This is a genomic window from Nonomuraea sp. B5E05 (assembly GCF_039880665.1).
In the GTDB taxonomy this organism is placed as follows: Bacteria; Actinomycetota; Actinomycetes; order Streptosporangiales; family Streptosporangiaceae; genus Nonomuraea.
Map to the genome: position 1 here is coordinate 110,258 of NZ_JBDPMJ010000023.1, position 44,191 is coordinate 154,448.

42 protein-coding genes and 3 pseudogenes (1 of these 45 only partly in view) are annotated in these 44,191 nt (G+C 69.3%); 21 read left to right on the forward strand and 24 right to left on the reverse strand.

Annotation, left to right across the window (positions count from 1 at the left end; all coding sequences use genetic code 11):
- Positions 1–3 carry the final stretch of a helix-turn-helix transcriptional regulator gene (locus ABGB01_RS34120; RefSeq protein ID WP_347777702.1) on the forward strand. The gene continues 828 nt to the left of window position 1, outside the view, so the window shows 3 of its 831 coding nt (coding positions 829–831); its start codon lies off the left edge, out of view; it ends in the stop codon at positions 1–3.
- Positions 4–13: 10 nt separating this feature from the next.
- Here ABGB01_RS34120 and ABGB01_RS34125 read toward each other — a convergent pair whose 3' ends face one another.
- Entirely contained in the window at positions 14–1,000 is a 987-nt protein-coding gene (locus ABGB01_RS34125; RefSeq protein ID WP_347777703.1) for a zinc-binding dehydrogenase, read from the reverse strand.
- Positions 1,001–1,074: 74 nt separating this feature from the next.
- Entirely contained in the window at positions 1,075–1,617 is a 543-nt protein-coding gene (locus ABGB01_RS34130; protein ID WP_347777704.1) for a PadR family transcriptional regulator, read from the reverse strand.
- A gap of 104 nt (positions 1,618–1,721) precedes the next feature.
- On the opposite strand from ABGB01_RS34130, the gene ABGB01_RS34135 reads away from it, so the two are divergent.
- The 4 genes from ABGB01_RS34135 (at position 1,722) to ABGB01_RS34150 (ending at position 4,345) form a co-directional block, all read left to right on the forward strand.
- Positions 1,722–2,552, forward strand: coding sequence for an SDR family NAD(P)-dependent oxidoreductase (locus ABGB01_RS34135; protein WP_347623530.1), 831 nt, complete (start codon positions 1,722–1,724; stop codon positions 2,550–2,552).
- Positions 2,549–3,028, forward strand: coding sequence for an SDR family NAD(P)-dependent oxidoreductase (locus ABGB01_RS34140; protein ID WP_347777705.1), 480 nt, complete (start codon positions 2,549–2,551; stop codon positions 3,026–3,028). Before ABGB01_RS34135 ends, ABGB01_RS34140 begins: the two co-directional genes overlap by 4 nt.
- A gap of 218 nt (positions 3,029–3,246) precedes the next feature.
- Entirely contained in the window at positions 3,247–3,486 is a 240-nt protein-coding gene (locus ABGB01_RS34145; RefSeq protein WP_347777706.1) for a hypothetical protein, read from the forward strand.
- Between the two features lie 202 nt (positions 3,487–3,688).
- Positions 3,689–4,345: a DUF2071 domain-containing protein gene (locus tag ABGB01_RS34150; protein WP_347777707.1), complete on the forward strand. Its 657-nt coding sequence runs from the start codon at positions 3,689–3,691 to the stop codon at positions 4,343–4,345.
- On the opposite strand, the gene ABGB01_RS34155 is transcribed toward ABGB01_RS34150, so the two are convergent.
- The gene (locus ABGB01_RS34155; protein WP_347777708.1) at positions 4,320–5,303 is read right to left on the reverse strand and encodes a helix-turn-helix domain-containing protein; all 984 of its coding nucleotides are present in this window, start codon (positions 5,301–5,303) and stop codon (positions 4,320–4,322) included. The genes ABGB01_RS34150 and ABGB01_RS34155 overlap by 26 nt on opposite strands.
- A 101-nt stretch (positions 5,304–5,404) precedes the next feature.
- Here ABGB01_RS34155 and ABGB01_RS34160 point away from each other — a divergent pair, with 101 nt between their 5' ends.
- Both ABGB01_RS34160 and ABGB01_RS34165 read left to right on the forward strand, forming a co-directional pair.
- On the forward strand, positions 5,405–6,439 hold the full coding sequence (locus ABGB01_RS34160; RefSeq protein WP_347777709.1) for a saccharopine dehydrogenase NADP-binding domain-containing protein: 1,035 nt from the start codon (positions 5,405–5,407) through the stop codon (positions 6,437–6,439).
- A gap of 248 nt (positions 6,440–6,687) precedes the next feature.
- The gene (locus tag ABGB01_RS34165; RefSeq protein WP_347777710.1) at positions 6,688–6,867 is read left to right on the forward strand and encodes a hypothetical protein; all 180 of its coding nucleotides are present in this window, start codon (positions 6,688–6,690) and stop codon (positions 6,865–6,867) included.
- Between the two features lie 98 nt (positions 6,868–6,965).
- Here the strand turns inward: ABGB01_RS34165 and ABGB01_RS34170 are convergent, their stop codons facing one another.
- From ABGB01_RS34170 to ABGB01_RS34180, 3 genes are all read right to left on the reverse strand, one after another.
- On the reverse strand, positions 6,966–9,191 hold the full coding sequence (locus tag ABGB01_RS34170; RefSeq protein WP_347777711.1) for a carbamoyltransferase C-terminal domain-containing protein: 2,226 nt from the start codon (positions 9,189–9,191) through the stop codon (positions 6,966–6,968).
- A gap of 400 nt (positions 9,192–9,591) precedes the next feature.
- Complete coding sequence (locus ABGB01_RS34175) at positions 9,592–10,434, reverse strand: NAD(P)H-binding protein (protein ID WP_347777712.1); 843 nt, start codon at positions 10,432–10,434, stop codon at positions 9,592–9,594.
- 72 nt (positions 10,435–10,506) lie between these two features.
- The gene (locus ABGB01_RS34180; protein WP_347777713.1) at positions 10,507–10,941 is read right to left on the reverse strand and encodes a TIGR03618 family F420-dependent PPOX class oxidoreductase; all 435 of its coding nucleotides are present in this window, start codon (positions 10,939–10,941) and stop codon (positions 10,507–10,509) included.
- 50 nt (positions 10,942–10,991) lie between these two features.
- Between ABGB01_RS34180 and ABGB01_RS34185 the strand changes: the two genes are divergently transcribed.
- Positions 10,992–11,348: a helix-turn-helix domain-containing protein gene (locus ABGB01_RS34185; RefSeq protein WP_347645775.1), complete on the forward strand. Its 357-nt coding sequence runs from the start codon at positions 10,992–10,994 to the stop codon at positions 11,346–11,348.
- Positions 11,349–11,360: 12 nt separating this feature from the next.
- Here the strand turns inward: ABGB01_RS34185 and ABGB01_RS34190 are convergent, their stop codons facing one another.
- The 3 genes from ABGB01_RS34190 to ABGB01_RS34200 are packed head-to-tail and all read right to left on the reverse strand — an operon-like array spanning position 11,361 to position 15,441.
- A complete protein-coding gene (locus ABGB01_RS34190; RefSeq protein ID WP_347777714.1) occupies positions 11,361–11,816 on the reverse strand; it encodes a MarR family transcriptional regulator in 456 nt (151 codons plus the stop codon).
- Positions 11,803–12,555 carry an alpha/beta hydrolase gene (locus ABGB01_RS34195; protein WP_347777715.1) on the reverse strand — a complete coding sequence of 251 codons (753 nt, stop codon included), beginning with the start codon at positions 12,553–12,555 and terminating at the stop codon, positions 11,803–11,805. Before ABGB01_RS34195 ends, ABGB01_RS34190 begins: the two co-directional genes overlap by 14 nt.
- Before the next feature lie 54 nt (positions 12,556–12,609).
- Positions 12,610–15,441, reverse strand: a complete 2,832-nt coding sequence (locus ABGB01_RS34200; protein ID WP_347777745.1) for a BTAD domain-containing putative transcriptional regulator — start codon at positions 15,439–15,441, stop codon at positions 12,610–12,612.
- Positions 15,442–15,716: 275 nt separating this feature from the next.
- On the opposite strand from ABGB01_RS34200, the gene ABGB01_RS34205 reads away from it, so the two are divergent.
- On the forward strand, positions 15,717–15,926 hold the full coding sequence (locus ABGB01_RS34205) for a hypothetical protein (protein ID WP_347777716.1): 210 nt from the start codon (positions 15,717–15,719) through the stop codon (positions 15,924–15,926).
- 63 nt (positions 15,927–15,989) lie between these two features.
- Positions 15,990–16,427: a hypothetical protein gene (locus ABGB01_RS34210; RefSeq protein ID WP_347777717.1), complete on the forward strand. Its 438-nt coding sequence runs from the start codon at positions 15,990–15,992 to the stop codon at positions 16,425–16,427.
- Between the two features lie 32 nt (positions 16,428–16,459).
- Here the strand turns inward: ABGB01_RS34210 and ABGB01_RS34215 are convergent, their stop codons facing one another.
- Together ABGB01_RS34215 and ABGB01_RS34220 are read right to left on the reverse strand one after the other, a co-directional pair.
- Positions 16,460–17,521 carry a Glu/Leu/Phe/Val dehydrogenase dimerization domain-containing protein gene (locus tag ABGB01_RS34215; protein ID WP_347777718.1) on the reverse strand — a complete coding sequence of 354 codons (1,062 nt, stop codon included), beginning with the start codon at positions 17,519–17,521 and terminating at the stop codon, positions 16,460–16,462.
- A 103-nt stretch (positions 17,522–17,624) separates the two neighbouring features.
- Positions 17,625–19,052 (reverse strand): serine/threonine-protein kinase, encoded by a 1,428-nt coding sequence (locus ABGB01_RS34220; RefSeq protein WP_347777719.1) that lies wholly within the window; start codon positions 19,050–19,052, stop codon positions 17,625–17,627.
- Between the two features lie 122 nt (positions 19,053–19,174).
- On the opposite strand from ABGB01_RS34220, the gene ABGB01_RS34225 reads away from it, so the two are divergent.
- The 3 genes and pseudogenes from ABGB01_RS34225 to ABGB01_RS34235 form a co-directional block, all read left to right on the forward strand.
- The gene (locus ABGB01_RS34225; RefSeq protein ID WP_347777720.1) at positions 19,175–19,615 is read left to right on the forward strand and encodes a VOC family protein; all 441 of its coding nucleotides are present in this window, start codon (positions 19,175–19,177) and stop codon (positions 19,613–19,615) included.
- Between the two features lie 186 nt (positions 19,616–19,801).
- Positions 19,802–20,239: an SDR family NAD(P)-dependent oxidoreductase gene (locus tag ABGB01_RS34230; RefSeq protein ID WP_347777721.1), complete on the forward strand. Its 438-nt coding sequence runs from the start codon at positions 19,802–19,804 to the stop codon at positions 20,237–20,239.
- A 102-nt stretch (positions 20,240–20,341) separates the two neighbouring features.
- Positions 20,342–20,560, forward strand: a pseudogene (locus ABGB01_RS34235) (SDR family NAD(P)-dependent oxidoreductase); the annotation flags it as partial.
- Positions 20,561–20,677: 117 nt separating this feature from the next.
- Here ABGB01_RS34235 and ABGB01_RS34240 read toward each other — a convergent pair.
- The 5 genes and pseudogenes from ABGB01_RS34240 to ABGB01_RS34260 form a co-directional block, all read right to left on the reverse strand.
- Positions 20,678–20,851, reverse strand: a pseudogene (locus ABGB01_RS34240) (LysR family transcriptional regulator); the annotation flags it as partial.
- Between the two features lie 134 nt (positions 20,852–20,985).
- Positions 20,986–21,444 (reverse strand): N-acetyltransferase, encoded by a 459-nt coding sequence (locus tag ABGB01_RS34245; protein WP_347777722.1) that lies wholly within the window; start codon positions 21,442–21,444, stop codon positions 20,986–20,988.
- 335 nt (positions 21,445–21,779) lie between these two features.
- Positions 21,780–22,562 (reverse strand): ZIP family zinc transporter, encoded by a 783-nt coding sequence (locus ABGB01_RS34250; protein ID WP_347777723.1) that lies wholly within the window; start codon positions 22,560–22,562, stop codon positions 21,780–21,782.
- A 314-nt stretch (positions 22,563–22,876) separates the two neighbouring features.
- The gene (locus ABGB01_RS34255) at positions 22,877–24,262 is read right to left on the reverse strand and encodes a cytochrome b N-terminal domain-containing protein (protein ID WP_347777724.1); all 1,386 of its coding nucleotides are present in this window, start codon (positions 24,260–24,262) and stop codon (positions 22,877–22,879) included.
- Positions 24,263–24,535: 273 nt separating this feature from the next.
- On the reverse strand, positions 24,536–25,705 hold the full coding sequence (locus tag ABGB01_RS34260; protein ID WP_347777725.1) for an RNA ligase RtcB family protein: 1,170 nt from the start codon (positions 25,703–25,705) through the stop codon (positions 24,536–24,538).
- Between the two features lie 362 nt (positions 25,706–26,067).
- Between ABGB01_RS34260 and ABGB01_RS34265 the strand changes: the two genes are divergently transcribed.
- Both ABGB01_RS34265 and ABGB01_RS34270 read left to right on the forward strand, forming a co-directional pair.
- Positions 26,068–26,715: a hypothetical protein gene (locus tag ABGB01_RS34265; RefSeq protein ID WP_347777726.1), complete on the forward strand. Its 648-nt coding sequence runs from the start codon at positions 26,068–26,070 to the stop codon at positions 26,713–26,715.
- Positions 26,716–26,783: 68 nt separating this feature from the next.
- Entirely contained in the window at positions 26,784–27,344 is a 561-nt protein-coding gene (locus ABGB01_RS34270; RefSeq protein WP_347777727.1) for a hypothetical protein, read from the forward strand.
- On the opposite strand, the gene ABGB01_RS34275 is transcribed toward ABGB01_RS34270, so the two are convergent.
- Together ABGB01_RS34275 and ABGB01_RS34280 are read right to left on the reverse strand one after the other, a co-directional pair.
- Positions 27,308–29,242: a hypothetical protein gene (locus ABGB01_RS34275; RefSeq protein ID WP_347777728.1), complete on the reverse strand. Its 1,935-nt coding sequence runs from the start codon at positions 29,240–29,242 to the stop codon at positions 27,308–27,310. The two genes, ABGB01_RS34270 and ABGB01_RS34275, sit on opposite strands and share 37 nt — an antisense overlap.
- Positions 29,243–29,632: 390 nt before the next feature.
- Positions 29,633–29,821: a hypothetical protein gene (locus tag ABGB01_RS34280; protein WP_347777729.1), complete on the reverse strand. Its 189-nt coding sequence runs from the start codon at positions 29,819–29,821 to the stop codon at positions 29,633–29,635.
- 273 nt (positions 29,822–30,094) lie between these two features.
- On the opposite strand from ABGB01_RS34280, the gene fxsT reads away from it, so the two are divergent.
- Positions 30,095–32,641, forward strand: a complete 2,547-nt coding sequence (gene fxsT, locus ABGB01_RS34285) for an FxSxx-COOH system tetratricopeptide repeat protein (protein WP_347777730.1) — start codon at positions 30,095–30,097, stop codon at positions 32,639–32,641.
- Positions 32,642–32,661: 20 nt separating this feature from the next.
- On the opposite strand, the gene ABGB01_RS34290 is transcribed toward fxsT, so the two are convergent.
- From ABGB01_RS34290 to ABGB01_RS34300, 3 genes are all read right to left on the reverse strand, one after another.
- The gene (locus ABGB01_RS34290) at positions 32,662–33,969 is read right to left on the reverse strand and encodes an HEXXH motif domain-containing protein (protein ID WP_347777731.1); all 1,308 of its coding nucleotides are present in this window, start codon (positions 33,967–33,969) and stop codon (positions 32,662–32,664) included.
- Entirely contained in the window at positions 33,966–35,201 is a 1,236-nt protein-coding gene (locus tag ABGB01_RS34295) for an FxsB family cyclophane-forming radical SAM/SPASM peptide maturase (protein WP_347777732.1), read from the reverse strand. Before ABGB01_RS34295 ends, ABGB01_RS34290 begins: the two co-directional genes overlap by 4 nt.
- Positions 35,202–35,785: 584 nt before the next feature.
- Positions 35,786–36,283, reverse strand: a complete 498-nt coding sequence (locus tag ABGB01_RS34300; RefSeq protein WP_347777733.1) for an Lrp/AsnC family transcriptional regulator — start codon at positions 36,281–36,283, stop codon at positions 35,786–35,788.
- Positions 36,284–36,381: 98 nt separating this feature from the next.
- On the opposite strand from ABGB01_RS34300, the gene ABGB01_RS34305 reads away from it, so the two are divergent.
- Positions 36,382–37,593 (forward strand): aminotransferase class I/II-fold pyridoxal phosphate-dependent enzyme, encoded by a 1,212-nt coding sequence (locus ABGB01_RS34305; protein WP_347777734.1) that lies wholly within the window; start codon positions 36,382–36,384, stop codon positions 37,591–37,593.
- Between the two features lie 197 nt (positions 37,594–37,790).
- Here the strand turns inward: ABGB01_RS34305 and ABGB01_RS34310 are convergent, their stop codons facing one another.
- Positions 37,791–38,057 carry a hypothetical protein gene (locus ABGB01_RS34310; protein ID WP_347777735.1) on the reverse strand — a complete coding sequence of 89 codons (267 nt, stop codon included), beginning with the start codon at positions 38,055–38,057 and terminating at the stop codon, positions 37,791–37,793.
- Positions 38,058–38,215: 158 nt separating this feature from the next.
- Here ABGB01_RS34310 and ABGB01_RS34315 point away from each other — a divergent pair, with 158 nt between their 5' ends.
- The 3 genes from ABGB01_RS34315 to ABGB01_RS34325 all read left to right on the forward strand — a co-directional run bounded on the left by ABGB01_RS34315 (position 38,216) and on the right by ABGB01_RS34325 (position 40,513).
- Positions 38,216–39,313, forward strand: a complete 1,098-nt coding sequence (locus ABGB01_RS34315; RefSeq protein ID WP_347777736.1) for a hypothetical protein — start codon at positions 38,216–38,218, stop codon at positions 39,311–39,313.
- An 86-nt stretch (positions 39,314–39,399) separates the two neighbouring features.
- Positions 39,400–39,588 (forward strand): hypothetical protein, encoded by a 189-nt coding sequence (locus ABGB01_RS34320; protein ID WP_347777737.1) that lies wholly within the window; start codon positions 39,400–39,402, stop codon positions 39,586–39,588.
- Positions 39,589–39,682: 94 nt separating this feature from the next.
- Positions 39,683–40,513 (forward strand): class I SAM-dependent methyltransferase, encoded by an 831-nt coding sequence (locus tag ABGB01_RS34325; RefSeq protein WP_347777738.1) that lies wholly within the window; start codon positions 39,683–39,685, stop codon positions 40,511–40,513.
- 156 nt (positions 40,514–40,669) lie between these two features.
- On the opposite strand, the gene ABGB01_RS34330 is transcribed toward ABGB01_RS34325, so the two are convergent.
- Positions 40,670–41,275 carry a DUF6461 domain-containing protein gene (locus tag ABGB01_RS34330; protein WP_347777739.1) on the reverse strand — a complete coding sequence of 202 codons (606 nt, stop codon included), beginning with the start codon at positions 41,273–41,275 and terminating at the stop codon, positions 40,670–40,672.
- 461 nt (positions 41,276–41,736) lie between these two features.
- Positions 41,737–41,907: pseudogene (locus ABGB01_RS34335) on the reverse strand (helix-turn-helix domain-containing protein); the annotation flags it as partial.
- A gap of 448 nt (positions 41,908–42,355) precedes the next feature.
- Between ABGB01_RS34335 and ABGB01_RS34340 the strand changes: the two are divergent.
- Positions 42,356–43,171 carry a hypothetical protein gene (locus tag ABGB01_RS34340; protein WP_347777740.1) on the forward strand — a complete coding sequence of 272 codons (816 nt, stop codon included), beginning with the start codon at positions 42,356–42,358 and terminating at the stop codon, positions 43,169–43,171.
- The last annotated feature ends 1,020 nt before the right edge of the window (positions 43,172–44,191 follow it).

Below are 44,191 nucleotides of genomic sequence, written 5' to 3' on the forward strand. Positions count from 1 at the left end.
TGACGCGGCCGCGTCAGCATTGTGTTGAGAGGCCTGGAAGACTCAGTTCGACTTCGAGGACAAGCTTTCCTGTGGTGCCGCCGGACTCGATGCGCCGGTGCGCCTGCGCAGCCTGCTCCAGCGGCAGCGTCTCGGTCCGTACCCGCAGTTCCCCGTTCGCGGCCGCGGTCACCGCCCGGTGCAGCGCCCGGCCTGCCTCCTGGGGGAAGGCGGCGGCGAAGGCTGCGAGGTTGAACCCGGAGACCGTCTTGTTGGTGAACCACAGTTCGTTGGCCGAGATCCCGACGTCCTCGGCGCCGGACGCGTTGCCCATCACCACCAGCCGGCCCATGGGCGCCAGCAGGTCCGATCCGGTACGGCGTGCCGTACCGCCGATCATGTCGACCACGACGTCGAACCGGCCTGATTCGGCCACCTCGTCGCGCAGGACGACCTCGTCGTACCCGAACTCCTTGGCGGCCTGGACCTTGGCGGGGTCGCCGACGGTGCCTGCTACGCGGCCCGCGCCGAGCAGCCGCGCGGCCTGGCCGAGTTGGCTGCCCACGCCTCCGGCTGCGGCGTGGATGAGTACGCTTTCGCCCGGTTCGAGGCGGGCGACCCGGTCGAGTACGAGAAACGCTGTGGTGCTGTTGGACGGGAGCGCGGCCGCGGTCCCCAGCCCCAGGTCGTGTCCGTCCAGGGGAACCACCAGGTCGGCGGAGGTGGTCGCCACCTCGGCGTATCCGCCGCCGTCGACGATCGTCAGCGCGGCGACCGGCTGGCCTGCGCGCAGCCCTTCGACGCCGGGGCCGAGGGCTCGGATGTGGCCGGATACCTCGATGCCGGGGACGAACGGGAGCGGGACGTCCACCACGCCCCGCCGGTAGAGGATCTCGGCGAAGTTGGCGCCGGCGTAGGCCACGTCGATGGAGACCTGCCCAGGCCCGGGATCGGGGACCTCGACCTCGTCGAGACGGAGGACGTCGGCGGCGCCGAATTCGGGAATCGTGATTGCCTTCATGCCGTCCATCGTGCGGGGACGACCCCGAACCGGGCAGTGTCAGCTCATCCTGGGTGTGTCACCACCAGCATGGGTCAACGTCTGCGCTGCCCGGCGGGGGGATCCTCGTCTCGTGCCCATTCGGCCCACTCCGCCAGCGCGCCGTACAGCCGGATCGCCGCCTCGATGGCGATCCGGAGCGAGTGGGTCTGCGGACCGTCGCCGAAGTCGCCGCGGTCCTTGGCCTCAGCGTAGGCTTGGTATTTCTCCAGCTCGCCGCGGTAGTAGGCAGCTTCACGATCAAGGTGAGCGCGCAGGTCGGCGGGCTCCATCAGCCAGAAGAACGCTGAGCGCAGCAGAGGCTGCAGCCGCATGGTGTGGTCGACCTCGCCATCGGTCAGCCATTGCCTGACCGCGGCGAGACCGGCATCGGTGATCCGATAGGCCTTGCGGCGCCGCGGTCCCTCGCTCTCGACCTCGATGAGGCCCTCGCCCGCCATCCTGTTGAGCTCGGAGTAGATTTTCGGGTGCTGGGCCGGCCAGACTGAGCCGAGCATCTCCTGAAACCGTCGGGCCAGGTCATAGCCGCTGGCGGGCCCTTCGGCGAGCAGGCCGAGCAGGCCGTATCGCAACGACATCGGCGGCCCCCCTTTCCGGAACCCATCTTGACATGTTCCTGGGGACATGTGCACGCTCTCATATGTACCTAAGGACATGTCCTAGTGGACTTATGGAGGCCGGCATGCCCCATGCAGTACTCGTCACCGGCGCGACCGGCGGAATCGGCCGGGCGATCGTCAAGGCGCTCTCCGGATACACGGTCTTGGCCGGAGTCCGGCACAAGAGCGACGCGCTGAACGGCGTCCGGCAGGTCGTCATGGACGTCGCCGATCCCGACAGCGTCGCCGCCGCGGCCAAGGAGATCACCAGGGAGGTAGGCGACCACGGCCTGTACGCTGTGGTCAACAACGCCGGCGTGATCGTCCAAGGCCCTCTTGAACTGGTTCCGCCCGGCGAACTGCGCCGCCAGTTCGAGGTCAACACCCTCGGCCCGGCCTACGTCACCCAGGCGTTCCTGCCGTTGCTGCGGCTCGGCCGTGGCAGGGTCATCAACATCAGCGCCTCGACCGCGCGGGTACCCGTACCGCTGCTGTCCGCGCTGTCCGGGAGCAAGGCCGCGCTCGCCGCGATGTCGGCCGCGCTCCGCCTGGAACTGGCCGCCTGGAACATCCCCGTCATCGTCGTCGAACCTGGCAGCACCGCCACCGAGATCTTCGCCAAGGCCGAAAAGAACGCCAGTGCGGTTCTCGCGCTGGCTGACCCGGAACGGGTGGCCCGCTATGCCCGCCACCTGGCCGCGGCTGCCAAAGCTCAGGCCGGCCTGCGTCCCGCGCCTCCGGAAGCGGCCGCCGCAACCGTGCTCGACGCGCTTCGGTCGGCCAAACCGCGACGCCACTACGTCGTCCCCGGCGATGCCCGCATCGCCGGCCTGCTCCAGCGACTTCCTGCCGGTCTGCGCGAATACCTGCTCGCCCGCACCCTCGGCCTGACCAAGATCGGCACGCAGGCATGAGGACGATCGTGCTGGTGGGGGCCACTTCCGGGCTCGGCAGGCTCGCCGCCCGCCGGCTCGCCGCTGCGGGTCACCGGATGGTGCTGATCGGCCGTAACACCGATCGCGCCGCGAGCTTGGCCCGCGAACTGCCTGCCGCCACGGTCATCACCGCCGACGTCGCCACCGGCGCCGGAGTCGCGCGAGCGGCCGAGCAGGTGGCGGAAACGGTCGACCTGGTCGACACGCTGGTCAACAACGCCGGCGTGATGGTACCCGAGCGTCGCATCACCGCCGAGGGCATGGAACTGAATTTCGCGGTCCACCACCTGGCGCCCTACTCCCTGACCTCCCATCTCCTGCCCCTGCTGAGGAAGGGCCTCGGCCGGGTGATCAACGTCAACTCCGAAGGACACCGAGCACCCTTACGCGGGCCGGGCCCGGTCGAGCTGGACTTCGAGGACCTGCAGAGCAGCAAGGTCTACGATCCGTTATAGGTGAACAGCAAATTGGCCAGTTTGGTGCGGCTGTAGACCAAGAATTGCAGGCCGGTGGCGGCGTGTTGAAGCGCAAGTAAGGCAGGCTTTCTCCTTCCATGGTGACTTCTCGACCCCTGATGCTCGCGCTCGCGTGCACAACTCTGATCGCAACAGGATGTGCCGCGTCCACGTGGCGGGACGTACGCGTCGCGACCCTGTCGCCGGACGGTAGAACGTTGACCGTCGAGCTGATCTTCGGTGCGCCCGACGAGACGGGCCGGCCGTGCGAGCGGGTGACGGACACTGAGGTGGCTGAATCGCCTTCTCGTGTGGTCGTCGGGGTTGAAGTGGATGCTTCCTGCCGCCGTAGCTGGCCCTGGGAGCAGGGGTTGACCAATATGGTCGGACGGGCTCATTTCGTGCAGCTCCAGCTGGCGGAGCCGCTGCGAACGGACCGTCGTCAACACGAGCAATGAGCCCGTCATGGTCAGCCAGGAGCGGTGAGACGGGTCACCCCGGTCTCGGTGCTGGAGATCAACACCTGACCGCGGGCAGCGGGAACGCCCTGCGGGGCGTGTGAGGCGGATTGCCGGCACGGGCGGAGGGCAGGGGTGCGGGATGCGTGCTCCGTCCTCGCCCCACGTCAGCCGGCCCGTGATGTACCACCATTGGTCCCGGATGACGTTCATCCACTGGCGCTACCGGCCGGAGCAGGTGCAGGCGCTCCTGCCGGCGCAGCTCGCGGTCGAGACGTTCGACGGGGCGGCCTGGGTGGGGCTCACGCCGTTCCTCATGCGCGACGTCCGGGTGCCGGGTATGCCTGCGCTGCCGTTGTTGTCCACGTTCCCGGAGACGAACGTGCGGACGTATGTGCGCGACGCTCGGGGACGTACGGGCGTCTGGTTCTTCTCGCTGGACGCCGGGCGGCTGCCGGCCGTGCTCGGCGGGCGGGTCGGCTACTGGCTGCCCTACTGCTGGTCTGATATGTCCGTGGACGCGAAGAACGGGCACACGCGCTACAGGTGCCGCCGGCGCTGGCCCGGGCCGGGTGGCGCGCGGTGTGACGTGGAGGTGGAAATCGGTCTGCCGCTGGCGGAGCGCGAGCGCGACGAGCTCGCGTACTTCCTGACCGCCCGCTTCCGGCTGTTCAGCCTCGTGGGCGGACGGCTGGCGGCGGCGCCGGTGGAGCACCCGCCGTGGCCGCTGCACCACGCCTCCCTGCACGGCCTGGACCAGGACCTGGTGCGGGCCGGCGGGCTGCCCGCCCCTGAAGGGCGGCCCGTTCTCCTCGCCTCCCCGGGGGTGCCGGTCAGGGTGGGGATGTGGAGCTGGTGACCGTGAGGGCCGGCGCGCGGAACGTGCGGCGGTAGGCGTCGGGCGGTACGCCGAGCGTGCGCTGGAAGTGGCGGCGCAGGGTCGTCGCCGTGCCCATGCCCGCGGCCGAGGCGATGCTTTCGACGCTGTCGTCCGTGGTCTCCAGCAGCTCCTGCGCGCGGCGGATGCGCTGCATCAGCAGCCACTGCAGCGGGGTGGTGCCGGCCGTCGAGCGGAAGTGGCGGGTGAGGTGGCGTGCGCTCATGTTCGCCTGGCGGGCCAGGTCCTCCACGGTGAGGGGCTGGTCGAGCCGCCGCATCACCCAGGGGAACAGCTCGGCCAGGGGATGGCCGTCCCGGTCGGGCACCGGCGTGGTGACGAACTGGGCCTGCCCGCCGGCCCGGTGGGGCGGCACGACCAGGCGGCGGGCGATCACGTTGGCGATCGCCGAGCCGTGGTCGCGGCGTACCAGGTGCAGGCACAGGTCCATCGCGGCGGCCTTGCCCGCGGAGGTGAGCACGCTGCCGTTGTCGACGTAGAGCACGTCCGGGTCGACCTCCACCAGGGGATGGCGCGCGGCCAGCTGCTCGGTGTGGGCCCAGTGCGTGGTCGCGCGCAGCCCGTCCAGCAGGCCGGCGGCGGCGAGCACGAACGCCCCCGTGCACAGGGAGACCACCCGCGCGCCCGCCTCGTGGGCCGCGCGCACCGCCTCGACCAGGTCGGCCGGCGGGTCCTCGCCGGCGTCCGCCAGGGCGGGAACGATCACAGTGGCGCAGCGGGCCAGCTCGTCGAGCCCGTGATCCGGCTCCACCAGGAACCGGCCGACCCGTACGGCGTGCGTCCCGCACACCCTGAGGTCGTACCAGGGGGGCGGCAGGGCGTCCGGGGCGGAGCCGAACACCTCGCAGGCCAGGGCCAGCTCGAAGTGGAGCATCCCGTCGGCAGCGGCGACCGCGACCGAGCGCGGGTCTGGACTCATGTCGGGAATTGTACGGGTCATGTCGTTCCGGACACTGGCCCCGATGGGCCGGTGCGGCCAGGATTTCGGAGGCGGATCACTTCGAGCACGTGGGAGCGGGCATGGGATCGGGTCGGAACGTGGCGGTGTACGGCGCCTACGGGCACACCGGGCGGTTCGTCGTCGCGGAGTTGCGCGAGCGCGGGTACGTACCGCTGCTCCTCGGCCGCGACCGGGACAAGTTGCTGGCGATGGGGGAGCCGTCCCTGACGCGGCAGGCGACGGTCGGCGACCCGGGCTCGCTCGACCGCGCGCTGGACGGCGCGGCCATCGTGATCAACTGCGCCGGGCCCTTCGCCTCGACCGCCGCCCCGCTGGTCGAGGCGGCGTTGCGGGCCGGCATCCCCTATGTCGACGTGGCGGCCGAGATCGAGGCGAACGCCGACACGTTCGCGCATTTCGCGCAGCCCGCCCGCGACGCGGGCATCGTGGTGGTCCCGGCGATGGCCTTCTACGGCGGTCTCGGCGACCTGCTGGTCACCACCGCGATGGGCGACTGGACGGCGGCGGACGAGGTGCACGTCGCCTACGGCCTGAGCAGCTGGCACCCCACCGCGGGAACGCTCGCCGCCGGCGTGGTCTCGGGAGAACGGCGGGGAGGCCGCCGGGTCCGCTACACCGGCGGGCGGCTGGAATATCACGACGACGCGCTGCCGACCCTGGAATGGCGGTTCCCGGCTCCGCTCGGTCCTCAGAAGGTCATCGGGGAGTTCACCATGGCCGACGTCGTCACCGTTCCCAGCCACCTGGCCGTCCCCGAGGTGCGTACCTACATGACCGCCAGGGCGGCCGCGGACCTGTCCGCTCCTGACGCCTCGCCGCCGGCCGCCGTCGACGAGCGCGGCCGTTCCGCGCAGACCTTCCTCGTCGACGTCGTCGTCCGTTCCGGCGGCGCGGAACGCCGCATCGCCGCCGCCGGTCAGGACATCTACGCCATCACCGCGCCGCTCGCGGTGGAGGCCGCCGACCGCATCCTCACCGGCCGGACCAGAACCACCGGCGTCGCCTCCGCGGGGGCGGCCTTCAACGCCCCCGACTTCCTGCGCGCCCTGTCCCCGCACCTCTCGCCGCAGGTCCCGCTCGGCTCACGCGGCTGACCGGTCCGGCCCTGTCGCTCGCCTGTGGAAGGGTCGTTGTCATGTCCCCAATGGTCCGGGCTGCCGCGAGACTGGACCAGGCACGACCCAGCCGGGAACAGGCTGTCCCCGCCTGACCAGCGGCCCATGCCGGGATCCCGACCGTGCCCGGTGGCAGTTTCCGTCCGCGATGTGGCTGGATATGTGATCGCGCGTCAGCGGCATTCGTGGTCTCATGTCGTGAGCAGTGATCGAATGCAGGGATTTTCGTGCGCATACGCAAGCTGGCGCCCCTCCTGACCGGCGCGGCCATCGCCGTCTCCGCGACGATGGTGGCGGGCGCCGCCCCTGCAGGCGCGGCCGGACCCTGCGGTAGCAGCTACACCCGGGTCGGCGTCTACGCCATTCACCACAAAGTAGACGGGAGCCGCCGCGCGCCCAGCCGGTGAAGTCGCGCGGTTCCCGGCCGAGCACCTCCCGCACGCCGTCGGAGAGGTGCTCGGAGGAGTGGTCGCGGATCTCCGCGAACAGGTCGCTCGCAGGAGGGTCAGCGGTCGCCGGCCCAGTATCTCTCGTAGGAGGACGGCACCGGCGTGTCGGCGCGGTCATGCCGGATGTAGAGCACATCGCGGGCGGGCACGACGTCGCCCCGGCTGTCGATCCAGTAGACGGGCAGGCCCGCCTCCCGCATGATCCGCCTCGCCGTCTCGGCGGTGTCCGAGTAATAGAGAGCACGGTCGAAGACGAAGGTGTCGGCCGTGCGGTCTATGTAACGGACAACCGCGTCGTACCCCATGCACAGGTCGTCGATGTCGCTCTGGCCCGCGTCCACGATGGCGAGTTTGGGGCGCAGGGCCAGCAGGTGGGCGCGCATCGCCTCGGGCAGCGGCGGATCTCCGTCGACGAGCAGGAGCCTGTTGTCCGGAAGCTTGGCGAAGTTGTCGAGCCAGGGTGCGAACGGCGCCGCGGTGCCCGCCGGTTGCTTGTCACTGAAAAGCCAGTCGCCGATGGCCAGCGCGTCCATCTCCGATGTGGTGAACAGGCGCAGAGCCTGCTCACACGTCTGCACCAGCGGTTCGCCGCGGTCGTTGAACGAGGTGTTCAGCAGCACACCGACGCCCGTGCGTGCCTTGAACGCCTTGAGGAGAGCGTAGAAGCGGGGGTTGCTCCGCTCGGTCACGGTCTGCACCCGTGCGGTCCCGTCGACGTGCCCGACGGAGGCCAGCCGGTCGCGCCACTCCTCCCGGATCGGTGCGACGACGGTCATGTACGGCAGGTCCTGGTCGGCTTCGAAATAGGTGGACAGGTCCTCACGGAGCACCGAAGGGGCGAACGGCCGCCAGTTCTCGCGGTGCTTGATCCCGTCGTTGATCCGCTGCTTGATGCCGTCCACCAGCGGATTGCCCAGCACCGAACGGTTGCCCAGCGACCTCGGCCCCACTTCCGAGCGACCCTGCACCCAGCCGAGAGTCCGGCCTTCGGCGAGGAGGTCGGCGGCGGCCTCGACGACGTCGTCCATCCTCCTGCCGCGCTGCCCGAACGTGGCCGCGGCCCGCTCCACGTTGTCGGTGTCGATCGGCTTGCCCCAGTAGGGATGTTCCATGTGCCAGCTCCCGCGCCGCCGGCCGGCGAGTTGGTGGTACGCGTAGAGCGCGCCGCCCAGTGCCGTGCCCGAGTCGTTGGCCTGCGGGTAGACGACGACCTCGTCGAACAACCCGCTGCGCATGATGCGGCCGTTGCTGACGGAGTTGAGCGCCACACCACCCGTCAGCAGCAGCGTGCGGCTGCCGGTCCGCTCCCGCAGATGGCGGGCGGACTTGAGCATGATGTCCTCGCAGACGGCCTGGACCGCGGCGGCGACGTCCTTGTGGAGCTGGGTGAGCGGCTCCCGGCTTCGTCGCGCGGGGCCGAAGCATGCGGCGAACACGTCCTGTGCCATCTCGACGGGGGTGTAGCGGCTGTTGGAGAGCGCCGCGGCGGGCGCGTAGGAGAAGTCGCCGTCCTCGCCGATCAGCACGAACGTGTCGAGCTGTTCGCGGTGGCGCTCGGGATCACCGTAACCGGCGAGCGCCATCGTCTTGCCCTCCTCCCCGAATCCCCAGCCGAGCCAGTAGGTCGCCGCCTGGTAGAGGAGCCCGAGCGACTGGGGGTGCGGGGTGGTGCGCAGCACCTCGAGGTCCTGGCCTGACCCGTGGACGAGCATCGCCGTCTCGGTCTCTCCGCTGCCGTCGACGCTGAGGATCGCCGCGTCCCGATAAGGACTCGCGTAATAGACACCGGCCGCGTGGCAGACGTGGTGACGGATGCTGACCACCCGCTCGGCGGGGAACCCCGCCGAGATCAGGGACTGGTGCCAGGTGGGAAGGCGCCAGTCGAGGTAGGCAGCCGTCTGGTCGACTGCCTGCTGGGTCATGTAGGTCCTGGTCTGGTCCTTCACTTCGTCCAGGCGGGCCGGGTCGATGCAGTTGGTGACGAGGTCGATGTCGCCCGGCTTGACAGCGTGCTCATCCAACGCCTCGAAAAGAGTTGACAGCGTGCTCGACATTCCGTGCTTGACCCGGTTGAAACGCTCCTGTTCATAAATGAAGAGCGGTTCTCCATCTTTGATGAGTGCGAAGCATGCGTCGTGCTGAATCGGTTTGGTGCCCAGGATGATCACGTGAGGCCGCTTTCGTTCTCGTCTCGTGAGGAATGCTCGGTCATACCGGGGGAAGCAGTTCGCGTGCGCCTGCTTCTCCAGTCCTCTCCAGCCAGGCCCGGCTGCGCATGTCACGGTTTAGCATGATGAATCCGTGAATGTCCACGCGCGTGTTGTGGAGACTTTCACGGGTAGGCGGCACGCCCGGCTCGCCGCGCACGACGATGTGACCGGAGGTCGCCCGCGCGCGGGCGCGCCGCCCCACCGCAGGACAAGGGCGGGACGGAACGCCCAGGCTTCGAGTCGCACGCTCGTTCTCGCGGCTGCGTTTCGACTGCGGAAAATCCGCAGTCATGACACGATTCCAGCCTGGGGCGTCACGTGATTTCCGGCAATCATCTTTCCTTGCTGGCAGGACGAGGAGTCGTGATGGTGGAAATGATTCGAGTCGAGAACGCGGAAATGCCCACTCGCTGTCATGCTGTGACTGTCGGACCGCCACCAGGCCGTCTGCGATTTCCGCCGTGCCGCTGTCTTACGACCACACGCCGGTTCGCGCGGTGCCGCGCGCCCAGTCGGTGAAGTCGCGCGGTTCCCGGCCGAGCACCTCCCGCACGCCGTCGGAGAGGTATTCGGAGCGGTGGTTGCGGATCACCGCGAACAGGTCGCGCAGGGCCTCGGCCTCGGCCCGGGACGCGCCGTGCCCGACCAGCTCGGCGATGTGCTCCTCGGCTTCGAGGGCGACGTACCGGATCTGCCGGCCGGTCGCGGCGGAGAGCTCGGCCGCGACCTCGGCCAGGGTGAGGGTACGCGGGCCGGACAGCGAGTACGTCTCGCCCGCGTGCTTCTCGTCCAGCAGCGCGGTCACCATCACGTCGGCGATGTCCTCGGTGTCGATCCACGGCTCGGCGCCGTCACCGGCCGGCAACCGGAGCTCGCCGGCCACCACCTGGCCGTGCATGAAGTCCTCGCTGAAGTTCTGCATGAACCAGGCGGGCCGGACGATGGTCCAGGCGGCGCCGCTGTCCTTGACGGCGTTCTCCAGGTCGAGCTGGGCGTCGTAGACGGCGAAGTCGCGGCCGGGGCCGCCGACGCCGCGGCCGGACAACAACACCACCCGGCGCAGACCCTCCGCCGCCGCCTGCTGGACGAACCTCCCGGCCTGCGCGAGACCCGGCGGATCGACCGGCGGGGCCAGGTAGGCCGTGTCGGTCCCGGCCGCCGCCGGGGTCCAGGTGCTTTCGTCGTACCAGTCGAGCCGCTGCTCGCTCGATCGCGAGGCGAGCCGGATCGGGACGCCGCGCGCCCGCAGCCGCTCGGCGACGTGGCGGCCGGTCTTGCCCGTGCCGCCCAGGATGAGGATCGGTGTCGTTGTCATGATTCGAGTTCACCGCGAAAGCATGAGACGCACCATGGCTGGGAAGCGCATTTCCATGTGCGAGCGTCTCGGCTACGGTGCCCATGGGCCGACGCCGGACACGTGTTCCACCTTGATCCGGCCGATGAGCGCCGTCGTGGACTCGCGGTTGGCGAAGGGGTAGCCGGTGCCGAGGTAGCGCTGGGCCTGCCGGTCCATGAAGGCGGCGAAGCGCTCGGGGATGCCGGGGCCTTCGAAGGTCACGGTGCCGCGGACGATCAGGTGCTGCCGCAGGCCGTGCTCCGAATCCCGGTCGTCCTCGATCAGCACCGTGACGCGCGGGTCACGCCGCAGGTTGCGGACCTTGACACGGTGTTGCTCGACGCCGAACACCAGGTGATCGCCGTCCTTGGAGATCCACATGAGGCTGACCTGGGGCGATCCGTCAGCATTTATGGTGACAAATGTGGCACACCGGTCGGCTTCGAGAAGCCGACCGGCGGCCGGCGAGAGCTTCTGCGTCGTCATGAAGCGCACGATAGCCAGCCCAATGGGAACCAATGAGTACCTTAGGAACCGTGGGTGACTTTGACGGGCCGGGGGATGTGTTCCTGGCCGACTGCCCGGCCCGCCTGGCGGTGGAGGTGATCGCCGACAAATGGTCGGTGGTCGTGCTTTACGCGCTCAGCCGCGGTCCGCGCCGGCACGGTGAGCTGGTCGAGCTGATCGGCGGCATCTCCAGGAAGATGCTGACCCAGACCCTGCGGCGGCTGCAGAACTACGGCCTGGTCGGCCGGCGGGCCTACGCCGAGGTGCCGCCGCGGGTCGAGTACGAGCTGACCGAGCTCGGCGAGACGTTGATCGACCCGATAGCGATCCTGACCCGATGGGCCGAGCACCACGGTGACGCGATCCTGGCCGCGCAGCCCGAGTGACGATGCCGCGGGTCAGCTGCGGGCGCGGCGGACCAGGGCCTGGCCGGCGGGCAGGTCGGCGACGAACGCCCTGAGGAAGGCGAAGACCTGCCCAAGCTCGCGGCCCTCGGCTGCGGCGTCGATCGACTGGTAGAGCCTCTCCTCGATCTCGGCGATCTGCCGTACGAGCTCGGCCCCTTCCTGGGTGAGCGACAGGTCGATGTGGCGGCGGTCGTGGGCCGCCACGTCACGCCTGACCAGGCCGAGGGCGACCAGGCGATCGACGAGCCTGCTCGGGCTGTTGCCGCTCTCGCAGACCAGGAGCTCGCCGAGGCCGTTGAGCGAAAGCGGGCCGTGCTCCTGAAGGACGCGGATCACCTCGGCCTGGGACGGGGTGATGCCGAGCGGCCGCAGGGCCTGACCGAGCATCCGGTTGCCCTCCCGCTGCGCGGCCAGGATCAGGTATCTGAGCTCCTCAGCGGGCCGCATGGGTCAGCTCGCTGTCGCGGGTCGTTCCGGTCAGGAAGGTCTCGACGGCGCGGGCGTAGGTCTCGGGATGCGTGAAGCGGAACATGTGCCCGGTCCGGTCCAGCACGATCTCCCGGGAGCCGGCGATGCCGGTGCGCAGGGTCCGCGCCGCCTGCTCGCCGATCAGCTTGTCGTGCGACGGCGTGATGATCAGGGTGGGGACGCGTACCCTGTCGAGACGGCCGGTGTAGTCGGCGGTGAGCGCCGCGCTGACGCGGGCTCCGAACGACGTGGCCGGGGTGTTGTCCAGGAACAACCGGCGGCTGTCGGCCTCGCTCCAGGGGATCTGGCCCGCACGGTCGTGGGGTGAGGCCAGCCGGTGGGCGTGCGCGCGCAGCGCCAGCTGCCGGTAGGGGCCGCCGCGCAGCCTGCCCATGACCCGCATGGCGCTCTTCCAGATCGGGGAGGAGACGGGGTTGGCCGCGAAGCCGCCCGACATCACCAGGGCGCGCAGCCCGGCCGGTTGCCGGACGGCCAGTGCCAGCGCGATGTTGGCTCCGAAGGAGTCGCCGACCAGCACGTAGTCGTCCAGGTCCGCGACGTGGGCCGCGGCGGCGTCGGCGTAGGCCTCCATGTCGGCCACGCCTTCGGGGAGCCTGAAGGTGCGCTGCGGGCGATGGGCCAGCGGGGTGAGCTGCGCCAGATCCCACGGGGCGCCGGAGAAGCAGGGGATGAAGACCAGGGTCGGTTCGTTCGACATGCGAGTAGATTACACGACATATATGTCGTGTCAACTAATTGAAGGACGCTGAGGTCAGCGTTGCCGCACGATCACCCGCGGCGTCGGGGGCGGCTCCTGCTGCTCCGCGGTGAGCCGTTCGTCGCGGGTGATGAGCCCCAGCTTGCCCAGCAGGGCGATCGACCGCCGCCAGGCCTGCCGCGCCTCCTCGACGCGGCCGAGCTCGTAGAGGACCAGGCCGAGCCCCCAGGAGATCTCGGCCTCCCCGAAGTCGCCGGAGCCGCCCAGCTCCCTGTGGGTCTCCATGGCCTGCCGGTAGTGCTCCACGGCCTCCTCGAACCGGCCCGCCCGCCGGTACGCCTCGGCGCGGTGGACGAAGGCGCGCAGCCGCTCGCTCGGCATGCGCAGCTCGCCCAGCAGCTCGATCGCCCGGGTGTGCAGCTCGACGGCCTCGTCGTAGCGGCCGGCCGCCTGGTGGACCAGGCCGAGATGGGTGAGGTTGACCGCCTCGCCCCTGCGGTCGCCGAGCTCGCGGTTGAGCCGCAGCGCCAGCGTGTGGTGCTCGGCCGCGCGCTCCGGCTGCCCCGACGTGCGGTAGGCGACGCCGAGGTTGTCGAGCAACGACGCCTCCATCGTCGCCTCACCCGCCCGCCGGTAGGCGTCGAGCGAGCGGTGCAGGTGGGCGATGCCGTCCTCGCTCGCCCCCATGCACACCTGCACCCAGCCGAGGTCGCCGTGGATGCGCGCTTCGTACCGGATGTCGCCGGTGCCGGCCGCCGCGGGCAGGGCCGACTGGGCGAGGCTGAGCTGCTTGAGCCAGTGGCCGCGTTCGTACAGCAGGACGGTGAACGTCGCCGCCAGCGAGACCACCAGGGTGGCCGTGGAGGGGTCCGCGGCCGTGCGGACCAGCGCCAGCACGTTGTCGGCCTCCGCGTCCGTCCACGCGTGCACGTCCTCGCCGCTCGCCGGCCGGGCGCCGGGGTGATCGAGCCTGCGCGGGCCGATGCCGGCGCGCCGGCCGGAGTTCGTGCCGATCACCTTGATCGCCGTACGGGCGGTCGCCAGCTGGCAGTGCAGGACCCGCCGGACGAGCTCGGTACGGCAGCCGGCGGGGTCCTCCGCCTCGGCCCGCTCGCGGGCATAGAGCCGCAGCAGGTCGTGCAGGCGGTAACGGTCGGGGGCGTGGCTCTCCACCAGCTGGGCGTCGACCAGCGCGTCCAGCAGGTCACGCGCGCGATCCTCCGGCAGCCCGGTCATCGCCGCGACGACGACGGGCCCGACATCGGGCCCGTCGAGCATCCCCACGTACCGGAACACGCGGGCGGCCTCGGCTCCCGACGGGCTCGCGCGCAGGTCCTCGTAGCTCTCCTGGAAGACCGCGCGTACGGCACGGTCGTCGGCGCGCAGCTCGTCCAGCCGGTGCCGGGCGGTGGCCAGCCGCTCGGCCAGGACCGACACCGGCCAGAAGGGGCGGCCGTTCAGCCGCGCGGCGGCCAGGCAGAGCGCGAGAGGCAGGCCCCCGCACAGGCGCACCACCGCCGCCGCGGCGTCCGGCTCCCTGGCGATGCGGTCGTCGTGGACCATGCCGCCGAGCAGGTCGGTGCCCCGCCCGACGTCGAGGACGTCGAGCGGGACGTGGACGGCGTCGTGCAGCGAGGTGAACATCCGGCGGCTGGTGACCAGGACGGCGCAGGCGGCGCTCCCGGGGAGCAGGGGCCGCACCTGCGCGGCGTCCCTGGCGTTGTCGAGCACGATCAGGATGCGCTTGCCGTCGGTGAGGGACCGGAACCGGCCCGCGGCCTCCTCCAGGTCGGCGGGCACGGCCGAGTCGGCGGTGCCGAGCGAGCGCAGGAAGCGGCCCAGCACGCTGTGCGGGTCGACCGGGCCGGCCTGCGGGATGGCCCCGTGCAGGTTGACGTAGAGCTGCCCGTCGGGGAAGTGCTCGACGAGCCCGCGGGCGACGTGGACGGCCAGCGCGGACTTCCCGATGCCGCCGATGCCGCTGATGTGACACAACCGCGGGCCCGCGGGGCGGTCCGCGGTGAGGGCGGCGCGTACGCGGGCGATCTCGGCGGCCCGCCCGGCGAAGACGGCCGGGGGCGCGGGGAGTTCGGCGGGCACCGGCGGCGCGTCCGGCGCATCGGCGGCGCCCTGCCCGGAGTAGGGCCACGCCGCGGCGGCCGGCTCGGCCGACAGGGCCCGCCGGTGCAACTCCTGCAACTCGGCCCCGGGCTCGACGCCCAGCTCGTCCACCAGCCGCCGGCGGGCCTGCCGGAACGCCTCCAGCGCGGCGGCCCGCCTGCCGTCACGCAGCAGCGACAACATCCACAGGTACGTCAGCCGCTCCCGCAGCGGATGCTCGCTGATCAACATCGGCAGGTCGGCCAGCGACTCGACGGGCGCGCCGAGGCTCAGGCCGACGGCCACGTGCTCCTCGACCACGGTCAGGCGCTCCTCCGCCAGCGCCTGGCCGAACATCGCCGGCAGCCAGCCGCCCGAGACGTCCGCCAGCGGCGGCCCCTGCCACAGGCGCAGCGCCTGCCCGAAGAGGGCGTCGGCCTCGCGGGGCACACTCTTCCTCGCCTGGTCGACCAGCTCGCGGAAGCGGTGGAGGTCGACGTCGGCCGGCTCGGCGTCGAGGCGGTAGCCGGGCGGCGCGGTGACGAGCGCGGCCCGGGGGACCGGGACGAGGACCCGCCGCAGGCGCGAGACGTACTGGTGGATGGCGTTGCGCGCGGTGATCGGCGGCTCGTCTTCCCAGACCGCCCGCATCAGCCGCTCGGTGGTGACCACCTGGCGCACGTTCAGTAACAACATGGCCAGCACCGACCGCTGTTGTGGAGTGGACGGGCCGACGAACCGGCCCTCCGCCCAGACCCCGACCGGCCCGAGTATCCGGAACCCCACCTGACGCAAGCGCCGCCCCTTCCCGACGACCGGATGCGCAGAAAGCCTATCGTGCCCAGGTCACCGAGCCGCCGGGCCGTTTCGGGAAAGCCATTTCATTGGCATTTAAGCCGGCAATAACGGGACGCCCACAAAGTTTCCCCGACTATTTCTGCGCGGTCGAAAGGAGAAAAGCTCATGCCTGTTGAAACACGTGGTTCGACGGCGGCGCCCGCCCCGGGCGCGGAGGCGGCGGCGGAGCGGACCGCCGCCCAGCCGGCCTCGCGCTCGCCGCCATGCCCTGGCAGCCGATCACGCTGGGCGAACGGCCCACGGAGACGGTCGCGTTCATCGCCTCGCTGCGCGACAACCTCGAACGGGGCACCGTCGCCGCCTGGACGGGCGCGGCACGGCCCGGCTTCGACACGGCGCCGCTGCTCCACCTGCCGCCAGCCGGCCGGTCCCCGCCATATCGGTCTGAGACCGTGGGCCCGCCACGTTCGTGAGCCACTGCAGGGCAGCCGGAAACCGGATTGATCGGATCCGCCGGCGATGCCACCATTCCTCGAATGGAGGAAGACGAGCTGCGGTGGATCCAGGAGAACGTCAGCCTGGCCATCGACCAGCTGGGGCCGCTGAGCGACGTGGACTTCGGCCTCAACCAGGCGTCCGTCGAGTGGGTCGATGGCTTCATCGAGCGCCAGCGTTCCCGGCCCGGCTTCGACCCGGAGCAGATCGACGGGCTGGTCGGCGTGCTCGGTTCGTTCCTCGGCGCCTGCGTCGCCGCCGCCACGGGCGGCCACTGGCGCAGGACGGACGATGACGCGTGGGGCGTGCTCCTTCCCGACGGCAGCACGGCCTTCCCCTTCACGAAGGTGCGTAAGCAGTTCCGTGGCGGGCTGGAAGAAGGCGAATCGATCGCCGGCTTCTACCGGGTCGCGGTCGGCTTCGTCGCCACGGGCAAGTTGCGGGAGGCACGCGAGCGAGGGACTGGCCCGGACTCGTGACCGGGCATCACCGCACAATAGGAAGTGAGCGGTCACCGGCCCGGTTCGGGGGCGAGGGGAGGGCCGGCGGCGAGGTCGGGTGCGTCGCGCCAGGTGGCGAGGAATTCCTCCGCCACGGCGCACGAGCCCGCGTACGGGCCGCCGGGATGTTCCAGCGCCCTCCCGGTGAGCCGGCCGACCCGCTCTTCCACCAGGTCCCGCGCCGAGGCGGCGTCGGAAACCCGGCCGGCGCGTTCGGCGAGGTAGCCGATCGTGGCGCCGGCCCCGCAGACGAAGTCCGCCAGCGTCACCACGTCCCGCTCCGCAAGGGTGCGCAGCCCGGCCTCGGTGTAGGGCACATTCGCCCCCGGAGCGACCAGGCGGGCGCGCACCCCGGCGGCGCGTTCGGCCGTCAGGGTGCCGGTCCGCGCGCCGGGCACCAGCACGTCCGCGGCCACCTCGTACAGGGCCTCGGCGGGCCGCACCGGCAGACCGAGCAGGCGCACACAGGCGTCGCCGTGCTCGGCGCGCAGCTCTTCGAGGGCGGCCACGTCCAGCCCGGCGGGGTCGGTGACGCACCCGTGCAGGGTCGAGAGGGCGACGAGGCGTGCGCCCCGCCGCGCGGCCTCCCGTACGACGGCGCCACCCACCTTGCCGAACCCCTCCACCGCGAGCGTGCGCCCGGCCAGCCCGCCGAGCGCCGTCTCCGCGGCGACGACCACGCCCAAGCCCGTCACCATGGTGTCCACCAGCTCGCCGCCGACCTCCTGGTGCATCACCGAGCCGGTACGGTAACCGGGCAACGAGGCGAAGTCCTCCGTACGCGTGCCCAGATCCGAGGCCGTGAGGAAGGCGCCCTTCTCGACCAGCGGGGTGATCTCCTGGCAGTAACGGGCCAGGGCGGCCGTCCGGTGCTCGGGCTCGGCCCGCAGCACCGCCTTGGCGCCGCCGATCCGCTCGCCGAGCACGGCCAGCTTGTACGTCATCGCCCGCGCCAGCAGCCCGGCCTCGTCCCGGGTGACATCAGGGGCGAGCCGGGTGCCGCCCGCGGAAGCCGGGCAGTCGAGGTCGAAGGCGATGCATCCGTCCACCGAGGCCAGGTCCATGATCCTCATGCGCGCTCCTCACGTCGTCCGATCGGCGGCCGGGCAGGCGACGGCCGCGCCTGACGACCAATCTCGACGCGAATCGCATCCATGTCCACCAGAGCTCACTTCGTCACTGGAAGCCGTCAGGGCAGAGGAAGGTCCGGATTCTCGCGGGCGCGTTCGCGAGGAGCGCCGGCCGGTCCTCCCGCGAGCAGAAGTTGCTGCCGATGTTCGCGTCGACGAAACGGGTGGCGTTCCGCTTGGCGATGAGGTCGATGCCGCCGACCGAGGGGGAGCCGAGTTCGGCCGCGACCCAGTAGCCCACGCACCGCTTGCGCGCGACCACGGCGTCCCCGGGCAGGCTGCCGCCGTTCAGCGCGGCGGCCTGCCGCAGGATCGCGTCGTCGGACGCGCAGGGAATGCCGGCGTCGGTGCGGCGGGCGCTCGCCCTCTTCGTCGGGGTGGAGGTCTTCCTCCTGGGCGGTTCTGTCGTGCTGGAGGCATCCTCGGGGGACTCGCTCGCCGTCGACGCCTCGGCTGGGGGTTCCGGGCTTTCCTCGTACGTGGACGCGGGGGAGTCGCTCGGGCTCTGCAGCGCCTCGGGCGTTCCCCGCGAGTTCGTCGCGAACACCGTTCCCGCGGCCGCGACCGCCGCGACGGCGACGGCGGCCGACCACAGGGGCACCATGAGCCGCCTGCCACGCGGGGGCTGTGGCGGCGGCATGGGCTTGGTGCCCGACGTGAGCGCCTTGAGCTGGTCGAGCAGTTCGTACGCCGTGGGCCGGGCCGCACGATCCTTGGCGAGCGCGCCGCGTACGAGGTCGTGGAGCGGGGCGGGCACCTCGGACAGGTCCGGTTCGACGCTCATGACCCGGTAGGCGAGGACGTCGGGAGCTCCGGTGCCGAACGGCGGGCGGCCGGTCGCGGCGTAGACCATCAGCGCGCCCCAGGCGAAGACGTCGGCGGCGGTGTCCGCCTCGTCGCCCCGGTACTGCTCGGGGCTGATCCAGCCGGGCGTCCCGATCAGCGCGCCGGTGCCCGTGAGCCCGCTCTCGTCGAGGGCCCGGGCGATGCCGAAGTCCAGGACCTTCGCGCCGGAGGCGGAGAGGATGACGTTCCCCGGCTTGAGGTCGCGGTGCACGATGCCGGCCCGGTGGATGTCGGTGAGCGCCTCGGCGATGTCCAGGCCGAACGGGAGGAGCTCGTCCGGGCGCAGCCGGGCGTTCTCCTGGACGTAGGTGCTGAGCGTCGGGCCGGGAACGAACTCGGTGGCCAGCCAGGGAGGCATCGCCGCGGTGTCGGCGGCCAGCACGGCGACCGTGCAGCGCCCGCGTACGCGCGACAGCAGGTCGACCTCGCGGACGAAACGGGCCAGGAACTGCGGATCGGCGGCTAATCCCGGGTGGATGACCTTGACCGCGGCCCGGGCGCCGTCGGCCGCGATCCCGGCGTAGACGACCCCCATGCCACCGGCGCCCATCCGGCCTGCGATGCGGTAGGGGCCGATCGGCTCGCGATCGTCCATCGCCAGGGGGCCGAAGCCGCCGGGGTCGCTCATCGTGCTCCGCTCGCCGGACCAACGCAACAGCAGCGATCCTATTAAGCCCCGGTCGCAGGCAATCTTGAGAGCCGTGTCGTGTCGCACGCTCAGCCGATCGTCTTGGAGATGAGGGGCCGTCGGTGACGGCCCGGAAAGCCCTGCTCATCGTCAAGGAGCGCATCATGCATCCCGCACTGAACACCATCGACATCATCGTGTCCGACCTGGAGGCCTCGATCGCGTTCTACGCGCGGCTGGGGCTGGAGTTCAAGGTCGATGAGTACTCGTCCGAGCACGCCGGCTGCGACCTGCCGAACGGGCTGCACGTGATGCTGGACACCGAGGGCTTCCGCACCCCGTTCCTGCCGGGCTGGAGCGCGCCGACCGGCGGGCCGCGCACCCTGCTGTGCTTCGAGTTCGACAGCCCGGCCGAGGTGGACGCCAAGTACGCCGAGCTGCTCGAGGCGGGCTGCCGGGGGATCGCCGAGCCGTTCGACGCGTTCTGGGGAATGCGCTATGCCACGGTGGCCGACCCTGACGGGAACGGTGTGGATCTGTACGCCGCGCTCCCGGCAGGCTGACCTGGGGGACCGGCAGGCGGCGCCATAGGAATCGCCTATGGCGCCTGCTGACATTTCGTCTTTGCCTCTCGTTCTTTTCCGGACGTAGCGTGAAACAGCTCGACGACGGGCTCACCGCGATTACTCCCGAGAATCGCTATTTTCTTCCGTCGAGCGGACTGACACGTGAACGAGAGGACCGTTGACATGAGCGTGGTGGAGAACGGCTCGGATACACGAGAACTCGTGGGAAAACGAGCCCTGGTCACGGGTGGCACTCGCGGGATCGGCGCGGCCGTCGTACGCCATCTCCTTGACGCGGGAGCCGAGGTGCTCACGACCGCCAGGACGGCGACGGGCGCGGTGCCGGAGGGCGCCGCCTTCGTGCCGGCCGACGTGCGGACACGCGCCGGAGCGCAGGCGCTCGCCGAGGCCGCGCAGGACGTGCTCGGCGGGGTGGACGTCGTGGTGCACAACGCGGGCGGGGCGCAGCCGTACGAGGGCAGCTCGGCCATCCCCGACGAGGAGTGGCAGGACGCGCTGGACCTGAACTACCTGGCGTCGGTACGGCTGGACGCGCTGCTGGTGCCGGGGACATCGCCCACGCCGTGCTGTTCCTCGTTTCCGGCCGGGCGAGCTGGCTGACCGGAAGGAATGTCATCGTGGACGGCGGGGAATTCCCCATGGGTTGACGTCTGTCGCATTTCTGGACGCCATTCAACAAAGCTTCATGAAAGGCCTTGGGGCATGGAACTGCAGGGTAAAAACGCGCTGGTCACGGGCGGCACTTCTGGCATCGGCCTGGCAACCGCTCGCCTGCTAGCCCGCGCGGGCGCCGACGTCGTCATCAGCGGCCGCGATGTCCAGCGCGGCGAGCACGCCGTGCACGCCGCGCGGGAGGACGGCGCGGTCCGGTTCGTCCCGGCGGACATGGCCGACCTGGACTCGGTCGCCGCACTGGGCCGCCAGAGCGGTCCGATCGACATCCTCGTCAACAACGCCGTTGCCCGCGCCGTCGCCCGCGCCCGCCGCGACGCGTTTCACCGCGACCTCCGCCTCCCGCAGGAAGGCGCGGCCGACCACGGTGGGCACCAGCCCGCTCGGCGTGCGGGTGAACAACTGCACGCCGAGCTCCCGCTCGAGGCCGCGGATCTGCTGGGACACCGACGGCTGAGCGACACGCAGCAGCTCCGCCGCCGCCGTCACCGAACCCTCCTCAGCGACGGCCAGGGCGTACTCGTACTGACGAAGGCTCATCGGCTACCGTCCTCGACTCTGTAATTATGTAATTTTACACAGACGTGGCGCGAACGGGACCGTGGCACGAACGATCATCAAGGGCTCCTGAGCACATCAGTACGCCACTCCCGCAAGCGCCGACCCGAGGGGTCTCATCGCGGGTCGTAGTCGAGCCTGCCGAAGGGCCACTGCGTGGACAGCCAGGCTGTCACGGCTTCGTACAGGGGCACGTCCAGTTCGGCCCGGTCGGCCCGGACCCAGGAGGACACGTCAGCGTCGTGGTCGTCCCTGCCGGAGGGGTAGATGTAGACGCATCCGATCACCTCGTCGCCGGCCGCGTCCAGGACGGTGTAGGTGAATCCGCGGCGCCGGGCGAAGTCGTTCGCGTGGCGTTTCAGGTCGGCGAGGTTCGCCTCCAAGGTCATGCCGTCCAGGGGAGGCCACTTTCCGTCCGGGAAGCCCGGGGTCGCGCGGATGTGCTCGATGCTGCTGGTCCAGGCGGCGTGGTCGGCGGCGTTGTGCTGGGGTCCCAGGGGTTCCAGCCGGAACTGCGGGGTGGCCAGGGACAGGGGGACGACGAAGTCGTCGGGGACGAAGGCACGGTCGTTCATGAGGCCGAGGCTATGAGGTCGAGTTCGTGTCATCGTCACCGAGATCGAGGACCACGAACTCGGAGTCCAGTACCACGGCCCGGTCCGACGACTGCTCGACGCGGGCGCTGACGGGTACCTACCTCCGGCGACCCTCCCCACCTGGCCAGGCAGCTTGACCACACGCTGAACCAGGGGCGCGAACTCGCCGGCGGGGCCGCGACACCACTGCAGATCGCACCGGCCGAGGGTCCGGCGGATCCAGACGACGAATGACCAGGTGCGGGCCTGGACGGACGAGCCCGACACCCGCCCGCCCTCGCGCGTCAGGTGCAGTTCGGCCGCTGACCGGAGGTTCAACCGCCGGCCTTGGACACGGCGAACGCGACCAGGAAGCCGGCCAGGGTGATGAGACCGGTCAGCAGGTGCGAGGACTCGAACGCCTCGGGGATCATGGTGTCGGCGATCATGGTGAGGATCGCTCCGCCCGCCAGCGCGATGATGCCTGCCAGCACGGCCGCGGGCGCCTGCCCCAGGAGCGCGTACCCGGCCAGCGACGACAGGCCGCTGACGCCGGCGATCCCGATCCACAGCCCGAACACGTACGTCCTGGTTCGCCCGGCCCGGCGCATGCCGGCCGCGCTGGACAGGCCCTCGGGCACGTTGCTGATGAACACCGCCGCCACGGTCACCATGCTCACCGTGCCCCCGCCGAGCAGGCTCGCGCCGATGACGAGCGACTCCGGCACCCCGTCGAGCACCGCGCCCAGCGCGATCGCCGTCCCCGACCCCTCCTGCAGCGACGGATGCCGGTCACCGGAGCGCTTGCGATGCCTGGCTCCACGCCGCGCCAGCAGGACGTTGCAGACGGTGTAGAGGACCGCGCCGGACACGGCCCCCACCACCGCGGGTGCCAGCCCCGCGCGGCGGTGCGCCTCTTCGATCAGCTCGTACGACACCGCGGACATCAGCACCCCGGCGCCGAACGCCATCACCGACGCGATCAGCCGTTGTGGCATCCGGAGCGTGTACCCGGCCAGCGCTCCGAGCACGAGCGCGAACCCGGCCAGCAGCCCCCACCCGCCCGCCTGCAACCACTCCGGCATGATCAGCGCTTGCCCTCCCGCAACCCCCTCCAAACGGGTTCCTCTCCTCGTTGCGCCGCCGCCACCGGTCCCCGCGTCGTCCTGCCACGGAAGACCTGACAGCGCGCGACAGCCGGTGCCTTCGACGCGGCGCTCACGACCCCGAAACCGCCCCAGCTCAAGGGGGTGCCGTGCGCATTGCGTAGGGTCTCCGGCGCGGATGCGACGAGTTGCTCAACGCGGTTGTACACGCTCCGTACTTCCACCGGCACCGGGCACGACGACGAACCGACACCGATGACGTACACACTCGAGGAAGCCGGGACGAGCGGGAGCCCGATCACCCCGGCTGCGCATGAACCCTCTACCTATGCTGACCGGCTCAACTCCCGGTCACGATCACGCTCTTGCCGCACCGGCGCCATCCGCTCGTGGAATCCGCCGTCCGGGGATCGGGTGATGATCCCGGTCTCCATGCCGTGCTCGGCCACGTCGCGGTCCGACTTCTGGAGTGCGAGGCAGATCCACCGGGTGACGACGAAGGCGACGACGGGCCCGATGACCACGGCGTATCGGAAGAAGATCGTCACGGCGTTGACAGAGAGCTGGAACTGGTGGGCGAGCTGATCGTTGGCCGCGGCTGCCCACAGCAGGCCGTAGAACGTGATCCCGGCGGCGGCGATGGCCGTCTTCACGGGCGTGTCGCGCGGCCGGTCGAGCAGGTTCCGCGCGGGTGTCTCACGGGCGATGCGGCGCGCGCTCTCAGGCCGGCCCAGCGCGTCGCGGCGGCCGCGTCGCGCGAGGAGAAGGCGCTCGGCAAGCGGATACGTGGCCAGCGCGGTGAAGAAGACCCCGGGTACCACCACCGTGGGAACGAGGACTGCGAGGCTGAGCGTGTAGTCCCCGAGAGTGAGCTCCCACGCGGGCATGATCCGCAGGGCGCCGTCAAGGAACCCCATGTACCAGTCGGGCACCGAGCCCGCCGAGATCTGCGTCGGCTTGGCCGGACCGTACAGCCAGATCGGGGCGATCTGGAACCCGAACCCGAGGATGATCAGCATGCCGAACGTCGCGACCGCCATCAGCGGGCGGGCGCTTCGCCGCGCCGGCAGCGAGGCGACGAACCGCGAGTGGCCGTGCCGCCGCACCAGCAGTTCACGGGCGATCAGCAGGACGGCCATGACGGCCGAGAGCAGCAGGTGCCCGACGTACATGACCGGAATGACTGTGTCGCCAGGAAAGCCCGAGCCGAACAGCAGCGACGTCAGCCATGTGCCCACCACAGGGATGGACTGCACAACCGACATGATCAGCCACAGGCTCCCGCCTGACAGCATGTCGTCGGGCAGGGCGTTGCCGGTCTCGCCTGCGAACATGCCCAGCGCCAGCAGCGCCACCCAGATCAGCCACTGCTGGATACGCGGGCGGCGGAACGCGCCCGTGAGGAACATGCGCAGCAACTGCAACACGACGACCGCCACGAAGACGAGCGCCGACCAGTGGTGCATCTGGCGGATGAGCAGCCCGCCGCGCACCTCCAGGCTCAGGTGCATGGTGGAGTCGAACGCCCTGCTGACGAGGAGCCCGCGCAGCGGGCCGTAGGAGCCGTCATAGGTCACCTGGGACATGCCGGGGTCGTAGAACAGCATGAGCATCGCCCCGGTCACCAGCAAAACGACGAACGACCAGACGGCGATTTCCGCGAACATGAACGACCAGTGGGAGAACTGGAACGAGCGGCGTATGGTCGGCAACGAACGCATCTTGGGCCCCCTAACCTTGCCTACACACAAGACGCGATCGGGCCGGCAGATGTGACGTCGATAAGGGCCTTTGCGACCGTGAGTCCCGTCACTACGGAGGGCCAGAGCAAGGGTCGGTCGCGCGTGACGGGTGCCAGCCACAGCCGACGATTACATCGATCACCCGGCCGTGGTGTCGTGCCAGTTCTTGCGGGTGTGGAGGCGCTTTCCGCGCCCAGGCGTACTCCTGCGGGCCGCGCCCGGCCGACAGAAGCAGGTGGACGCTCACGGCCGCCCCCGCTTGCGGCGCTGGTCCCGGCGGTCCCTTCGAGGCGTGGACCCGAGGTCGGGTGTCTTGTACGTGACCAAGGGGATCGTGGTGGCGATGGGCGTGGCCAGGTCATGCTCGACGAGGTCGGCGATGACCTGCTCGATGCGCTTGTAGGCCGTCGGCGCCTCCTCGAAGAGCAATTGGCGGTCGCCGCACACCACCAGCGACCCCATGGGCGTACGGCGCAGCTCCTCGACCGTGTGCTTGGCCCGGCCCCGGCGCAGGGCGTCGGCCCGCGACATCTTGCGGCCCGCGCCGTGCGCCACGGAGTGGCCGGCGTCCGGCCCGGCGTGGCCGGCCACGAGGTAGGAAGGGGTGCCTCGCGTACCGGCGATGAGCACGTCGCGGCCGTCACCCGGCGCCGCCCCCTTGCGGTGCAGGTAGATCCCGTCGCGGATCTCGACCAGATTGTGGCACTGGTCGACGATCGGCTCGGCGGGCTCGGTGCCCAGGGCGTGGGCGACCCGGGCGGCCAGCAGCCGCCGGTTGAGCGATCCCCAGCGTACGGCCTGGTCATGCTGTGCCAGGTAGGCGGCGGGATCGGCGGCGGGGCCCGCGCCGTGCACCTCGGTGTGCGCGCGCAGGATCCGCTCGCCGAGCCCTCGGGAGCCGCTGTGGACGATGAGGACCGGGTCGCCGGCGGTGAGTCCGAGCCGGCTCGCGTGGCCGGGCTCGAAGACGGTCCCGATGCGCGCCAGCTCGACGAAGTGGTTGCCCCGGCCGACCGTCCCGAGGCCTTCGATGTGGCCTGCGGGGATTTCGCCCTTCACCACGTCCCAGGCCGGGTCGTCGGCATCCCGCTCGGGGTCGAGCGCGCGGTCGAGATCGGGGAACCGGGCGGCGAGCTTCTCGGGTACGGCGCGCTTGAGCCTGACGGGGAACACGGCGATGCCGCAACCGATGTCGGAGCCCACCAGGAACGGGTACAGGACGGTCGACGTCATGGCGGCGCCGATGGGGGCGCCCTTGCCGGGGTGCAGGTCCGGCATGGCGGCGACGTGGATCATGCCGTCGAGGGCGGCCACCTGGTGGCACTGCGCGACGGCATCGGACTCGATCCAGCTGGTGGGGGAGGCGAACACGGTGACGGTGGCCGGTCCGACGGCGGGAGGTTGTGGGGACAAAGACACTCTCTTCACTGAACAGGGTGCGAGCAGGCGGCATCACGGCGCGAGCCGGCGCCATGGCATCTCGGAGCAGGGGGTGGTGTCCGTCAAAGCCGCATGAACACCACGTTTCCTGAGCCCGCCACGCGGAGCAAACGATTTTCGGCCGTACGAGCTCGGATGCCTGCACGCCGCGGTCGCGGTTGACGCGGAGAGGGCGTCAACGGACCGATGGCACGTTCCGTTTTGCCCTAGGACCACCAAGCGTGCTTGTTCACTTCCGGACAGTGCTGTCCGGTGTTGGGAGTCTGGCTAGTGTGCATGGGAGAGCGCCGTCAAGCGCAGCTGTTTCTCATTCGTCTGATGTGAGGAAGCAGGAGATGGTGAATAAGGAGCTGGCGTACTCCATGCTTGCTGGTGAAAGGGCTGTGATGTCATTATCCGCTGGTGATCCGCTCGGCTTGCTCAAGGCATACGGGTTCGGGGACTATTTTCGAGGGCTTTGGGTCTCGGAGACCGATGAGCGCGAGATTGCCATGCGGCTTCGCGTCGACTCTTCGTCCGAACTGCTGTGTGACCGGCATACTGCGATGAGGTGGTTCTCTGACGTCTCGGAACACGGAGAAATCGTTTGGCTGGGGGCCCATGCTCCCGGGTGGACGCAGATCATCAGCCTCAGCGGGCATATCTGCGGGCGAGTGAGTCTGCAAAAAGCTCTGAGTGAAGCCGGCCGTCGCGTGCTGGGGCTCGGATGGACGGACATCGACGGTCCGACCGAGCTGTTCTATCTGGAGAACGGACAGTTGATCGATGACATCACTCCGTATCACCCCGACCCCGCGAGCCACGGCTACATTCTGAGCCCGTATCTACGAGAGGTGCCCTTCTCGGAGACGGCGGACAGCGAGGTGACGCTCAACTCCTTCTTGCAGGTGGTCGAGAAGGTGACTGAGGGCGCCATCAGCAGCGAGTGGTTCGAGACGGTTCACAATCTCTACCGCATACCTCGAGAATCTTGGTCACGTTGAGGGGTGCCACAACGGGACTGATTTTGAGAGCTCTGCCATCTGCCGTCACGCGATGACACACTTTCGCCATGGCCGATGCCTCGCTTGTGACGACCATCATTTCCGCGGCCGGCGCGATCGTGGGCGCTCTCAGCGCACTGGGCGGCGTCGCACTGACCAACCGGGCAACCGCCAGAAAGGAGGAGCGGGAGGCGCAGCGGCGGCGCGAGGAGCAGCAGGCACAAGCGCGCGAGCAGGCGTACGGGGAGTTGCTGGGTGGGGCGCTCAAGCTGAGGTTGCAGGTTGAGGTCGCGGCCCACCACCCCTGGGAGGACATGAACGTCCGGCTCGCCGCCATCGAGGCGCAGGCCGCGGCGGTGGGTGACCTGGCCTCGCGGGTGGCTGTCCTGTCCCCGGGCGATATTGCCCGGGTTGCGAGGGATCTTGCGACGGCGGCGTACGGACTGGCGAGCCAGGTGACCCAGCACACACGGATGCACTACGACGAGGGCGGCCAGTTCCTGGGCGGGCAGATCCTGGAGCCTCCGTTGTTCGGCCCGATCGAGCAGCGCATCGACGACTTCTGCGACGTGGCGGTTGACGCGGGCCGTCCTCAGGAGGGCGACGGACTGCCGGTCCGCAAAAGCTGAGTCGCCGCCACCCGCTGGTGGGGGGCCAGCGCGGGAGCCGTGGCGGTCAAGGAGAGACGGGCGAGGTCGGCTGCTCCGGTGCGGTTGCTGCCCAGCGCCCTGACGCGGGCGACGTACAGGAGCGCCGGCCCGTTCTGGGTGCCGGCTTCGAGCGCCGCCTCCATCTCTTCCTCGGCGTCCCGGGGGTTGCCGGTGCTGACGAGGGCGAGCGCGCGGGCGGCGCGGCCCTCGGGGCGCAGATGCCGCCGCACCTGGTCGAGATCGTGCAGGGCCTTGTCGGCCTGGCCCAGGTCGGCCAGCATCTCCCCCCGGGTCCGCAGCGCCTCGGGCGTGCCGGAGTCGGTGTTCAGCACGTCGGTGAGTACGGTCACCCCGGCGTGACCCTGGCCCGCCCGCCACAACGTCCGGCCCAGCTCGGTCTGCAGCGCCAGGTCGGTCGGCAGCCGGTCGACCGCGGAGCGCATGGCGTCGACCGCTTCGACGCCCATTCCCTGAGCCAGCAGCGAGTGGGCGATGGCGGCCAGCAGGTTGGCCACGGCAGGGGTGTCCCGCATCGCCTCGTAGGAGGCGGCGGCTGCCCGGTAGTGGGTCACGGCTTGTTGCGGGTCGCCACGGAGGTGTGCGATGTCGCCCAGCCTCGACTCGACCGCGGCCAGGAGCGTCAGATCCTCCTGTCCGGCGAGGGCGGCGTTCGCGCTCAGTTCGGCGGTTGCGAGGTCTCCCCTGAACAGCGCGGACTCCGCCGCGGCCAGATGCCGGTGGGGGCTGGTGCCGCTCACGCGCAGGTCGGCGACGTCCAGTCGTGTGAGCGGCTCGGCAAGGCACTCGTGGTGCAACCGGTAGGAGCCGTTGTCGGCGCGCAGGATGTGACGGTCCTGCAGGGCGAGGAGTATCGCCGGCGGCAGGCCCGCGCGGGTGGCGCTGCCCGCGGTGTCGCCTCGGGCCGCGGGGGTAGCGAACGCGTGTTGCAGCCACGACGCCACGCGGAGGGTGGAGACGTCGTACTCCGTGGTCACGTCCGCGACGGCCTGGCCGCAGAACTCGCGTAGCGCCGGTCCGATACCGGGGTAGGCGTGCACGTCCTGGAGGGTGATGGCCGTGGTGTCGGCAGGGAGCGAAGTCCACAACCGTGAGCAGATCGCTTGCAGAAGCACCGGGTCGACCGCGTCGTGCCCGGTGGCGACGGCGGTGGCGATGCGCTCGGCCACGCCGTCGGCGTACCACCTCCCACTGCCCGCCACCGGCCGTTCGATGGCCTGCACCGCCTCGTCGAGCGTGAGCGCGCCCAGATGGTATGGCTGCAGGGAGCCCAGGGCGATCTCGAGGCCGGGCACGTGCTCATCCCGTATGGAGAGGAGGAGCCGCAGGTGCGGTAGCTCGCTGGTGACCTCGCGGAGCTGGGCCAGAAAACCGGCGCGGTGCTGATCGAGGCGCGAGTGTCGTTCGAAGACCTTCTCGACCTGGTCGATCGCGGCGAACAGGGGACCTGAGCGCCCGTCGGCCCGGCCGTCGCGGCGCAGGAACTCGTAGAGCGACAGGCCGGCCAGGCGGCCTGGGGGCGTTGCCGGCGACCAGGAACAGAGCACCGCGAGCGTGTACGGGTTGTGCTCCGGCAGCGCGGCGAGCGCGGGGGGAGGCGGTCCAGCGGGCCGCCCCATCGGCAGGACGTCGGCGGCGCGGAGTGCGGGGTGCGTGACGAGCTTCGCGTGGAGCAGCGAGGTCTTCCCGCAGCCGGGCGGCCCGCTGAGCACCGTCAGCGGATGCTGCAGCCAGCGATCGGCGATCTCGTCCGCCGCTGCGGAGCGCCCGAAGTATTGTTCGGATTCATCCGCATAAAAGGGGCGAACACCAACATATGGCTGCCGATCGACATATTGGGCCATCAGGCTGACAGTCATCGCAGCGATCCTGTCCGAAAAGGGCGTCCTGTAAGCAGGATCGGCTTCGGATGCGAGGTGGCCAGACCCGCTCGCCGGCCACCGCACCGCGGAGACAGCTTCGCGGCGGATTGCCGGCAGGCAACAGCGAGAGGGAGGCGCGTCGGCCGATCGCACGATTGCCCTGGAGGAGATGACGACTGCCGGAAAATGTGCCGACTCCTCTCAGCGCGAATGCGGTCGCCCCGGTGGAGCCCGGTCCGACGTATGGCGTGAGTTTATGTCCGCGGGCAGTGCATGCGTACCGCGACCCACCGTGACCCGCGGTTGTCGAGGCTTGCCCCTCTCACCGGGCCGTATGCCGTGAGCCTTTGGGGTGACTGTTGCCATCTGGGCCGCCTGAAAGGGGTGTCATATGCTCTGACTGAATCCGAGCAGCGATCCGCTCTGGCTGAGCGCCCGCTTCACCGCCTCGCCGAACACCGACGGGTCTTCCGCTGAGAGCGCCGCGATCTCGCGGAGCGAGGCTGCGGAGAGGTCGAGCAGGCCGCCGTCGTGCTCGTCAACACCCTCGTGCGAACATTCCTCCTGTCTCGCCAATGGAAACTCCAGACGTCGGGAAGCTGACCGCATGGTCGTACGCCATGCGAACGCCACTTGTAAGGCATGCCTGCCACAGCATCGCCCATATCGCTGCCCTTGCCTAGAGGGGTGCGTCCCCGTAAATCAGCTGACCAGGCGGAACTGTCCAACGGAAGATCGTCGCTCTGATCTGTTGTCCAAAAAGATCCGTAAAAGTGGCGTTAGGGTAAGTTTCGTACCAATAAGGAGATTTGTATACCTACCTGTGCGTCAGCGGGTCGACTAGGAGGCATGCTACGGTGTTGCTACCATCGGTCCGTGACGGGTTCTCGGGCGGTGGCGCGCGGATTGCCAGAGGTATGGGGCGAAAAGATTCCGCCGCGCAATAAGAATTTCACCGGCCGGGATGGCCTGCTCGAGCAGCTTCGCGCCGGAATCGCGGCCGACGTGACGGCGGTTGTGCCGCACGCTCTGCACGGCATGGGCGGGGTCGGCAAAACCCAGGTTGCGGTCGAGTACGCCTGGCGCTATCAAGCCGAATACGACCTGGTGTGGTGGATATCGGCTGACCAGGCGCTGCTGGTGCCCGCGGCGCTGGCCGCGCTCGCGCCCCGGCTCAACCTGCCACCCGCCAAGGCGGTCGGCATCGACGACACCGCCGCCGCTGTCCTGCACGCGCTGCGTCGTGGCGACCCGTACGACCGCTGGCTGCTCATCTTCGACAACGCTGACCGGCCGGAAGACATCAACCAGCTCATCCCCCGCGGTCCCGGGCATGTCCTCATCACCTCGCGCAACCAGGAGTGGCGCAGCGTCGTCGAGACCGTTCCCGTCGACGTGTTCACCCACGGCGAGAGCGTGCAGTTCCTGCACAAACGCGTGTCCAGCACACTCCGCGAGGTCGACGCGCGGCGGCTCGCCGATGAGCTGGGGCACCTGCCGCTCGCTCTGGAGCAGGCGGGTGCGCTGCAGGCCGAGGCGGGCATGTCGGTGGACGAATACCTCCAGCAGCTCGCCAAGCACATGTCCGACACTCTGCAGATGCCCAAGCCGCTCGACTACCCACGGTCGATGACCGCGGCCTGGCGGCTCTCGGTGAGCCAGCTGGAGCAGCAGCTCACCGAAGCCGTCGAGCTGATGAGGTGCTGCGCGTTCTTCGGCCCCGAGCCGATCCCCGTCGACGTGTTCCGCTGGGGCGTCGACGAGCACCTGGCACCGGGTCTGCAGCAGCTTCTCGACAACCCCCTGCTGCGAAGCAAGGCCATCCGGTTGATCGGGCGCTACGCGCTGGCCAAGCTCGACCCGGAGACACGCACCCTTCAGGTGCACCGCCTCATCCAGGCCTTGCTCCGCGCGGACCTGAGCGAGGACGAACAGGATCGCTACCGCGAGATCGTTCATGTCCTGCTGGCAAGCCCGGCACTGGGCGACCCCGACGACGAGGCCAACTGGCCGCGCTACGCCGAGCTCGTCCAGCACATCGTGCCGTCCGACGTGGCCGGCACGCGCGATCCGAGAGTGCGCGAGTTCGCGCTCAACATGGTCCGCTACCTTTACGCGTCGGGTCAGCACCAGACGAGCCGCGCCTTCGTGGAGAGCTTCCTCCAGCAGTGGACCAAAGGCTCCGGCCCCGACGACCCCCACGTGATCGACGCCCAGGCACAGCTCGGCAAGGTGCTGCGCGTCCTCGGCGACTATCCCAAGGCTTTCGAGATCGACAGGGCGGCATTGGAGCGCGCGCGCCGGGTCTTCGGCCCCCAGCACGAGAAGTCGTTGTTCCTCTCGCAGGGATTCGGCGGAGACCTGCGAGCCATGGGCGACTTCGTCGAGGCCAGAGATCACGACGAGCAGGTCCTGCAGGGGCATGAGACCTTTTACGCAACTGATCACATCGAGCTGCTTCACGCCAAGAACAACCTGGCGCTCGACTACGCGCTGGTCAGCCACTACCAGCGGGCTCGGGCCGTCCATGAGAACGTGTTCACGATCTCGAGCAGGAAGTCCGACGTCAGCAAGGTCTCTCACCTCCTGTTCTGGGGCAATCTCGCGCGGGTGGTCCGGCTGTGCGGCGATTACGAGGATGCCTGCGACCTCGGCGAGGACGCCTACGCGTTCGGCGTCCAGGAGCTAGATGTCGAACACTGGGTCACGCTCCGCACCGGCAAGGACCTCTCGATCGCGCTACGCCGCGCCGGCCGCTACGACGAGGCGATCGAGCTGGCCCAGGACGTCTACGAGCGGTACGCACGCCTGCTCGGCCCCGACCATCCCGACACGCTGGCCGCCGCCATGAACCACGCCAACACCCTGCGCACCACCGGCCAGATCAACGAGGCCTTCGAGCGGGCCCTGGACACGATGAACCGCTACCCGCAGGTGTACGGCGAGGAGCATCCCTACAACCGCGGGTGCGCAGGCAACCTGGCGCTGTTGCACCGAGTGCGTGGAGACGCCGAGAGCGCGCGCAGGCTCAACGAGCAGTGTCTGGCCGCCCTGGACAGCAGGCTCTCCCGCGACCACCACTATGCGCTCGTCATCGCCATCAACCTGGCCAGCGACCTGACCGCACTCGGCGAGCTGGACGCCGCGCAGAGCCTCAGCGAAGACACGATGAACCGCTCCCGCAAGCTCCTCGGCGCCATCCACCCGCTGACCTTGGGCTGCTCTGCCAACCTGTCGGTGGTGCTGCGACGCACGGGCGCCGAGGAGAAAGCCGAGGAGCTGTTGTCGCGGACCGTCAAGCAGTTCACGGAAGTGCGCGGTTCCCAGCATCCCGACACCGTGGTCGCCGGTGAGGGACGTCAGCTCGACTTCGACTTCGACCCCCCACCTATCTAGGACGGTCACGGCCGTGACGTTCAGGGCGCGGGGTGACCGTGGGCGCGCCGCCAGCGGGCCAGGTGACCTTCGGCTTCCGCGCGTGCCCGCGCCTCCGCGCTCGCCGGCACCGGCTCACCCTGCCAGGCCGTCAGGACGCGGCGCATCTGGGCGACGAACTGCTTGCCCGCGGACGTCAGCAGCCCTGAGGCCATGAGGACGTCCACGGCCCCGCCGGCGCCCGCTCGCCAGCGGGCGAACTCGCCGTGAGCCAGGACACCCCTCTCCCCCCGCTCGTGGTGGCGCTGGTGTCGCCAGAAGGCAGTGACACCCAGATAGGCGTACGCGCCGTGCAGCAGCCCGGCGGCAGGCCGCGGATCCTCCCGCCAGGGGGCGTAGAACCTGCGGCCGTCGTCGGCGTCGAGCAGCCGGACGATGTCCGACAGCGCGCCCAGCTTCGCGTGCTGAACCTCATGCGCCAGCGTCGCGGCGAGCGTGAGCCCGTCAGAGGGCGAGGACACGCCCACGGCGCCGAAGGTCTCCGAGGCCGTCCCGCTCACCTGACCCCGTGCCGGACGACGCAGAGGGGTGAGCACCCGGTGCGCCACCCGGATCTCCGCCGCCGTCGACGGATGGTGGGCGGTGAGGATGCCCCACGCCTCCTGCAATGCCGAGCGCCAGTTCTCGAGCTCGCCTTCGGGCAGCCTGCCGGCCACGTCGGCGGGCATCCGGTAGGGATCGACGTCGTCGAGGACGAGGTCGAGAGCCTTACCTCCTGCGTACGCCGTGAGCCGGCGCAGGCCCCGCCAGCCCGGGACGTCCCGGGAGCGGTCGTCGGGGATCACGACGTGGGCGCCACCGCTGACGATCTCCGCCCCTCCCGCAGTGGACCGCACCGTCGCGGTGCCGTCCGGGACACGAACCTCCCCCAGGGACGGCAGGAACAGCGCACCGCTCGAAGTCCGTACCTCGATGGACAACTGCGCCCGCGCTCTGATCGCGGCGGCCGCGGTAACGGCGGCCAGCTGATCCGGCCGGGCTTGCTCCGGGTCGCTGTCGAGAGCCAGCAGCGTGGACCGGAGCCAAGCCCCCACGGCCGGATAACACACGACGGCCTCGACAGCGTCCGGGGCGTCGTCCTGGAGTGCGGCGAGCCGGTCGTAGGCGTCCGCGGTACGGCCCGCTGCCGGATGCCCTGTCGTTGCGGCGCTCTCCACCAGGCCGCGCAGGAGCAGCAGATGTTTGCTGCGCTCGACGGCGGCCAGCCGGCGTACCGCCGCGGCACCTCCTCGCCCTGCCGCCAGGGCGGCGAACACGTCGTCGGAGATGTTGTGTCTGCGCGGTTTCATCCAAGCCTTTCGAGCTGTGAACTCACATCGGCCGCCACGACGCGCCTGATGTGCCGGATGAGCCTGAGCAGGTCGGGGCAGTAGACGGAGGGGTTCGCGAACCCGGTCTCCGCGCGGTAGCGATGCGCGAACTGCCCGCCACCGCACACCGCCCGCACCTTGCACGACCGGCAGTCGGGAGCCAGCGCGGATTCGCCGAGCTGACGGGCAACGGCCTCGGACAGGAGCAGCGCCTCGTCGAAGGCGTTCCTGGCCACGTGGAGCCCTGTGGAGGGCGCGCCGGGCGCCGATGATCGGACCGTGTCCGACAACTCGATCGTCCCGTCCGTGTCTATGACGAGAACCGTCACCGGGGACAGCCCCAGCGACTCGCTGTTCGACCGGCCGCCCAGCAGGAGATGGATGATCTCGCTGAAGAGCCGAACGTCGGTCTCCTTACGCGCCGCGCCGTACCAGCGGTCGAAGACAGCGATCAGCCAGTCGGCGTACGGCGTTTCCGCGGCCCCCGGCATCCGCCCTGGCGGAGGATATGACCAGTTGCCCAGCGGCAGCAGGAAGTCGATTCTGGGCGGTCGGTGCTCGAGTAACGCCTCATAGATCGCCACCGGATCGTCACGGACGTCGATTGTGCAGAGCAGGCCGCTGAACAAGTGCGGAAACGAATCGCGCAACAGCCCCAGCGACTTCGTCACGGCGTAGTAGCTACCCCTGCCGTTGGCGTATTTCCGATGCCGGTCGTGCGCTTTCCTGTCTCCGTCGAGACTTATCGCCACGGCGATATCGAGGTCGTCGAACATGCGCAGGTATCCGGCGTCGAGACGGATACCGTTCGTCTGTATCCGCGCCCCCACTCGCGCATGACCATTGACCGCTGCTCGGGTGGCGGTGACGATGTGCGAGAGCAGCGCGGGCCCGGCCAGCAGCGGCTCGCCACCGTGCAGTATCAGCTCGACGGACTGCAGGCCGTGGCCGCGGACGTGCTCGGCGATCCGCTCGCCCGTACGCGTGGCGGTGGCGGCGGACATGCGTATCGGCTGTTCCTGCCAACTCCGGTCCGCCATTTCATAGACGTAGCAGTACGCGCAGGAGAGGTCGCAGCGGCTGTTGACCTTCACCACGAATTCGCGAAACGGGGTGGGCGCCCACCCCTGGGCCGCCAGAGCAGCAGGATCCGGGGCTTTCGGCCACTCGGTATGGTCGTCGCGCTGGACCGATCCGAGATTCACCGCCACGCCCTGATCAACTCCCGAGGTGAGCATCCTGGCGCGTCGTTGCGCTATCGGTTGATGGTGCACAACCACTATGAGCGCGCAAAAGGATCTCGTCAAACAACGGCATGACGGAGTGCTCTATATGCCTGTGTTCACCACCTGCCGGCCTCCATTCGAGTTGAGGCAGATCTGGATCAGGAGGCTGTCCACCGCATGATCGCGGTGTGGGCGTTCGGCCGATGACGTCAAGAAGCTCCTGGTGGAGGGGTCGATCACCGCAATCTGTACCGTCATCATCAGAAGCTTCAGGTGTTGCTCTACCGCGCCGCCGTCGCCTTGTCGCGGGCAACGCTGAACTACGGTGTATGCGGAAGGGCTTGAGTTGGAGCTCGGCATGTCCAGCACGCAGGAGCTTCACCTCCTGCTCTGCATGGTCGGGCGGATCACCGGGCGTTTCCTCGATCGGGACTGGTTCGCCTCGACTCGCGTTCTCTACCCCATCCCCGTGACGTAGCGGCTGATCGTCTGTTCGTAAGGGTGTCCGTCCGGGTAGCAGCCAGGAGGAACACTGGGAAGTGGAGGGCCTGCCGGGTGGGCGTCGACGTTCACAGATTCAGCACGCCGCGGCCTTCGCGTACCTCGAACACCAGTTGAGTCTCCGTCCGCTGCACCATCGGGTGGATGGTCACGTGTTCCAGGATGAGATCCCGGAGTTTCTCCGGGCTCTCAACGGCGACGTGCAGCAGGAAGTCGTCGACGCCGCCCACGTGGAGAACCGTCAGCGCCCCCGGCACCGCGACCAGCTTGTCGTAAAGGTTGCGGACGTGCTCTCGGTTGTGGCTTCCCAGGCGGACCCTGATGATCGCGTGGATCGGGTGGCCGAGCGCGCCGAGGTTGAGCCGGGCGTTGACGCTCGCGATGACACCCGACTGCCTCAGCGCGCGCACCCGGTACGCGCATGTGGACTCGGCGACCCCCACGCGGGCGGCGAGTGCGGCGTTGGTCATGCGGCCGTCCTCCACGAGCGCGGCGAGGATGGCCAGGTCGGTACCGTCGAGAGCCCCCGGAGCGGCTTGCGGTTTCTTCGACGACAGGTCCGGCATCAGGGCTCCTTTTGGTGAATTCCCATTGATCCTGGCGAACGGCGCCGATTTTCGCAAAGTGCATTGAAATTCTCTGTGGATTCGCTCATCGTTGCGACATGATTTCGCCTCGGCTGCAGCTCGACTCCATCGCCGTCCACGCCGGCCGCGAGGACCTCGCCGAACTCGGTGTCCACGCGCTTCCCCTCGATCTGTCCTCGACCAATCCGCTGCCGGACATCGAGGCCGGGGGCCTCTCGTACGAGGCCATGGCCGGCGGGGGCACGCCGTACGCGGAGGGCGGAGCCGTCTACGGGCGGCTGTGGAACCCGACCGTGGCCCGATTCGAGTCGGCGCTGGCACGTATGGAGCACACCGAGGCAGCCGTGGCGTTCTCATCGGGTATGGCGGCGACCACCGCGGCGATCCTCGCGACGACGCAGGAGACCGGCCACCGCCACATCGTGGCGGTCCGGCCACTTTACGGCGGGACCGATCACCTCTTGGCTTCCGGCGTACTCGGTGTCGAGGCGACGTACTGTACGGCGGAGGGCGTCGCCGCGGCGCTCCGGCCGGACACAGCGCTGATCATCCTGGAGACACCGGCCAACCCGACACTCGACCTGGTCGACATCCGCGCCGTCGCCGAGGCGGCCCGCGGCGTTCCCGTTCTCGTGGACAACACGTTCGCGACCCCGATCCTGCAGAACCCCGCCGATTTCGGCGCCTCGATGGTGCTGCACAGCGCGACCAAGTATCTCGGGGGGCACGGCGACGTCATCGCCGGCGTCATCGCCTGCGACCAGAAGCAGGCAGCCGCGCTGCGCCGGGTCCGCGCCATCACGGGTGCCCTTCTCCACCCGCTCGGCGCCTACCTCCTGCACCGGGGGCTGGCCACGCTGCCGATACGGGTCCGGGCTCAGCAGGCGAACGCCCAGCGCGTCGCCGCCTGGCTGAGCACCCATCCGAGCGTCTCCCGTGTGCACTACCCCGGGATGGCGGGAGATCCGCAGGGACTTCTCCACCGGCAGATGAGGGGCACCGGAGCGATGATCTCGATCGACCTCCGCGGAGGTCTGGAGCAGGCCAGGCACCTCACATCGACGGTCCGCCTGTTCACCCACGCGGTGTCCCTTGGCGGTGTCGACTCGCTCATCCAGCATCCCGCGGCGCTGACGCACAGGCCCGTCGCCCCCGAGGCCCGCCCGCCCGCCGGCCTGGTCCGGCTCTCCATTGGGCTGGAGGACCACGAGGACCTGATGGCAGACCTCGACCAGGCCCTCGCCACGCGCCGTCCGGCTGCGGCGCATGCGGGCGCGTCACACCCGTAGACCCGTTGTGATGTTGGCATCGCACCTTGGAACACGAGTGCGGCGCGTTCACTCCCTGTCCGTCACCGTGACCGGCTCAGCCGTCCTGCAGTGCTCGCCGGTCCGGTCGCGGGTCCGCCACGGTGATCGTGGACAGGGAGGGGGTGAGCTCGTGAGCAGACACCTGACCGCCGCCGTACAGCGCGGGCCCGGGCTCTTCATTCCGCCGTGGCGAGAAGCGTGAGAATGTGGTCTGCTTCTGGCGCGCCCAGCCGTTCGAGGATTGCCAGGCCATCTCGCTCGCCAGGTGGCTGCTCACAGATCCCGGCGTCGTCATCCTCGACGAGGCGACATCCCACCTGGACACGGTCACGGAGATGCGGGTGCACGACGCCTTGAAGCCCTTCCTCTGGGGGAGGACATGCTTCGTCATCGCCCACCGCCTGGCCACGGTCCGCGATGCGGACCTGATCCTCGTCATGCATGAGGGCCAAACGATTCGTGGCGAGAGAGGGCGTCGGCCCTGTACCGGCGAACGCCCAGCATGCCTCACGGACGTATGTCCGCACCGACCAGAGGATCGGTGCGTGTCACGTCTAAGGTGGTCCTTCGCAACAGGAGTCAGGAACGACGGGGGTTTGTAGTGCAGCGCGTCAGCCGACGGATCAGCACCATCGCCGGAGCGGGCGTTCTCGCACTGCTCCTGGTCGGCTGCGGAGGCGCCGACACCAGCGAGAGCGCGAGCGTTGAGAAGCCGAAGACGGCTGACAAGACGCAGGCGGCGGAGAAGCCTGCGTCCCCCGGTACACCGCTGACGCTCGACACCGCACCGCGGCGCGTGAACTACACCGACCGCGACAAGAAGGCGCACAAGCTGACGCTCAACCCGACTCTGCTCACGCGCGGCTCGGTGGACGACCTCGACGGGGTGCGGCTCGACGACGACATGCGCGGGATGGTGCCGCACTATCTCACCGTGTCGGTCACCAACGCCGGTTCCGGTACGGTCGAGCCCGCCATGGCCGTCAGGAACTTCCGCGTGGCGCTCGCCGACGGCACCGCCGGCAAGGCCGTCTCCTTCTTCAGCGGCAACCCCCTGGCTTCGCCCGGCACCGGCCCGCTGGAGACGTGCATCGGCACGAAGGCCCCGAAAACCTTGACGGCCGGCCAGGCGGCGACCGAATGCCGGGTCGTGCTGCTGCCCGAGGACGGCAAGCCCGCCACCGTCTCCTACAGCGACGAGTCCGTCACCAGGACGTGGAAGGTGGAGGGCGGCGACATCGGCGGCGGCGTGCTGGCCGCGGGCAAGTCGGCCAAGGTGACGTGGAAGGACACGGGGGACAAGGACGTGCCGCTGACCGTCACGCTGAAGAGCGTGCGCAAGGCCGGCGCCGGCGCGCTCGCCGACTACAAGCTGAACGCCAGGCAGAAGGCCGCCACCGTGTACTTCGTCACGCTCTCGTACCGCAACAACGGCACGTCCAAGCTGTACCCGGGCATGGACGAGGCGGTCTTCCTGCGTACGGAAAGCGGACAGACCCTGCGCAAGCTCACCCTCATCGCGATCGGCAGCAACGGCCCCAAGGGCTGCCCGTCCTCCGCGCCCTACGGCATGGTGCAGCCGGGCAAGAGCGTCCAGCAGTGCGGCGTGTACCTCGTCGACCAGGGCGACAAGCCCGTCACCGTCACCTTCTCCTCCACCGCCGAGGGAGCCGAGCCCGTGACCTGGAAGGCCTCCTGAGGTACGGGCCGTGCTGACAGATGTCATCCGACGCCGATGATCTCCGCCTCTACTCCGGCCGCGGCCCCCGCGCAAGTATTTGAGCCATGACGAACACGACGAACCGCCCCAACTGGACTCTCGGCCTCTCCTGCGGCCTGGCCATCGGCATGGGGTTCGCCGCAGCCTTGACCGACATCCTCCTGGGCGTCTCGCTGTCCCTGTGCTTCGGCGTGGCACTCTCGTACGCGCTCGGCACCCGCCAGACGGCGTCCCGCGCAGCCCCTCGTCTGTGAACCCTCTGGCTCCATGGGGGTGGGCTGGCGGACGAGCAGAGCCCGAACGAATATCGTTCGTGCCGGCCATTGGACGGCGGCTAGGGTGTCCGCCATGCAGGACGAGGTGTACCACTACAACGAGGAACGCTGGCAAGCCCTTGTGGAGGCGGAGGCGTTGTTCACCCGTCCTATGCTCGACCTGGACGTGGAGAAGGCTCGGGCATACCTGGGCCTGGAGAGGCTGGGCATCCCCGGCGACCTGGCGGGCCGGAAGGTGCTCTGCCTGGCGGGAGGTGGCGGGCAGCAGTCTGCGGCCTTCGCTCTGCTCGGAGCTGATGTGACGGTTTTCGACATCTCGTCCGGGCAGCTGGAGCGGGACCGCTTGGCCGCTGAGCACTACGGCGTCGGCATCCGCACGGTCCAGGGAGACATGCGGGACCTGTCGGCCCTTGACGACTCCTCGTTCGATCTGGTCTGGCATCCGTACTCGCTGACCTTCGTCCCCGACGCCCGGATCGTTTTCCGTGAGGTCGCGAGGGTCGTCGCTGAAGGCGGCTCCTACTACCTGATGTGCGCCAACCCGTTCTTCTCCGGGCTCACTCACCACTCGTGGAACGGGGAGGGCTACACGCTGCAGCACCCTTACACGGACGGGGCTGCGACCAGCTATCCCGACCAGGACTGGGTCTACGACCGCACGTCGGCCCACATCCGCCAACCCCTGGAGTACAGGCAGACACTGAGCCGGATCGTCAACAGCCTGATCCGGGAAGGCTTCATGCTGACGTTCCTGTCTGAGGTCCGAGGTGACCACCCGGGTGCGGAACCGGGCAGCTGGGCGCACTTCACGGGGGTGGCGCCGCCGTGGCTGGAATTCGTCTGGCAGCACGCGTACGGTTCTCTTTCCAGGAGTTCTACGACTTGCCCGGCCGTAGGCTCATGACCAGCCGGCATCAGAGAGTCACCCTCACCACATCCGGCGCCCCTTCGGTCCCCATGCAGCTGATCGCATGGAGAACGATCACGCGCCGTGCGCCTGCCGATGACGACAGCCACCCATGTCGTGGCGATGCAGGGCACACGCGTGAACGTCAGAACGTCAAGCGTTCCACGCGCCCATCGGGATGACGTATCGCGTGTGCTCAGCCCGCAGCCAGTCCGCGCTCAACGGCTCGCCGGTCACTCTGCCGATAAGAGCGAACGCGGCGTCCGAGATGGTGTCCGAGTCGTTGCCGGCTCCCAGCGCGAGCCCTTCCATGTGGGTGTTGAGGGCGTCCGGTTCGCGGCCGGCCCGCACGTCGGGGGCGACGAGGCAGAGGCTGGTCTGTGGCCGGCCATCGACCACGTACTCAAGGTCTTGTGGGCCTTCGATCTCGTACAGGGGCCAGCCGAGGTAGATCAGCTCGCCGCCGTTCGCAGTCAGTGCCTGCTGCGGCTCGGGAAGCGCCAGGTGGTCTCCCTCGAAGGCGATGATCAGCACCCAGCCCGATGCCTGCGCGCCGATCCACACGACTCCTTCCCGCGGCGAAGCCGGACCAAGGCCGTCCTCGATGCGCTCCCACGTGCATGGCGTAGCCGAACCCAGGTCGGTCCGTAGCCGCGTCGCCGCCTCCTCCACGCTCAGTCCCTTACACCACGCGCTGACGAGGCTGTCGTCCATGCCGTAGGCGCGCAGCAGTTCCCAGCTTTCCTCGGACAGGTTCATCGACATCCAATCTGTTGGGGCGAGTGGTCGCCGGCGCGGCCCATCGATGCCACGGGCCGCGCCGGCGATTCGTCGCAGAGCTTGGTGTTACCCGATGATCCGTACCCAGAATTTGTTGTCGGTGCCGACCCGATAGCGCTAGTAGAACGCGGACAAATAGCGTCCGTGCATGTTGTTCTCACCCGTCGGATGTATTTGATGGAGAAGTGCCCGTTGGCGTCCTTGGCGCCTTGCTTGCTGCTCGCGTAGGGGAACTCCTCGCATCGCATACCGGTGACACCCCCGTTCTCATTCTCGATGCGGGTCCGTTCCTGGCGGCACGGCGCGGCAATTCTATTGCGGTTCGCGTCTGCCCAGGCCTTGGCCTCCGCCGGTGGCGAGGCCGTTCCGCGTTCGAGAGGGTCGTGCGCAGGACTGTCGCCGGGGCCATAGTTCCCCGGGATCTGCTTCCTCAACTCATCGGCCAGCCCGACCTGTTCAAACCGGTGAATGACGTCCCGCACGGTGTCCTCATCGGCCTGGACCAGGCGCGCGATGACTGGGACGGTGTTGCCACCGGCCGAGGCCAGCAGGATCATCGCCCGCCGATGACGTACCGTGCTCATCTTGTCGCGTCGCGCGACGCGCTGCAGCTTCTGCCCCCTCTTGGTCCGAGAGCCCGCGGACCTTGACCGCCGGCGAAGTGCCCGCGGGTCTTGGTGACCTTACGCAGCTGGTAGCAGCGACTCCACCAGATCACCGACAGTGCCGAGTCGTACTACAGCGGGACGGCCCCAGGGGAAGGGACGAGCGGCGGAACGGCCGAATACATCACCGCCCAAAATAGATCTGCGGGAATGCGCGAAAAATGCCCGGGTGGTTCTCGGAGAGGTTATGGGCGGCACTTATAGCCCGGCGTTGATCGAGAAATAAAGAAAAACTGTCGCTAATCTTGTCAAGGCTCCATAGTACGCAGAAAGTGAGGGGTGACCAGGAGGAACCACGACCGATGGAGGAACGGTGGACCGACCCGTCAGCGGGCTCCGGCACGTCCGGCCGACGATCCGGCGCGCGTTATCCGTGGCTCTGGCAATTGTCACCATGGCATTTGTCACCGCACCGTCGGCCGCTGCGCTGACGCTGCCCACGCCGAAGGATTTCGTGTCGTACCTCGACCTCGAGTGCTTCAAGACCGACCCGTACCAGCCGCCGGCCGTCGGGCTGACGCTGCGGCACCTCAACCCGGTGCTCGACGGCCTGCCGATCGAGCAGGTCACCCTGGGCGCGCGTGAGCAGTTGTGCGTGCCGGTCGCCAAGAACAACGTCATCCCGCCGCCCGGGGTACTGGACTTCATCAGGTTCGTCGACCTGGCCTGCTACCGGGTCCTCACCCCGGCGCCCGGCAAGGCGCTGGTGCTCAGCCATCTCAACCCGGTGCTGCAGGACCTGCCCCGTACGGAGATCGTGCTGGGCAGGGCGGAGCAGTTCTGCGTGCCGGTGGCGAAGAACGGCGTCGCGCCGCCCGCGGACGTGATGCGGCTGGTGCAGCACATCGACCTGCTGTGCTACGGAATCACTCCGAACACGCCGATGAACCGGGCACTCAACCTCAGGCAGCTGAACCCGGTCCTGACCGACCAGATTCCCGCAGCGACGGTGCGGGTTACCTACGCCCGTCAGCTGTGCGTGCCGATGCAGAAGCGCGGAGACATCATTCCGCCGGAGGTGCTGGAGGTGGTGCGCTGGGTGGATCTGGAGAAGTTCGACACGGTCGCTCCCGCGATCAAACCGGTGACGCTGAGCCTGCGGCATCTGAACCCGGTGCTTGGGCAGTTGCCGCGGGAGCGGGCGACGCTCACCGGTGCCGTGCAGCTGGGCGTGCCAGTGGCGAAGAACGGTCAGACACCGCCGGGGTGAGCGTGCCGCCGGTGAGGTAGGTCCCCGGCCGGGCGCTCAGCAAGGTCCGGCCGGGCATACGGGGGCCGGTCAGCCGCCCCCGACGATCGAGCGATCATTCATCGTGCTGTGCGGCAAGCCTGAACTTGCCGGCCTCTGCAAGGGCGCGCCGTCCAGATGAGCCTGAAACGGAATGTCCCGCCAAGGCGCTTGGGCGCCGCTCGCTAAGAATGCCCTGAAGTCTTGCTGGGTGAGTCGGCATCAGCTGGCTCACCCTCTTGTAAGGGCGTGGTCGGGGCGAGAGTCCAGAAGCCGCTGGTGTGGGCGAGTCCGAGGTTGACCAGGCGGCGGAGGTTGAGGGCGGCGACGCGGTGGTTCGCACACTGGGCCTGGATGACCGAGTTCTGACGGACTGGATGAGACGAGCGGAGTAACGAGAGATTGTCACGCTCCGTTCTGTGGGAGCCCGGAGGCGCAACTCCTCCGGGCCACCCGGCGATGCGTGGCGGCTGCCGTCGCTCCCGCTACCTCAGCTCGATCGTTTCGCCATCGACCCATCTGCTCCGTAGTCGTGTCTGCACGCCGTCCCAGGTAATCGATGCGCTCAGGTTGCCCGCCGCTCGTACCGGTCCCGTGACGAGCAGGGGCGATAAGTTCCCACGTGGTGGTTCGAGTGGCTCGGTCACTACACGACAGGACGATGTGGATCGACTGGCACGATTAGACGTGGCCTTGTGAGTAAGGCCTCGTTGAAACGAACTCCGCTCTCATGCTCAATGATGGCCAAAAAGATGGCGGTTGCGTCTCTTGCTAGCTCTCTGTCGTCATATAGAGATGCAAGGAGTGCGGCGTACGGAGTTAGCGGGCCGAGGAACTCTGTCCAGGGAGTGGACGGATTGGCGAGGGGTTCGGGACACTGAGCCCTTCCGCGTAAGCCCCCGCGACAGAGTGTGATCCTCGGGCCGCCCCGACGCCGGCGCCCCCGATGATCGAGAAGCGTAAAGCCCCTGGTAGAAGTTGGTCTTGCGACAGATCGACTTC

What these genes read in the sequence shown, in the direction of transcription:
- ABGB01_RS34210 (WP_347777717.1), top strand. Translation starts at nt 15,990, where the DNA reads ATGGAGGAAGACGAGCTGCGGTGGATCCAGGAGAACGTCAGCCTGGCC.
- ABGB01_RS34190 (WP_347777714.1), bottom strand. Translation starts at nt 11,816, where the DNA reads ATGCGGCCCGCTGAGGAGCTCAGATACCTGATCCTGGCCGCGCAGCGG.
- ABGB01_RS34125 (WP_347777703.1), bottom strand. Translation starts at nt 1,000, where the DNA reads ATGAAGGCAATCACGATTCCCGAATTCGGCGCCGCCGACGTCCTCCGT.
- ABGB01_RS34215 (WP_347777718.1), bottom strand. Translation starts at nt 17,521, where the DNA reads ATGAGGATCATGGACCTGGCCTCGGTGGACGGATGCATCGCCTTCGAC.
- ABGB01_RS34180 (WP_347777713.1), bottom strand. Translation starts at nt 10,941, where the DNA reads ATGACGACGCAGAAGCTCTCGCCGGCCGCCGGTCGGCTTCTCGAAGCC.
- ABGB01_RS34140 (WP_347777705.1), top strand. Translation starts at nt 2,549, where the DNA reads ATGAGGACGATCGTGCTGGTGGGGGCCACTTCCGGGCTCGGCAGGCTC.
- ABGB01_RS34330 (WP_347777739.1), bottom strand. Translation starts at nt 41,275, where the DNA reads ATGAACCTGTCCGAGGAAAGCTGGGAACTGCTGCGCGCCTACGGCATG.
- ABGB01_RS34275 (WP_347777728.1), bottom strand. Translation starts at nt 29,242, where the DNA reads ATGACTGTCAGCCTGATGGCCCAATATGTCGATCGGCAGCCATATGTT.
- ABGB01_RS34300 (WP_347777733.1), bottom strand. Translation starts at nt 36,283, where the DNA reads ATGCCGGACCTGTCGTCGAAGAAACCGCAAGCCGCTCCGGGGGCTCTC.
- ABGB01_RS34195 (WP_347777715.1), bottom strand. Translation starts at nt 12,555, where the DNA reads ATGTCGAACGAACCGACCCTGGTCTTCATCCCCTGCTTCTCCGGCGCC.
- ABGB01_RS34220 (WP_347777719.1), bottom strand. Translation starts at nt 19,052, where the DNA reads ATGAGCGACCCCGGCGGCTTCGGCCCCCTGGCGATGGACGATCGCGAG.
- ABGB01_RS34310 (WP_347777735.1), bottom strand. Translation starts at nt 38,057, where the DNA reads ATGCATGACGAGGATCAGGTCCGCATCGCGGACCGTGGCCAGGCGGTG.
- ABGB01_RS34290 (WP_347777731.1), bottom strand. Translation starts at nt 33,969, where the DNA reads ATGAAACCGCGCAGACACAACATCTCCGACGACGTGTTCGCCGCCCTG.
- ABGB01_RS34270 (WP_347777727.1), top strand. Translation starts at nt 26,784, where the DNA reads ATGGCCGATGCCTCGCTTGTGACGACCATCATTTCCGCGGCCGGCGCG.
- ABGB01_RS34160 (WP_347777709.1), top strand. Translation starts at nt 5,405, where the DNA reads ATGGGATCGGGTCGGAACGTGGCGGTGTACGGCGCCTACGGGCACACC.
- ABGB01_RS34265 (WP_347777726.1), top strand. Translation starts at nt 26,068, where the DNA reads ATGGTGAATAAGGAGCTGGCGTACTCCATGCTTGCTGGTGAAAGGGCT.
- ABGB01_RS34305 (WP_347777734.1), top strand. Translation starts at nt 36,382, where the DNA reads ATGATTTCGCCTCGGCTGCAGCTCGACTCCATCGCCGTCCACGCCGGC.
- ABGB01_RS34150 (WP_347777707.1), top strand. Translation starts at nt 3,689, where the DNA reads ATGACGTTCATCCACTGGCGCTACCGGCCGGAGCAGGTGCAGGCGCTC.
- ABGB01_RS34320 (WP_347777737.1), top strand. Translation starts at nt 39,400, where the DNA reads ATGACGAACACGACGAACCGCCCCAACTGGACTCTCGGCCTCTCCTGC.
- ABGB01_RS34155 (WP_347777708.1), bottom strand. Translation starts at nt 5,303, where the DNA reads ATGAGTCCAGACCCGCGCTCGGTCGCGGTCGCCGCTGCCGACGGGATG.
- ABGB01_RS34340 (WP_347777740.1), top strand. Translation starts at nt 42,356, where the DNA reads ATGGCATTTGTCACCGCACCGTCGGCCGCTGCGCTGACGCTGCCCACG.
- ABGB01_RS34130 (WP_347777704.1), bottom strand. Translation starts at nt 1,617, where the DNA reads ATGTCGTTGCGATACGGCCTGCTCGGCCTGCTCGCCGAAGGGCCCGCC.
- ABGB01_RS34230 (WP_347777721.1), top strand. Translation starts at nt 19,802, where the DNA reads ATGAGCGTGGTGGAGAACGGCTCGGATACACGAGAACTCGTGGGAAAA.
- ABGB01_RS34325 (WP_347777738.1), top strand. Translation starts at nt 39,683, where the DNA reads ATGCAGGACGAGGTGTACCACTACAACGAGGAACGCTGGCAAGCCCTT.
- ABGB01_RS34135 (WP_347623530.1), top strand. Translation starts at nt 1,722, where the DNA reads ATGCCCCATGCAGTACTCGTCACCGGCGCGACCGGCGGAATCGGCCGG.
- ABGB01_RS34175 (WP_347777712.1), bottom strand. Translation starts at nt 10,434, where the DNA reads ATGACAACGACACCGATCCTCATCCTGGGCGGCACGGGCAAGACCGGC.
- ABGB01_RS34205 (WP_347777716.1), top strand. Translation starts at nt 15,717, where the DNA reads ATGCCCTGGCAGCCGATCACGCTGGGCGAACGGCCCACGGAGACGGTC.
- fxsT (WP_347777730.1), top strand. Translation starts at nt 30,095, where the DNA reads ATGCTACGGTGTTGCTACCATCGGTCCGTGACGGGTTCTCGGGCGGTG.
- ABGB01_RS34245 (WP_347777722.1), bottom strand. Translation starts at nt 21,444, where the DNA reads ATGAACGACCGTGCCTTCGTCCCCGACGACTTCGTCGTCCCCCTGTCC.